Annotated in this window: 54 protein-coding genes and 1 tRNA gene (1 of these 55 only partly in view); 12 read left to right on the forward strand and 43 right to left on the reverse strand. The window is 54.3% G+C overall.

Going from position 1 to position 57,671, the window contains the following annotated elements:
* The 5 genes from A6U95_RS09610 to A6U95_RS09630 form a co-directional block, all read left to right on the forward strand.
* A protein-coding gene (locus A6U95_RS09610) for a D-aminoacylase (RefSeq protein ID WP_065684306.1) crosses the window boundary here: on the forward strand, positions 1-624 show its final stretch. It extends 816 nt beyond the left edge of the window; the window shows 624 of its 1,440 coding nt (coding positions 817-1,440); the start codon falls outside the window, past its left edge; its stop codon occupies positions 622-624.
* Between the two features lie 23 nt (positions 625-647).
* A complete protein-coding gene (locus tag A6U95_RS09615) occupies positions 648-1,046 on the forward strand; it encodes a RidA family protein (protein ID WP_065684307.1) in 399 nt (132 codons plus the stop codon).
* A gap of 133 nt (positions 1,047-1,179) precedes the next feature.
* The gene (locus tag A6U95_RS09620) at positions 1,180-2,667 is read left to right on the forward strand and encodes a sodium:solute symporter family protein (RefSeq protein ID WP_065684308.1); all 1,488 of its coding nucleotides are present in this window, start codon (positions 1,180-1,182) and stop codon (positions 2,665-2,667) included.
* A 73-nt stretch (positions 2,668-2,740) separates the two neighbouring features.
* Entirely contained in the window at positions 2,741-3,655 is a 915-nt protein-coding gene (locus A6U95_RS09625) for a 2-dehydro-3-deoxygalactonokinase (RefSeq protein WP_065684309.1), read from the forward strand.
* Positions 3,642-4,256, forward strand: coding sequence for a 2-dehydro-3-deoxy-6-phosphogalactonate aldolase (locus A6U95_RS09630; RefSeq protein ID WP_065684310.1), 615 nt, complete (start codon positions 3,642-3,644; stop codon positions 4,254-4,256). Before A6U95_RS09625 ends, A6U95_RS09630 begins: the two co-directional genes overlap by 14 nt.
* Here A6U95_RS09630 and A6U95_RS09635 read toward each other — a convergent pair.
* The 6 genes from A6U95_RS09635 to argF form a co-directional block, all read right to left on the reverse strand.
* On the reverse strand, positions 4,253-4,969 hold the full coding sequence (locus tag A6U95_RS09635; protein WP_065684311.1) for an ABC transporter ATP-binding protein: 717 nt from the start codon (positions 4,967-4,969) through the stop codon (positions 4,253-4,255). The genes A6U95_RS09630 and A6U95_RS09635 overlap by 4 nt on opposite strands.
* Positions 4,956-5,792, reverse strand: coding sequence for an ABC transporter ATP-binding protein (locus A6U95_RS09640; RefSeq protein ID WP_065684312.1), 837 nt, complete (start codon positions 5,790-5,792; stop codon positions 4,956-4,958). The genes A6U95_RS09635 and A6U95_RS09640 overlap by 14 nt, the downstream gene beginning before the upstream one ends.
* Positions 5,785-6,600: an ABC transporter permease gene (locus A6U95_RS09645; RefSeq protein ID WP_198927292.1), complete on the reverse strand. Its 816-nt coding sequence runs from the start codon at positions 6,598-6,600 to the stop codon at positions 5,785-5,787. The genes A6U95_RS09640 and A6U95_RS09645 overlap by 8 nt, the downstream gene beginning before the upstream one ends.
* A gap of 2 nt (positions 6,601-6,602) precedes the next feature.
* The gene (locus A6U95_RS09650; RefSeq protein ID WP_065684314.1) at positions 6,603-7,655 is read right to left on the reverse strand and encodes an ABC transporter permease; all 1,053 of its coding nucleotides are present in this window, start codon (positions 7,653-7,655) and stop codon (positions 6,603-6,605) included.
* Between the two features lie 11 nt (positions 7,656-7,666).
* The gene (locus A6U95_RS09655) at positions 7,667-9,235 is read right to left on the reverse strand and encodes an ABC transporter substrate-binding protein (protein WP_024529419.1); all 1,569 of its coding nucleotides are present in this window, start codon (positions 9,233-9,235) and stop codon (positions 7,667-7,669) included.
* 221 nt (positions 9,236-9,456) lie between these two features.
* Positions 9,457-10,476: an ornithine carbamoyltransferase gene (gene argF / locus A6U95_RS09660; RefSeq protein WP_024485837.1), complete on the reverse strand. Its 1,020-nt coding sequence runs from the start codon at positions 10,474-10,476 to the stop codon at positions 9,457-9,459.
* 162 nt (positions 10,477-10,638) lie between these two features.
* Here argF and rraB point away from each other — a divergent pair, with 162 nt between their 5' ends.
* Together rraB and miaE are read left to right on the forward strand one after the other, a co-directional pair.
* Positions 10,639-11,067 carry a ribonuclease E inhibitor RraB gene (gene rraB, locus A6U95_RS09665; RefSeq protein WP_024529417.1) on the forward strand — a complete coding sequence of 143 codons (429 nt, stop codon included), beginning with the start codon at positions 10,639-10,641 and terminating at the stop codon, positions 11,065-11,067.
* 44 nt (positions 11,068-11,111) lie between these two features.
* Positions 11,112-11,873, forward strand: a complete 762-nt coding sequence (gene miaE / locus A6U95_RS09670) for a tRNA isopentenyl-2-thiomethyl-A-37 hydroxylase MiaE (RefSeq protein WP_065684315.1) — start codon at positions 11,112-11,114, stop codon at positions 11,871-11,873.
* Positions 11,874-11,922: 49 nt separating this feature from the next.
* Here the strand turns inward: miaE and A6U95_RS09675 are convergent, their stop codons facing one another.
* The 11 genes from A6U95_RS09675 to pepA all read right to left on the reverse strand — a co-directional run bounded on the left by A6U95_RS09675 (position 11,923) and on the right by pepA (position 25,934).
* A complete protein-coding gene (locus A6U95_RS09675; RefSeq protein ID WP_065684316.1) occupies positions 11,923-12,723 on the reverse strand; it encodes an IclR family transcriptional regulator in 801 nt (266 codons plus the stop codon).
* A 118-nt stretch (positions 12,724-12,841) separates the two neighbouring features.
* Positions 12,842-13,489 (reverse strand): bifunctional 4-hydroxy-2-oxoglutarate aldolase/2-dehydro-3-deoxy-phosphogluconate aldolase, encoded by a 648-nt coding sequence (locus tag A6U95_RS09680; protein ID WP_065684317.1) that lies wholly within the window; start codon positions 13,487-13,489, stop codon positions 12,842-12,844.
* A 45-nt stretch (positions 13,490-13,534) separates the two neighbouring features.
* Complete coding sequence (locus A6U95_RS09685; protein ID WP_065684318.1) at positions 13,535-14,842, reverse strand: MFS transporter; 1,308 nt, start codon at positions 14,840-14,842, stop codon at positions 13,535-13,537.
* A gap of 37 nt (positions 14,843-14,879) precedes the next feature.
* Positions 14,880-15,869, reverse strand: a complete 990-nt coding sequence (locus A6U95_RS09690) for a 2-dehydro-3-deoxygalactonokinase (RefSeq protein WP_065684319.1) — start codon at positions 15,867-15,869, stop codon at positions 14,880-14,882.
* A 19-nt stretch (positions 15,870-15,888) separates the two neighbouring features.
* A complete protein-coding gene (locus A6U95_RS09695; protein WP_065684320.1) occupies positions 15,889-16,908 on the reverse strand; it encodes a 2-dehydro-3-deoxygalactonokinase in 1,020 nt (339 codons plus the stop codon).
* 42 nt (positions 16,909-16,950) lie between these two features.
* Positions 16,951-18,105 (reverse strand): iron-containing alcohol dehydrogenase, encoded by a 1,155-nt coding sequence (locus A6U95_RS09700; protein ID WP_065684321.1) that lies wholly within the window; start codon positions 18,103-18,105, stop codon positions 16,951-16,953.
* A gap of 223 nt (positions 18,106-18,328) precedes the next feature.
* A complete protein-coding gene (locus A6U95_RS09705) occupies positions 18,329-19,930 on the reverse strand; it encodes a GMC family oxidoreductase N-terminal domain-containing protein (protein WP_065684322.1) in 1,602 nt (533 codons plus the stop codon).
* A gap of 394 nt (positions 19,931-20,324) precedes the next feature.
* Positions 20,325-20,828, reverse strand: coding sequence for a GNAT family N-acetyltransferase (locus A6U95_RS09710; RefSeq protein WP_065684323.1), 504 nt, complete (start codon positions 20,826-20,828; stop codon positions 20,325-20,327).
* Positions 20,829-21,000: 172 nt separating this feature from the next.
* On the reverse strand, positions 21,001-23,877 hold the full coding sequence (locus tag A6U95_RS09715; RefSeq protein WP_024529413.1) for a valine--tRNA ligase: 2,877 nt from the start codon (positions 23,875-23,877) through the stop codon (positions 21,001-21,003).
* Positions 23,878-23,891: 14 nt separating this feature from the next.
* The gene (locus A6U95_RS09720) at positions 23,892-24,341 is read right to left on the reverse strand and encodes a DNA polymerase III subunit chi (RefSeq protein WP_021179113.1); all 450 of its coding nucleotides are present in this window, start codon (positions 24,339-24,341) and stop codon (positions 23,892-23,894) included.
* A gap of 81 nt (positions 24,342-24,422) precedes the next feature.
* On the reverse strand, positions 24,423-25,934 hold the full coding sequence (pepA, locus tag A6U95_RS09725) for a leucyl aminopeptidase (protein WP_024486368.1): 1,512 nt from the start codon (positions 25,932-25,934) through the stop codon (positions 24,423-24,425).
* 280 nt (positions 25,935-26,214) lie between these two features.
* Between pepA and lptF the strand changes: the two genes are divergently transcribed.
* Positions 26,215-27,309 (forward strand): LPS export ABC transporter permease LptF, encoded by a 1,095-nt coding sequence (lptF, locus tag A6U95_RS09730; RefSeq protein WP_065684324.1) that lies wholly within the window; start codon positions 26,215-26,217, stop codon positions 27,307-27,309.
* Complete coding sequence (lptG, locus tag A6U95_RS09735; RefSeq protein WP_021807815.1) at positions 27,309-28,379, forward strand: LPS export ABC transporter permease LptG; 1,071 nt, start codon at positions 27,309-27,311, stop codon at positions 28,377-28,379. Before lptF ends, lptG begins: the two co-directional genes overlap by 1 nt.
* A 102-nt stretch (positions 28,380-28,481) precedes the next feature.
* On the opposite strand, the gene A6U95_RS09740 is transcribed toward lptG, so the two are convergent.
* The 20 genes from A6U95_RS09740 to A6U95_RS09835 all read right to left on the reverse strand — a co-directional run bounded on the left by A6U95_RS09740 (position 28,482) and on the right by A6U95_RS09835 (position 47,734).
* A complete protein-coding gene (locus A6U95_RS09740; RefSeq protein ID WP_083196342.1) occupies positions 28,482-30,278 on the reverse strand; it encodes a glycosyl hydrolase family 28 protein in 1,797 nt (598 codons plus the stop codon).
* A 181-nt stretch (positions 30,279-30,459) separates the two neighbouring features.
* Positions 30,460-30,789: a multidrug efflux SMR transporter gene (locus tag A6U95_RS09745; RefSeq protein ID WP_065684326.1), complete on the reverse strand. Its 330-nt coding sequence runs from the start codon at positions 30,787-30,789 to the stop codon at positions 30,460-30,462.
* Positions 30,790-30,800: 11 nt separating this feature from the next.
* Positions 30,801-31,160: a multidrug efflux SMR transporter gene (locus A6U95_RS09750; RefSeq protein WP_065684327.1), complete on the reverse strand. Its 360-nt coding sequence runs from the start codon at positions 31,158-31,160 to the stop codon at positions 30,801-30,803.
* Between the two features lie 352 nt (positions 31,161-31,512).
* Positions 31,513-32,169: a hypothetical protein gene (locus tag A6U95_RS09755; RefSeq protein ID WP_065684328.1), complete on the reverse strand. Its 657-nt coding sequence runs from the start codon at positions 32,167-32,169 to the stop codon at positions 31,513-31,515.
* A gap of 10 nt (positions 32,170-32,179) precedes the next feature.
* A complete protein-coding gene (locus A6U95_RS09760; RefSeq protein ID WP_065684329.1) occupies positions 32,180-32,815 on the reverse strand; it encodes a phosphate propanoyltransferase in 636 nt (211 codons plus the stop codon).
* 35 nt (positions 32,816-32,850) lie between these two features.
* A complete protein-coding gene (locus A6U95_RS09765; protein ID WP_065684330.1) occupies positions 32,851-33,285 on the reverse strand; it encodes a BMC domain-containing protein in 435 nt (144 codons plus the stop codon).
* Positions 33,286-33,295: 10 nt separating this feature from the next.
* A complete protein-coding gene (cutD, locus tag A6U95_RS09770; protein ID WP_065684331.1) occupies positions 33,296-34,246 on the reverse strand; it encodes a choline TMA-lyase-activating enzyme in 951 nt (316 codons plus the stop codon).
* A 64-nt stretch (positions 34,247-34,310) separates the two neighbouring features.
* Positions 34,311-37,730 carry a choline trimethylamine-lyase gene (gene cutC, locus A6U95_RS09775; RefSeq protein ID WP_065684332.1) on the reverse strand — a complete coding sequence of 1,140 codons (3,420 nt, stop codon included), beginning with the start codon at positions 37,728-37,730 and terminating at the stop codon, positions 34,311-34,313.
* A gap of 70 nt (positions 37,731-37,800) precedes the next feature.
* Positions 37,801-38,955: a 1-propanol dehydrogenase PduQ gene (locus tag A6U95_RS09780; protein WP_065684333.1), complete on the reverse strand. Its 1,155-nt coding sequence runs from the start codon at positions 38,953-38,955 to the stop codon at positions 37,801-37,803.
* Between the two features lie 18 nt (positions 38,956-38,973).
* Positions 38,974-39,231, reverse strand: coding sequence for a EutN/CcmL family microcompartment protein (locus A6U95_RS09785; RefSeq protein ID WP_021179125.1), 258 nt, complete (start codon positions 39,229-39,231; stop codon positions 38,974-38,976).
* A 22-nt stretch (positions 39,232-39,253) separates the two neighbouring features.
* Positions 39,254-40,870, reverse strand: a complete 1,617-nt coding sequence (locus tag A6U95_RS09790) for an acetaldehyde dehydrogenase (acetylating) (RefSeq protein ID WP_065684334.1) — start codon at positions 40,868-40,870, stop codon at positions 39,254-39,256.
* Between the two features lie 88 nt (positions 40,871-40,958).
* On the reverse strand, positions 40,959-41,237 hold the full coding sequence (locus tag A6U95_RS09795; RefSeq protein WP_021179127.1) for a BMC domain-containing protein: 279 nt from the start codon (positions 41,235-41,237) through the stop codon (positions 40,959-40,961).
* Between the two features lie 14 nt (positions 41,238-41,251).
* A complete protein-coding gene (locus A6U95_RS09800) occupies positions 41,252-41,536 on the reverse strand; it encodes a BMC domain-containing protein (protein WP_021807825.1) in 285 nt (94 codons plus the stop codon).
* Between the two features lie 25 nt (positions 41,537-41,561).
* Complete coding sequence (locus A6U95_RS09805) at positions 41,562-41,840, reverse strand: BMC domain-containing protein (RefSeq protein ID WP_004249182.1); 279 nt, start codon at positions 41,838-41,840, stop codon at positions 41,562-41,564.
* Between the two features lie 587 nt (positions 41,841-42,427).
* A complete protein-coding gene (locus tag A6U95_RS09810) occupies positions 42,428-42,949 on the reverse strand; it encodes a FidL-like protein (RefSeq protein ID WP_024529401.1) in 522 nt (173 codons plus the stop codon).
* A gap of 3 nt (positions 42,950-42,952) precedes the next feature.
* Entirely contained in the window at positions 42,953-43,747 is a 795-nt protein-coding gene (locus A6U95_RS09815) for a winged helix-turn-helix domain-containing protein (protein WP_065684335.1), read from the reverse strand.
* Positions 43,748-43,787: 40 nt separating this feature from the next.
* On the reverse strand, positions 43,788-44,354 hold the full coding sequence (locus tag A6U95_RS09820; protein WP_024484717.1) for a TetR/AcrR family transcriptional regulator: 567 nt from the start codon (positions 44,352-44,354) through the stop codon (positions 43,788-43,790).
* A gap of 230 nt (positions 44,355-44,584) precedes the next feature.
* The gene (locus A6U95_RS09825; protein WP_024529399.1) at positions 44,585-45,973 is read right to left on the reverse strand and encodes a gluconate:H+ symporter; all 1,389 of its coding nucleotides are present in this window, start codon (positions 45,971-45,973) and stop codon (positions 44,585-44,587) included.
* Positions 45,973-46,935, reverse strand: coding sequence for a D-erythronate dehydrogenase (gene denD, locus A6U95_RS09830; RefSeq protein WP_065684336.1), 963 nt, complete (start codon positions 46,933-46,935; stop codon positions 45,973-45,975). The genes A6U95_RS09825 and denD overlap by 1 nt, the downstream gene beginning before the upstream one ends.
* Before the next feature lie 31 nt (positions 46,936-46,966).
* Entirely contained in the window at positions 46,967-47,734 is a 768-nt protein-coding gene (locus A6U95_RS09835; protein ID WP_021179134.1) for a DeoR/GlpR family DNA-binding transcription regulator, read from the reverse strand.
* 35 nt (positions 47,735-47,769) lie between these two features.
* Between A6U95_RS09835 and A6U95_RS30640 the strand changes: the two genes are divergently transcribed.
* Together A6U95_RS30640 and A6U95_RS09840 are read left to right on the forward strand one after the other, a co-directional pair.
* Positions 47,770-47,961 carry a hypothetical protein gene (locus A6U95_RS30640; protein WP_139102351.1) on the forward strand — a complete coding sequence of 64 codons (192 nt, stop codon included), beginning with the start codon at positions 47,770-47,772 and terminating at the stop codon, positions 47,959-47,961.
* Between the two features lie 327 nt (positions 47,962-48,288).
* Positions 48,289-48,373: transfer RNA gene (locus A6U95_RS09840), tRNA-Leu, on the forward strand.
* Between the two features lie 309 nt (positions 48,374-48,682).
* Here A6U95_RS09840 and A6U95_RS09845 read toward each other — a convergent pair.
* The 5 genes from A6U95_RS09845 to A6U95_RS09865 form a co-directional block, all read right to left on the reverse strand.
* Positions 48,683-49,846: a fimbrial protein gene (locus A6U95_RS09845; RefSeq protein WP_139102352.1), complete on the reverse strand. Its 1,164-nt coding sequence runs from the start codon at positions 49,844-49,846 to the stop codon at positions 48,683-48,685.
* Between the two features lie 83 nt (positions 49,847-49,929).
* A complete protein-coding gene (locus A6U95_RS09850; RefSeq protein ID WP_065684338.1) occupies positions 49,930-52,482 on the reverse strand; it encodes a fimbria/pilus outer membrane usher protein in 2,553 nt (850 codons plus the stop codon).
* A gap of 114 nt (positions 52,483-52,596) precedes the next feature.
* The gene (locus A6U95_RS09855; protein ID WP_065684339.1) at positions 52,597-53,301 is read right to left on the reverse strand and encodes a fimbria/pilus periplasmic chaperone; all 705 of its coding nucleotides are present in this window, start codon (positions 53,299-53,301) and stop codon (positions 52,597-52,599) included.
* 82 nt (positions 53,302-53,383) lie between these two features.
* On the reverse strand, positions 53,384-53,941 hold the full coding sequence (locus A6U95_RS09860) for a fimbrial protein (protein WP_065684340.1): 558 nt from the start codon (positions 53,939-53,941) through the stop codon (positions 53,384-53,386).
* A 360-nt stretch (positions 53,942-54,301) separates the two neighbouring features.
* Complete coding sequence (locus A6U95_RS09865; protein WP_065684341.1) at positions 54,302-54,913, reverse strand: hypothetical protein; 612 nt, start codon at positions 54,911-54,913, stop codon at positions 54,302-54,304.
* A 937-nt stretch (positions 54,914-55,850) separates the two neighbouring features.
* Between A6U95_RS09865 and A6U95_RS09870 the strand changes: the two genes are divergently transcribed.
* Entirely contained in the window at positions 55,851-56,486 is a 636-nt protein-coding gene (locus tag A6U95_RS09870; protein ID WP_024530881.1) for a carbonic anhydrase, read from the forward strand.
* Positions 56,487-56,832: 346 nt separating this feature from the next.
* Here the strand turns inward: A6U95_RS09870 and A6U95_RS09875 are convergent, their stop codons facing one another.
* Positions 56,833-57,450 (reverse strand): LuxR C-terminal-related transcriptional regulator, encoded by a 618-nt coding sequence (locus tag A6U95_RS09875; protein ID WP_065684342.1) that lies wholly within the window; start codon positions 57,448-57,450, stop codon positions 56,833-56,835.
* Between the last annotated feature and the right edge of the window lie 221 nt (positions 57,451-57,671).

Here is a 57,671-nt window from a genome sequence, read left to right on the forward strand (position 1 = left end):
GATGTTTCCTGCGACTGTTACCCCTATTCGGCCAGCTCATCGACGCTGGATATGAAACAGATCACCGATGAGTTTGCGATCAATATCACCTGGTCAGAGCCGCATCCGGAAATGGCGGGCAAGTCGCTACAGGAGATTGCCCAACTTTGGCAGACGGATATCCACAGCGCAGGTAAACGTCTGATGCCAGCCGGGGCGATCTACTACAACATGGACGAGCAGGATGTGCGGCGGGTGCTAAGCTACCCGGTCACCATGGTCGGTTCGGATGGTTTGCCCAACGATCCGATGCCGCATCCCCGCCTGTGGGGGGCCTTTCCGCGAGTGTTGGGATATTACTGCCGTGAGCAAGGGCTGTTTCCGCTGACGATGGCGGTGCACAAGATGAGCGGGATGTCGGCGGCCCGTTACCAATTGCCGTTGCGCGGCTTGGTTAAAGCCGGTTATTACGCCGATCTGGTCTTGTTTGATGCGGATAAAGTGAAAGACAGCGCGACGTTCAGCCAGCCGCAGCAGCCCGCCGAGGGGATTGAGGCGGTGTGGGTGAACGGCGTGAAAAGTTATGAGCGGCAGGCCGTAACTGGCCAGCGTGCCGGGCGGTTTATCTGCCGCCAAGGTAAATAGATTGCTATTGATAAGGAGAACACATGACGATTAAACGCTACGGCGCAGCAGGCGCTACCGGCACCGGTGGACAACACCTGCCCTTTTCCCGTGCGGTAGAAGCCGGTGGCTGGTTGTATATTTCCGGCCAGACGCCGATGAAAAACGGTGAAGTGGTTGAAGGCGGCATTGTCGATCAGTCGCGGTTAGCGATCCAAAACTGCCTGGATATCATGGTTGAGGCCGGTTATGAGCTGAAAGACGTGGTTCACGTAAAGGTGATCCTGACCGACGCGCGTTATTTCCAGTCGTTCAATAAAGTGTTCAGCGAATTCTTTGCTGAGCATCCACCAGCACGTATTTGTGCCGTGGCCGATCTGGTGGTGGATTGTAAAGTTGAAGTGGATATTACCTGTTATAACGCTGCACGCATCAACAAATAATAGTCCTTCTAAAAAATAAATATATAGGGTGGTTTAGCCACCCTAATAACAAATGCCTGATATATATCAGGTGACGGAACGCTATTTCTCTAATTTTATTTTACCAGTACCCTACACTGACAGGACGTGAGCGATGAATAATTTATCTTTCCTTATATGGTTTGCCGTCTATGCCCTGGCCATGATTATTCTTGGCTGGTATGTTTCACGCCACCAAAAAAACGGTGATGATTTCCTGCTGGGCGGCCGCTCTTTGCCGATGTTTCTGACGCTGGGTTCAACGGTGGGGACCATGGTTGGTACGGGCTCCAGCGTAGGTGCAGTGGGCTTCGGCTATCTCAACGGTTGGGCCGGGATGCTCTACGGTATTGGCGGGGCGATTGGCATCTTATTGGTTGCCTGGCTGTTTGCACCGGTCAGGAAAATGCGCTTTATGACCATGAGTGAAGAGATCTCTTATTATACCGGCGGCAGTAAAATAGTTAAAAACGTGGTGGCTTTGCTGATATTTGTCGCCTCCATTGGTTGGCTGGGTGCCCATATTTTAGGGGGCGGATTGTATTTGGCTTGGGCCAGCGGGATTGATATTAACGTTGCTAAAGTGATTATTGCCTTGGCCTTCGTGGTTTATGTGGGGATTGGAGGCTATTCTGCCGTGGTATGGATCGATACGGTGCAGTCGATTGTATTATTCCTCGGTTTTATTTTAATGGCGGTGCTGGCGGTGCAACACGTTGGCGGTTGGGAAAATATTAAACAGGCGGTTGACCCTGCGGCACAAAGCCTGTTTGCCATCGATAAGCTGGGTATTTTGCCTGCGTTCTCCCTGGCATTGGTGATCGGCGTGGGCGTGCTGGCCACGCCTTCCTATCGTCAGCGCATCTACTCGGCCAAGACCGTTTCTTCTGTGCGTCAGTCATTTACCATTACCGGCATCCTGTATCTGTTCTTCTCCTTCTTGCCTGCCATCATCGGCATGGCGGTCTGGACGATGAACCCGAATCTGGAAAACAGCGGTTTTGCCTTCCTGTTTGGCACTCAGGTGCTGCCTCACGTTATCGCTATGGCGATCCTGGTGGCAGGGATGTCGGCGAATATGTCGTCTGGCAGCTCAGATGCCATCGCAGGGGTCTCTATTATCCTGCGCGATCTCTATACCTTGTTTACCGGGCGTATGCCGCAAGAGCAGCACGCGATCCGTCTTTCTCGCATCTTCCTGGTGCTGGTGATCGCTTTGGCGTTGGTGTTTGCCCTGACTTCTAACGACATCATTGGCTATATCACCAAGATGATCTCAATGATCATGTCTGGCCTGTTTATCTGCTCGATCCTCGGGCGTTTCTGGCACCGCTTTAACTGGCAAGGCGCGATTGCCGCACTGATCGGCGGAGCGGCCACCTCGATGACGGTGTTGATGAACAGCAGTTGGCTGGCCTTCTGGGGCAACCCTTGCTTCCCATCCGTGATGTTCAGCCTGCTCGCCGCCGTGGTGGTCACGCTGCTGACCCCAGCCAATCAAATGAGCCGCGAGGAAGCGCTGGACATGATCACCCGTGAGCGGGAAAACCGCCCAGCCATCAAGATTCCATTAGGCAAAAAACCGGTGGTCGCCCGCGACTGATGACTTGCTACGTAGGGGCGCTGCATGCTGCGCCCGTTAAGATAACCCGTAATTCGTGGACCAGAGGTACAGCATGAAGGCCGATTATATCGCCGTTGATTGGGGCTCCAGCCAGCTACGCGCCTGGCGGATAGAAAACGGAGAGTGCACGGCACGGCAGAGCACCCCGCAAGGGATCAAGTTTGTGGGGAACGGGCAGCACGAGGCGGTGTTGCGAACGCTGCTGGCACCCTGGTGGGAGTGGATTGTGGCGCAGCAGGCGCCGGTATTGATGGCGGGAATGATTGGCAGCGACAGCGGTTGGCTGGACAGCGGCTATCAGGCCTTGCCATTGGAGATAAATGCAATTGCTGAGGGATGCATCCCGGTGCCCACATCGTTGCCCATTAAGCTGTGGCTAAGACCCGGCCTGGCGTTGCGCCACAAAGAGCGGGCCAACGTGATGCGCGGTGAAGAGGTGCAACTATTAGGCGCTATGGCCTGCTTACAGGTGGATATCTATCTGTTCCCCGGCACCCACAGCAAATGGGTGAAACCACTGCGTAGTGAAGCGGCAATCACCATCGAAAGCTTTAGCACGGCGATGACTGGCGAGCTCTACCAACTGTTGTTACAGCACAGCCTTTTAGGTAAAGGGCTGCCAAGTGAAGGGGCGTTTGATTCATCGGCATTTAGCCAGGGTGTGGAAGAGACGCTGCAAAGCAACGAAGGGCTGATTAATCGCCTGTTCTATGCCCGTTCGCGCCGTCTCCTGGGCTATATGGCGCCGGAAGCGGTGGCCTCGTGGCTTTCGGGGGCGCTGATTGGCGAAGAACTGGCGCAACTGGCCCGCCACTGGCCAACCAGCAGCACCTTGGCGCTGGTGGGGGATGCCCCGCTGACCGGCCATTATCTTACCGCCTGCCAATTAGCAGGGCGTCAGGCCACGGTAATCGATGCGCAAACCGCAATGTTGAACGGATTCAGGAGGATTTATGCAGCCTTATAAATTGCCACTGGTGGCGATATTACGTGGGATCACCCCAGAAGAGGTGCTGGAACATGCCAGCGGCCTGCTCGCCGCCGGGTTTGAGATGATTGAAGTGCCGACCAACTCGCCGCGCTGGCAGGAAAGCGTGGAGTTATTACAGCGGCATTATGGCAGCAAGGCGCATATCGGGGCTGGAACGGTGATTGATGACGCTAAGCTGGATGCGTTAATTGCCAGCGGCGCGCCGCTGATGGTAACGCCGAACACCAATCCGATGCTGATCAGCCGTGCTAAAGCGGCTGGATTGACTACCTGCATAGGTGCTATGACGCCCAGCGAAGTATTTGCCGCCTTGGAGGCTGGAGCGGATATCGTGAAGGTGTTCCCTGCGGCAATTATGGGTGTGGCCTATGTACGCGCATTGGTGAGCGTGCTGCCTAAAACGACCCAGCTGTATGCGGTAGGTGGCATCACCCCGGATAACCTGGCTGAGTATTTGGCGGCAGGGTATCGCGGGGCGGGATTGGGATCGGATTTGTATCGGGCGGGCCAAACGGCGGAGGAAACCCTGCAAAAGGCTCAGCGTTTTGCCGCCGCCTGGCGTGCTGCTAGCGCTTAATCCCGCATATGCTCACCGGCCTGTAAGGCAGACCGGTTGTAATGCTGCACGATGTGGCCGTTCTCCATCAGGGCGGCGCGTTCGGACATATGAGCAATCACGTCACCGTCATGGCTGACCAGCAAGTAGGTCATGCCATGCTCGCGTTTCAGGTGGTTGAGCAGGTTGAGGATCTCCGCCTGCACCGACATATCCAGCGCCGAGGTGGGTTCATCCAAGAGCAGCAGCTTAGGCCGCAACAGCAGGGCACGGGCGATAGCGACGCGCTGGCGTTGGCCGCCGGAAAGCTGGTGGGGATAGCGCTGTGCCGTGGCCGCGCTCAGCCCTACCTGCCGCAAGGCTTCGTCGATCCGCGCCGTAATGTGTTTCTCACCGTGGATCTTCAACGGTTCACCCAGCGTACGGGCAATCTGATGCTGCGGATGTAACGAAGCATAGGGATCTTGAAACACCATCTGCACGTCGCGGCGTAATTGGCCGGTGAAGCGTTGCTGTGGTTGCAGAGGCTGGCCGAGCAAGCGTATTTCTCCACGCCATTCACGTTGCAAACCTGCCAGCACGCGCAGCACGGTGGATTTGCCACAGCCGGAAGCGCCAATCAGGCTGAAGGTTTCCCCCGCCTCAACGCCAAAGCTCACTGACTCCACGGCGATCTTATGGCCGTTGCCCTGCGGGAAGCTGACCTGCAAATTTTCAATGTCAATCAGCGCCATGTTCGCTCCGGGTAAAATCGATGCTGCGATCCAGCACCGGCAGATCCTGGCCGTAGGTGCTGGCATTGGGTCGGCAGGCCCACAGCGTGCGGGTGTAAGGATGGGTGGCTAGCGGCAGGTTGGCCGCGATCCCCTGATCCACCAGCTTGCCCTGATACATCACCAATACCCGGTCGCAACGTTCGGCCACCAGCGGCAGATCGTGGCTGATCAGCAACAGCCCCATGTTACGCCGCGTGGTTTGTTCGACGATCAGATCGAGGATCTGATTACGTAATCTGGCATCCAGCGCCGAGGTTGGCTCATCGGCGATCAGCAGTTGCGGATCGTTGACCAGCGCAATCGCCAACATCGCGCGTTGCCCCATACCGCCGGAAAGCTGGCCGGGGTAGCTGTGATAGAGGCTCTCCGGCAAGCCGACGGCGGCCAGTGAGTTCAGCACCCGCTCATGGCGATCGGCCCGGGTTAGTGCGTTGTGCAGTACCAGGGATTCTTCGATCTGCTTACCGATGCTGCGCACCGGATTCAATGCGTAGCGCGGATCTTGCAGCACCATGGCGATTTTGGCGCCGCGTACCTCGTTCCATTGACGTGGCTGAAGCTTCAGTAAATCTGTCTCACGATAGTGCAGCTTATCGGCGGTGACGATGCCCGGCTTACGTACCAGCCCCATCAGGGCGCGGGCGGTCATGGATTTGCCGGAACCTGATTCCCCCACCAGCGCCAATTTCTCCCGGCCAATGCTGAAAGAAAGGCTATCCACCACCTTGTGGCCGTTAAATTCGATATTCAGGTTCTGTGCAGTCAGCAGTGGTTCAGTCATGATGCGGATCCAATAAGTCGCGCAGGCCGTCGCCCAGCAGGTTAAACGCCAGGCTGCTGATCAGGATCGCACAGCCAGGGATCGCTGCGATCCACCACTGATCGAAGATCACCTGCATCCCGTCGGCTACCATCGATCCCCATTCCGCCATCGGCGGTCGGGCACCTAGCCCCAGGAATCCCAGACCGGCGGCGGCCAGAATAATCCCCGCCAGATCCAATGCTAGCCGGACGACGGCAGAAGGCAGGCACATGGGCAGAATATGGCCCCATAGCAGGCGCGGCCCCTGAATGCCCATCATCTCGGCGGCGGCCAGGTAGTCGCTTTTACGCAGTAGTTGGATCTCGGCTCTGGCCTGGCGGGCATAGGCGGGCCAGGTGGTGAGCGCCAACGCCAGCGCGCCATTAACCAGCCCAGGGCCGAGCATCGCCACAAAGGCGAAGGCCAGGATCAGCCGTGGCATCGACATGACCACGTCGGTAAAGCGCATCAGCACGCGCTCCAGCCAGCCGCCGTAATAGCCGGATAGCACGCCAATCAGCAGGCCGAGCGGCAGGGTGATGGCCGTGACCAGCAGCACCAGCCCAAGGGTTGGGCGGGTGCCGTAAATCAGGCGGGAAAGGACGTCGCGGCCATAGCTGTCGGTGCCAAACCAGTGGCCAGCTCCCGGCGGTAATAGGCGGTTGGCAGCGTTCTGCCAGTTGGGATCGACCGGTGCCAACCAAGGCGCAAACAGCGCTATCAGCACCAGTAACAGCAGGATGGTGGCTCCGCAGGTGGCGGAAGGTGAGCGTTTAAGCAGCGTCATGGTCATTGGCGCGCCCTCGGATCGAGCATACGCACCAGCAGGTCGGTGAGATTGTTGATAATCACAAAGCACAGGCCGATCAGCAGCGTGCCGCCCATGATGGCGGTGGTGTCTCCGGCAAACAGCGCGGTGGTCAGATAGCGGCCAATGCCCGGCCAGGAGAACACGGTTTCGGTCAGAACCGCTCCCTCCAGCATGCTGGTATAGGCAAGCGCGATCACCGTCAGCAGGGTGCCGCTGATGTTGGGCAGCACGTGGCGGAACATGATGCGCATTTCGCTGGCCCCTTTGGCACGCGCCAGGGTGATGTACTCTTTATTCAATTCGCTCAAGCAGGCGGAGCGGGTCAGGCGGGTAATGCTGGCCAACGAATAATAGGCCAGCAGGCAAACCGGCAGCACCAGGTGTGCCAACGCATTGCGTACGGCCCCCGCATCGCCGGAAAGCCAGGTGTCGATCAGCGCGAAGCCGGTTTTGGCCTCGACGGTGTATTGGTAGATATCGTCCAACCGCCCCGGCCCGGCGCTCCACTGTAGTTTGGCGTAGAACAGCAACAGCATCAGCAGCCCCAGCCAGAAGATGGGCACCGAATTGCCAAGCAGGGTAATAAAGCGCACGCCGATGTCCAGCTTGCTGCCGGCAAAACGCGCGCACAATACACCAGCCAGCACGCCGAGCGGGGCTCCAATCACCAACGACAGCGTGGCCAATTCCAACGTGGCCGGGAAGGCATGCAGCAGATCCTGCAATACCGGTTGGCCGGTGGCGCTGGCGGTGCCGAGATCGCCATGGGCCAGCCGCTCCAGATAGTGCCAGAACTGCACCGGCAACGAGCGATCCAGGCCGAGCTGCTGTTTTACCTGCTCATAGGTGGCGGCGCTGGCGTGATCGCCGACGATCTGCAACACGCGATCCACCGGCGACAGGGCAGACAGCAGGAAGGTGATCAACAACAGGCCGAACAGGGTCAGCGCCAGCGTGAGCAGCCCCTGCGCCAATCCCCAAAGACGACGCCGGGAACGGCTTCCCGGCGTAGATTTTATTGCTACCGACATGGCAATCCTGATTATTTGCTAACGCGATCGTAATAGACCATATCTGCATTCAGGCCCTGTTGATAGCCTTTGACGTTATCGCGCAGCACCACCTGCGTTTTGGCCTGATCGATAAACACATACGGTGAACTGCGCTGCAATTCCTGTTGCATAGCGGTATAGAGCGCAGTGCGTTTGGCCGGATCGGCCTCTGCGACCGCTGCCAGCGTTTGTTTGCTTAGCTCAGGGATCTGCCAACTGTTCAGCCCGGCTACCGTGCTGCTTTTGCCGTCGTTATAGGCGAAAGCGCTGGCATTGGAGTGCGCATCGAAGTAATCCGGGATCCACAGGCGGATCGCCGCCTGATGCTGCTTGGCGCGTACGCGGGCATAGACCTGGCTACCGGCGGCAGGCAACAGATCGAGCTTCACGCCACCTTGGGCAAAGCTGGCCTGTAACGACTGGGCGATGGTGATAAACGGCGGTTTGTTTTCCACGTCCAGCGTCAGGCTGGCGTTGGTGATCCCGGCTTTTTCCAGGATCGCCTTGGCCTTGGCCGGATCGAAGCTGAACGGGTTATCCTCCAGCGCCCCCGGCAGGCCGACGGGCAGGAAACTCTGATGGACGAAGTATTGCCCTTTCAGCAGATCTTTGGTGATGCCCTGATAATCCACCAGATAGCGAGCCGCTTCCCAGAAGGCCGGGTTCTTCAGCAGCGGGTTGGCGGTATTACCGGTGTTGAACACCAGATAGTTTTGCTCGGCGGAAGGGATTTCCAGCACCTTCACACCCGCCTGGCTTTTCAGCGCGGCGGTTTGATCCGGGCCGAGTTCACGCGCCACGTCGGCATCCCCTTGCTGGATCAGCAGGCGGCGCGCGCTTGGGTCTGGCACGTTCTTGATAATGATATTGCTCAGCAGTGGCTTATCGCCCGGTGAGGTTGGGTTGGCGTCCAGCACGATCGCCTGATGTGGCTGGTAAACCCGCATCTTGAACGGGCCGCTGCCCGCAGAGTGCATCTTCAACCAGGCGTTGCCGAAGTCATCACCCTTCACGTTAGGCTGCACGGCTTTGCTGTCGACGATTGAGGCGATCGGCGTCGAGAGGATATTCAGGGCAACCGCCGGGCTGACGTCTGCCGTCCAGCTCAGTTGCACGGTATGCTCGTCGATCTTTTTCAGCTGTTGTTCGATATTGTCCGGCTGCCAGCCGAGCACGTTGAGGATAAACGCCGGTGACTTGTTCATCTTCACTGCGCGGGTATAAGAGAAAATCACGTCGTCTGCAGTCAACGGGTTACCGGAGGAAAACGCTGCCTGTGGGCGCAGCTTGACCGTCAGGGTCTTGGCGGCGGCATCATCCTGCCAACTTTCCGCCAGCACCGGGATCACCTTGGCCGGATTGTCACGATCGGCCTGCACCAGACGCTGATAGAGGCTGGGGACGGTCTGGATGCTGGAAAGCTCATTGGCCTCTGCCGGATCCAGGCTGACGATATCGTCCAGTGACTGCACCACTACCAGCGTATTTGGCGGCGTGGCAGCCAGTGCGGTCGTGGAGAGGGCGGCAAGAATAAACAGCGGCAAGACTTTGGCTTTCATAGACGTTTTCCCTTAAATGTGCCGGTAAACCAGAACGGAGAAGAGGTTGTTCTCATTAGTTTTTTACGGCATTTCTGCCGCCAGAATGCCACGGTAGAACGTTGGTAAAAAACAGGCAAAGGCCAAGAAGTTATTTGATATGACGAAAAAGACTATAGAACTAGAAAGAGGGATTAACCAGAAGAAACCCTTCTATGAGAAGGGTTTTTTGAGAGGGTGATTTACAAGGTTTTGCTTAACGTGGCGACCATCACCGCCTTAATGGTGTGCAGGCGGTTCTCTGCCTGATCAAACACGATGCTGTGCTCTGACTCGAACACCTCGTTGGTCACTTCCATACCGCCGTGCATGCCGTACTGTTCGGCCATCTGTTTACCCAGCGTGGTTTGATCGTCGTGGAATGCTGGCAGGCAGTGCAGGAATTTCACCTGTGGGTTGCCGGTCAGTTTCACCATCGCCATATTCACCTGATACGGCCTGAGCAGGGCAATCCGCTCCTGCCAGACTTCTTTGGCTTCCCCCATCGAGACCCAAACGTCGGTATACAGGAAATCGGCACCCTGTACGCCTTCGGCAATATCTTCCGTCAGGGTAATTTTGCCGCCGGTCTGCTGTGCGAGAGCCTGGCATTCTGCAACCAGCTCGGCCTGCGGCCAACAGGCCTTCGGCGCGACCAACCGCAGATCCATGCCTACCAACGCGGCGGCTTCCAGCAGGGTATTGCCCATATTGTTACGTGCATCGCCAATGTAGGCGAATTTCACCTCGCTCAACGCTTTCCCTGGCAGATGTTCACGCACGGTGAGCAGATCTGCCAGCAACTGAGTTGGGTGGAACTCGTTGGTCAGGCCATTCCACACTGGCACACCAGCGTGTTCTGCCAAGGTTTCCACCAGGCACTGGCCAAAACCACGATATTGAATACCGTCGTACATCCGGCCCAGCACGCGGGCGGTGTCTTTCATCGACTCTTTATGGCCGATCTGGCTGCCGCTTGGGCCAAGATAGGTCACCTGAGCGCCCTGATCGAATGCGGCAACTTCGAAAGAGCATCGGGTACGGGTGGAGTCTTTTTCGAAGATGAGCGCAATGTTCTTGCCTTGTAGATGGCGGGTTTCCTGGCCTTGCTTCTTGGCCTGCTTCAAATCGGCGGCCAACTGCAACAAGGACTGGATCTCACTGGGGGTAAAATCCATTAATCTCAAAAAGTGACGACTGTAGAACGGGTTCATCTGGCTCATCTCCGTAAATCCCTATCGTTTTGATTGAATTTAAATTCACTTTATATGTATGAATATTCAATTTCAACCCCGAAGCAGAAATCTTTCACGTTTATCGTGGCAGCGGTGACAGCGGTGTGTGAAAATAGAAGTAACGAAGCCCATTTTATTGAGGATAGAGGCATGGCAAACCGCGAATTGCTGGAAGAACAACGTGAAGAAACCCGCCTGATCATCGAAGAACTGCTGGAAGACGGCAGCGATCCGGATGCGCTCTACACTATCGAGCACCATTTCTCTGCCGAAAAGTTTGAAGTTCTGGAGCAGGCCGCCGTGGAAGCCTTCAAGTTGGGCTACGAAGTGACCGATGCCGAAGAGCTGGAAGTGGAAGATGGCTCCATGGTGATGTGCTGTGACGTGATCAGCGAAGTTGCGCTGAATGCCGAGCTGATCGACAGCCAGGTAGAACAACTGGTGGCACTGGCAGAAAAATGCGGTGTCAATTACGACGGTTGGGGCACCTACTATGAAGATCCGAACGGTGAAGAAGGCGACGACGATGAAGAAGACGGCGACTTTATCGATGAAGACGACGACGGCAAACGTCATTAATTAAATCCTGCGGGCTGGCGCAAGCTGGCCCCTGATAGAACCCGATGAAATACCAATCTCTGTTATCCCCGATTTTAAACTTCCTGCACTGTGAAACCCCGGATGGCTGGATCGAAGTGGCCCGCCGCCCGGAAAACCTGCCCCTGTTGCTGACCGACCACCTGGTATGCGAGCTGAAAGCGGCGCAGACCGGCATGTGGCTGATCCGCCGCTACGTGGCCGATAAAGAGAGTGGTGATGCCCTGCTGGCACTGCTCAGGCCCTATGAGGCGTTTGTGCATGAGGCGCAGGAAGTGCCGGAAGAGCTGTTCCGCCAGAGCGCGTTTACCAGGAAGATCCTGCCGAAGAATGGCTCGGCCTATGGCCAGGATTTGGTCGACAAGATGGTGTTGCTGATCAAAGAGGAGTTGCATCACTTCTCGCAGGTGCTGGAGATCATGCAGGCCCGGCAGATCCCTTATAGAAAGATCACCGCCAGCCGCTATGCCAAAAGCATGATTCGCGAGGTGCGTACTCACGACCCGGCCACTCTGATCGATAAGCTGATCTGCGGCGCGTATATCGAGGCCCGCTCCTGCGAACGCTTCGCCAAGCTGGCCCCGTTCCTGGACGATGAGCTGAACCGGTTTTATGTTTCGCTACTGCGTTCCGAAGCCCGCCATTATCAGGATTACCTGACGCTGGCAGAGCAGATCGCCGGCGGCGATATCAGCGAACGCGTGGCGTTTTTTGGCCAGTTGGAGGCGGAGCTGATCCGCTCACCGGACACCGAGTTCCGCTTCCACAGCGGCGTGCCGGTGGCGTAAAATCTCACAATCCGGCCCTTCCCACCTAGAGGCGAGGCCGGTCAGATTACTACCGAAAATCGGAGTACAACTGCTGGCCACGGTAGCCAATGCGTTGTGAGAGCTCCAGGGCAGTGTCAGAGATCATTTGCCCCAATGTGGCGATTTTCTCGGGTTGCTGGTTAATTTTGTTAAACAGGCTGGCGACGCTGATAGCGGCGTAGACCTTGCCCCGAAAGTTATAGACTGGAGCGGCAAGGCAGAACACCTCAGCATTATGTTCGCGATCGTCAACGGCGTAACCCTGCTGGCGTGCCTGATTTAAAATTGCGAAAAATTTCGCTTCATCAGTCACGGTATATGGCGTGATGGCTTGCAACCCACCGGTGCGGGCCAGAATGGTTTTTACCTCATCGTCAGGCAAGGTTGCCAAGATCGCTTTACCCAGCCCGGTGCAGTACAGCGGGTTGTTCGAACCAATTCTGGCGGAGGTTCTGACGGAGTTGGGGCTTTCCACTTTATCGAAATAAACCAACTCATCGTTATTGAGCAACGCCAGAAACACGGTTTCCCCCGCGATTTCGGCGAGCTTTTCAAGCATCGCATGTGCGACGTTGTGGAAAGGCGTTTGCTCTAGGTAACAGGCTCCTGTCTGGAACAGTTTTACGCCCAGCTTAAACGATTTCTGCTTTTCGTTGGCTTGCTCCAGATAACCTTTATCGAGCAGGGTGTAGAGAATATCAAAGGTAGTGCTCTTGGGGATGCCCAGTTGCTTGCTGATTTCGGTAATGGTCAGTTCGTTTTTGCTTGCTGCGACCAACTCCAGCATATCCAACGCCCGGGCAACCGAACGATTTATCTTTTCAGACACGGGCTTACCTCACCGTTATTGTTATAGCTGGCAGTATAACGAGGTAGCGAGGGTGAATACAGATCTGCTAAATAATAACCAAGCTACGGCTATTCACCGTAGCTTGTCTGTCCTGATTTCAGGACCGTTTTCCCTCATGAAACGCCTGGATAAAGGCTTGTGCTTGTTGGGTGATTGCCGCCCAGTTGCCTGCTTCGATCCATTGTTTATTAGTCAGTGCGCTCCCCACCCCCATCGCAAACGCACCAGCCTTGGCAAATTCGCGGGTATTTTCAAGCGTAATCCCGCCAACCGGGATCATCGATAGGTTATCCAACGGCCCTAACACCTCTTTCATATAATCAACGCCGAGGCTGTTGGCTGGGAACAGTTTTAACAAATCTACCCCCAGGCGGCAGGCCTGCAAAATCTCTGAGGGGGTCATCACCGCAGGGATCATCAGGCGTTGCTTTTCGTGCACCATCATCACCACATCGGGGTTGAAATCGGGGGAGAGGACAAAATCGGCACCGGCGTCCAGCACCAGCTGTGCCATTACCGGGTTTAATACCGTCCCCGCGCCTACACACATTCTGTTTCCCATCTCCTGCTTAAGCGCACTGATGCTTTCCAGGTGCCGGGTCGAGTTACAAGTGACCTCAATGACTCGAATGCCGCCGTCATACAGTGCATTGGCGAGGGGGATAATGCCCTCGGGCGCGACGCCGCGAACGATGGCAATCATGCCGGTTTCTTCTATGGCGCGAATCACGCGTTGTTTAATCATGGATAACCTCTTGGGAAATATCAGGGAGCGGGCTCCCCGATGACATCAATCCGTTACGGTCACCGGTTCTTTGACGATGAACCAATAACACAGTGCAGCACAGGCTGCGATAATCCCACCGCTGACAAATGCCAGGGTGTAAGAGCCAGTGACATCGGCAATCAGCCCGGTCACCAGCGGTGATAACGATCCGGCAAAATAACCACCGAAGTTCTGGATGCTGCCAACCGAGGCCACCATGGACGCCGGGGCGACATCGCCAGGCAATGCCCAACCAGTTGCAGAAAGTGAAGAGAGCAGCGCCATGGCAATCACCAGCAAGGTCAGAGTGGCAGCCAGGCTATCCACCATTGGTACCGCAATAACAGCGACGCCGGCCAGCAGTGCCGAGACGCTGATGGTGACGCGTTTGGCTTTTAAGGATTCGGTGAAAATCTGTTTATCCACCAGCCACTTGGAGATGTAACCACCGGCAATGGCGCCGACAATCCCACCGAAATAGGGAATACTGGCGTAGATGCCTAATTCCTTGAACTGGATATTTTGGGTTTTCATTAAATAGAGCGGTAAGAATGTGGTGAAAATATTCATCATCCACACATAACAGAACCAACCTAAAATCATTCCCCAGATACAGCGATATTTAAACAGACCGCCCCAGCTGATTTTTTCAGCGTCTCCCGTCAGTTTTTGTGCTGTGCCGCCGCCGCCTTCTTTAATATAGTCCAGCTCTTCTTTGGTAATGTTTGGGTGCTGCTCTGGCTGGTGATAGGCGAAGATGAAAAACACTACGAAAAGAAAACCTATTGCCCCAGCAATATAAAACAGTGCACGCCAGCCGAATGGCACAATGATAGCGACCAGGATCGGCGGAGCGATGGCTGGCCCCCATTTGGACGCGGCATCCCAGAACCCGGTTGCCAACGCACGTTCACTTTTGGGGAACCATGAGGCGGTGATTTTCGCCGCTCCCGGCCAGCATGGGGCTTCGGTGATCCCCAACAGTCCACGGGCAAAAATCAGCGTCACCATACTGCTACAAGCACCGGTAAGCATGGTGGCACCGCTCCATAAGCCGACGGCCCAACCGTACACTTTTTTCGGGCCGAAGCGGTCAACCAGCCAACCAGCAGGGAGTTGGCAAAGCGCGTAGATCAGCGCAAAGACCGAGCCCAGCAATCCGATATCCGTATTCGATAATTCAAGTTCTTTCATCATGTCGGGCGCAGCAATGGAGAGGCTGGCACGATCGAGGTAGTTGACAATACCGCCAATCAATAAGAGGAATACAACAAACCAGCGCTTATTTCCTCGTTTTTTTGTTATAACTTTTTCATTAACGATGGTGTTCATAATCAGACCTTTTAATTTTGTGTAGGATACAAAGGAATTAAATAATCTGTCGGTGGTGAGCCAGGGCAAATAATCCAGAACTGGAAAGTGAACGATCTACCGATGCCAGGGTTACTTCCCCGTTAAACCACGGGTCATTTTTAATGAGGGTAGCGAAAGCGAATTTAAGCGTGTCTTTGCCGCATACTATGACGTGAGTATCCGGGGTAACCGTAAAGGCCTCGCTATTTTTGACCGCCTGTAGGTCATCTTGTAGCACGGCCCCTAACAGGACATTGGCTTTCTGGTTGAGCGTAAGTTGGCTGAACATATCCAGAACGCGTACAGAGAAACAAGTGCGGGACAAGCCCGTTTGCCGACATTGGTTCGCCCCTTGCAGCAGGGCTGGGGCTTCAATCTCCTGGGCGAATTGCCGATCCAGGGAGTTAGCGAGGATCGTATGCCGGGTAATCACGTCCAGCAGTTCACCCCCGAGTGTTGTGACACAACCTTCAATGCGGTCCTGCGCATCTATCTTGACGAATTTAGAGTGCGAACCCGGCAGCACGATCAGCGCCGGGCCGTGGATGTCCAGGCTGGCGAGTACACCGATAGCTTCCGTCTCTTCGCCACGCATCATGTCCATCTGCTCGGCATTACCCAGCGTGACGGCAGAATCATGATTGCGAACTCCTGGTACAAACCAGATGGGTTCCTCGGCGATTTCTGGCAGATTGGCGCAGACCATGCCTTGAGCCAGTTCGCCAAGCCCGGCAGGCGCCAACAAATGCGGAATTTCGCATAATCCCACGTTGGAGGTGATCATACCCGATGACAGGTAAACCACGCGTTCAGCCGCTGGTATCGCGGCCAGATTTTTGGCTTCCTGAACGGCTTCGCGTACACCATCCATTAGCGTTGCAGTACTGCCAGAGATGGCGGTATCGCGTACGCCGATGGGGCGTGCCGCTTCAGCCAACAGCCGTTCGTCTTGCCAGGCACATACCCTGGTGTTGGTGGTGCCGGTATCGATAGTGATTATATACATGTCATTCTCGTTATTATTATCAGCGTAGGGTGCGGAGTGTATTAGCAATAGCGCTGGCGCCAGTTATCGCTAATAAATCTATTTGCTGTTCGTCGGAAATTATTCGCTGTGGGCTATCTATTTTTAACTGCTGTCGAATAACGTGCTGGTAAATCTCACAACGTTTCGCATGGCCAATTAAAAATATCTCGCCATGGAAATTAAACCCCTGGTGTTGGGCACGGGTAAAAACCTTGATATCGTCACCTGCCATGGCGCTTTCAAGGAACAGTTTGCGTTGCGGCGCTGTGGTCGGAAGCGCGAATTGTAAGAATCGGCTCATTAATATTGTGCGTAATAAACCACTCTCCTGCACGGCCTGGCAGGCGGCATCAATAATTTGCGGCTCTATTTTTGCCTGCGTCTCTTCTTCTGGCGTAGTGGCAACACTGGCTGCGACAAAGGTCTGCTTTAGGATTGCTGCATACACCTGGCCGCTTAAGGAGGTAATACTGCCGGCAATTTTCCCCTGTTGATTAATCGAAATCAGTTTGGTGGTGGAACCCAGCTCGATCAGGATACAGGGGAGCTTGGGCTGATAGCCCAACAGCAACCCGACAGCCTGAGTCTCTTCACCTCGCATCAGATCAATACCGCTGAGATTTTCCCATGAGGGGGCCGTCTGGTTACGAACGCCAGGGATCAGCATGACGGGAATATCCAACGCTAGGAGCTCATTGGCAGCAAATGGCACAGTATGCTGTGCCAATTCGTCAATCCCGACCGGTGCAACCAGATGGGGAACCTCATGCAAACCCAGGTTTGACGTGATCATGCCTGAGGCAATAATAAAGGTGATGTCCTGCTGAGCCTTACCGTTTCTTGCCAATAATTCCGTTACGCCTCGCACCATCTCCTGACGTAATAGATTATTACTTCCATGAGTGACGGTGGAGTTTACCCCTTCGCCGATCGTAATCTTGTCAATAATCTTATTGTCGGTGAATGCCAGCAGATAAATACGTGTCGTGGACGAACCTGAATCAATGACAATAAACATGCTCACTCCTTTAAATAGCGCTGCTGAGGCTGGTGTTTTTCATTAAAGGCTACGTTGTAAAATATCGCGCAGGGTGTCGGCATCTGGCACTCGTGGATTATTCTCCAGCACCACTTTCATGGTGGTTTGCACGTTATTGATAATCCAGTCGAAGTGTTCTTCTTTCACCCCCAGTTCAGTCAAGGAAGGGAGCATATTGATTGATGACAGCAATGACGTGACGGCCTGTACGCTGCTGTAAGCGGCTTGTGCAAGGGACATATCGCGAGTGTCCACCCCCATGGCATAGGCAATGGCGGCAAATTTTTCGGGGGCGGCCGACCAAGTGTATTCCATAAAAGCAGGATAAACCGCGGCGATCCCTTCTGCATGAACGACGTCAAGCAGCCCGCCCATTGGATGTTGCAGAGCATGTGGCAGCGCCGTACCGGCACAGTCGATCGCCATTCCGGCAAGCGTACTCGCCACGCAAACCTGCTCCCATGCTGCTAAATCGGTCACATCGGCATACACGCGTGGCAGGTTCTGTGTCAGCAGGGTAATCGCACGCAGAGAGAGCATTTCACTGACTGGGTGCGCATTGCGGGAGATATATGACTCCAGGGCATGGAACAAGACGTCGGCACCTGGCCCGGCGATCACGCGTTTTGGCAGAGTGAGCATCAGTTCGGGGTCAACAATCGAGGCGACCGGGTAGATTAACGGGTTAACCAAACCTTTTTTATCATGGGTTTCCGGGTTGGTGAACACGGCGGTACGGTTAGCCTCGCTGCCTGTCCCTGCCGTGGTCGGCACCAAGATATTTGGCAGCGCGTTCTGTGCCTGGGCTTTGCCAAACACATAATCCCAGATACTGCCTGGATTGCAGGCACAAAACGCGATGCCTTTGGCCATATCCATTGCGCTGCCACCACCAATACCAATCACCAGATCGCATTGCTCCTGGCGTGCCATTTCAGCACCGGCTTCCACCAGTGTGGAGAGCGGGTTTTGCATAAATTTGTCATAGACGGCAAATGCCACCCCGGCGGCAGCCAGGGTTTCCTGTGCCCGAGCGAGTAGGCCCGTGGACTTGGTGTTATCAGAGACGACCAACAGAGCTTTCTTCCCGTACTGGTGAGCGATGCTACCAAGCAGAGCAAATTTGCCAGGGCCAACGTGAAGTTTGACAGGGTTGTTGAAGATAAAACTGTTCATTAGTTATCCTTTTCGTCCGCATATTCGGATTGTGTTCGCATTTGTGATTATATTGGCCGTGTTTCATCCTGCATTCAACCCTTTTTGCTGGATTAATGAGCGCAATCACATTTTTTCTAGTTGTTGGTGAATTAGGGGGAAGTAAACAGGGGGGATTTTTTAACGTGATTTGCAGCTATGGTTAACTGACAGCAAGCCAACATCGGCTTGCTGTCTATTTGGGCTATTCACCCAGTATCAAATCCACCGCCTTCTCGGCCAGCATAATGGTGGGGGCATTTGTGTTGCCGCTGGTGACCTGCGGCATCACCGAACAGTCGACCACTCGCAACCGCTCAAAGCCATGCACCCGCAACTGCAAGTCGGTCACCGAGTCCTCCGTATTTTGCCCCATACGGCAACTGCCCACCGGGTGATAGACCGTCTTGCAGAAGTTGCGCACAAACTCCTCCATCTGCGCCTCATCGTTTACCCACGCTGGTTGTGGCATCAGCAGATCTTTAATCAGCGGCTTGAGAGAGGCGGTTTCCAGGAAGCGCAGGCCAAATTTCACCGCGCGAATGCTGCCCGCCAGATCGTCTGGATGACCAAGGTAGTTGGCCTGGAGCTTGACGGGATCGGCGGGGTTACGGCTGCGTAACTGCACCTGGCCACGCGCTTTGGGTTGTAGATAACCGACCTTGAGTGACATGCCGTGGATCGCCGGTAGCGGTTCGCCGGGCACGTCGTCCCAACTGTCGAGTATCGGCAGGAAATGTACCTGCACGTCTGGCCTGCCATTGCCTTGGGAATCGGCGAAGGCGGCCCCCTCCAGTACGTTAGAGGTCAAGACGCCGCTGCGAAAAGCCAGCCACTCGGCACCGTGACGCAGCGCCTGCAAGCCCCGATCGGCACCGAACAGGCTGACAGGTTCACGGGTGCTGACGTTAATCGATATATGCAGATGGTCGTGGAAGTTTTTGCCCACCGGCAGATCGGCCAGCGGTGTAATACCCAATTGCTCCAGATGTTCGCGTGGGCCGATGCCGGACAGCATCAGGAGCTTCGGTGAGCCAACTGCCCCGGCGCTGAGGATCACTTCCTGGCTGGCGTGGGCGACGATCTCATTGCCACCGTTCAGGCTGTAGACTACTCCAGTTGCCACGTTGTTTTCGAAGGTAACGCGGTGTACCAGCGCGTTGAGTTTCACCACTAGGCGCGAGTTATCGCGTACGGCTTGCAGATAGGTACGGGAGGTGCTGGCGCGTTCGCCATTATGGGTGGTGGTTTGGTAGAAACCCACGCCGTGCTGGCTTGCGCCGTTAAAGTCGTTGCGATAGGGCAGATCCAACTCCTGGCCTGCGCGGATAAACGCCATGCTGAGCGGATGGCGGTAGCGGTTCTCGCTGACCGGCAGCAACCCTTCGTTGCCGTGATACTCATCCGCCAGGCTTTCATTGGCTTCGGCGCGTCTGAAGTAGGGCAGCACGTCCTGATAGCTCCAGCCAGTACAGCCATACTGTTGCGCCCAGTCGTCGTAATCCTGCGGTTGGCCGCGCAGATAGATCATACCGTTTACCGAGCTACTGCCGCCCAGCACCTTGCCCTGGGCGATTTGCATGCGGCGGTTATTGGCGTGCGGCTCTGGTTCGGTTTCATACGGCCAGCTTTTCTTGGCGATGATCTTGGCAACCCCGGCGGGCATTTTGATAAACAGATTATTGTCGTCGCCGCCGGCTTCCAGCAGCAGGATGCGGGCCTGGGTACGGCGGATGAGCTGTGCCGCCAACACGCAACCCGCCGAGCCTGCGCCAACAATAATATAATCGAAGTTATTTTCTGACATGACCGTTCCCTGTGCGTGGTGGTTAGAGACTGTCATGGCAGAGTAACTCAGAGGAATAGTAGGTCAATTTGCGATCGTTAATTTATTAACGAATATCACAATAAATTTACATTACAGAATTCAGCATCAGTTTAACTGGCTGAAATATAAAAATACCGTGCGTTTTTTTGAATAATGTTGATGTTAATGATTTTTGAGGGTGATGTGTTCTCTCCCTCACCCCAACCCTCTCCCCAAGGAGAGGGAGCCAGTTCAGTGATGCGATTAGTCATCAGATTAAAATTATGGCTAGGGAGTTGTTGCGAAATTAAGGTCAGGCGTAGGAGCTAATCTATGGCACATTCGGTCCCCTCTCCCTGTGGGAGAGGGTTAGGGTGAGGGGGCATTGCGGCGGTTAAAGTGACTTCAGCATGGTGACTTCGCAGTCGCCGTGGCCGGTATTGCCCATGGCACAATCGATATGCTCAAAACCAAGATGCTCATACAGGCTAATCGCCTGCTGCAACGTGGCGGTCGTTTCCAGATAGCAGCGGTTGAACCCTTGCTGGCGTGCAAACTCCATCGCCTGTAGCGCCAGGCGTTTTGCCAAACCTTTGCCACGCAGCACCGGCAGGAAATACATTTTCTGTAATTCGCATACGTCGATGTCACCGCCTTGCAGCGGCGCAACACCACCACCACCGGCAATCTGACCGTCTATCTCCACGACCCAGTAGGCGCTGCGCGGTTGACTATAGAGTTGGAACAAGGCATCCAGATTGGGATCGGAAACGGTATAACCTTTATCCGCCGTCAGGCCATGTTCGGCGGAGACTTCGCGAATAACGTGAGCAATAGCTGCATTATCGTCGGCCGTGATTGGGCGTACCAGAAGACGCACTGGGGTGGCTGTTGTCATGTTTACACTCACCATAAAAGGGAACCTGAGGGGACCCGGAATTTCGTTGTTATTACGGAATGCACCGCATCAATATTACTTTGTAATACCACTTAAGCCAGGCTCTTGGCAATGCCGATAAAAAAACAGCGGGGAAAAATCACCCGCTGTTTTTAATCGGTAGTTTGCAGAATTACAGTGCAGCGATAGTCGCCTGCTGTTCCTGTAGCTTCAGCTTGCCTTCTTTGCAGGCTGCCAGGCGTTCACGCTCTTTGGCCACTACCGCTTCCGGTGCGCGAGCCACAAAGCCTTCGTTGGACAGCTTGCCTTCGATAGAAGCAATCTCACCATCCAGTTTGCCCATCTCTTTCGACAGACGCGCGATTTCTGCGTCCTTGTCGATAAAGCCTGCCATTGGGATCAGCAGTTCGGCACCGTCGACCAACTTGGTGACCGAAACCGGGCCTTTCTCACCCGCAGGCAGCAGGGTGATGGAGCTCAGGCGCGCCAGGCGTTCGATAAAGCTCTGGTTTTCCTGCACGCGGCGCTGAGCGTCACCATTGGCGTTACGCAGCAGCACTTCCAGCTGTTTGCTTGGCGCGATGTTCATCTCGGCGCGGATGTTACGCACCGCGATGATCGCCTGCTTGATCCACTCCAGATCGTTCAATGCCTGCTGGTCTTCCAGCGCGGCGTCAAAGGCCGGGAACGGCTGCAGCATGATGGTGTCTGCGGTTTCACCGGTCAGAGGCTTGACGCGCTGCCAGATGGTTTCGGTGATAAATGGAATGATTGGGTGCGCCAGGCGCAGCAACGCTTCCAGCACGGTGATCAGCGTATTGCGCGTGCCGCGCTGTTCCGCTTCGCTGCCGTTGATCACGACCGGTTTGGTCAATTCCAGATACCAGTCGCAGAACTGGTTCCAGGTGAATTCGTACAGGATGCCCGCCGCGATATCGAAGCGATAGGTGTCCAGCGCCTCACGGTAGGCTTTCACCGTGCGGTTGAATTCGGCCAGGATCCAGCGATCGGCCAGTGACAGCTGCATTTCGCCACCGTTGAAGCCGCAGTCATGCGCTTCGGTGTTCATCAGCACAAAGCGGCTGGCGTTCCACAGCTTGTTACAGAAGTTGCGGTAGCCTTCCAGGCGCTTCATATCCCAGTTGATGTCACGGCCAGTAGAGGCCAGTGCTGCCAGGGTAAAGCGCAGGGCGTCGGTGCCGTGCGGTTCGATGCCGTTCGGGAACTGCTTCTCAGTGCGCTTGCGGATTTTCTCTGCCAGCTGCGGCTGCATCATGTTGCCGGTACGTTTCTCCAGCAGATCTTCAAGCGAGATACCGTCAACCATATCCAGCGGATCGATGACGTTACCCTTCGATTTGGACATCTTCTGCCCTTCGTCGTCGCGGATCAGGCCGGTCATGTACACGGTCTTGAACGGAACCTGTGGCTTGCCGTTTTCATCTTTAACGAAGTGCATGGTCAGCATGATCATGCGGGCAATCCAGAAGAAGATGATGTCGAAGCCGCTGACCAGCACGCTGGTCGGGTGGAAGGTCTTCAGATCCGGGGTCTGCTCTGGCCAACCCAGGGTCGAGAAGGTCCACAGGCCGGAGGAGAACCAGGTATCCAGCACGTCTTCGTCCTGGTTCAGCGCCACGTCGGCACCCAGGTTATTTTCGCGACGTACTTCTTCTTCAGTGCGGCCAACGTACACTTTGCCTTCGGCGTCGTACCAGGCCGGGATGCGGTGGCCCCACCACAGCTGACGGGAGATACACCAGTCCTGGATATCGCGCATCCAGCTGAAGTACATGTTTTCGTACTGCTTAGGCACGAACTGGATCTCACCTTGCTCAACCGCTTCAACCGCGACTTTGGCCAGCGGTGCGGTACGCACGTACCATTGGTCGGTCAGCATTGGCTCGATAACCACGCCGCCACGGTCGCCGTAAGGCACGGTCAGATCGTGAGGTTTGATCTCTTCCAGCAGGCCGAGTTCGTCAAAGGCGGCAACCACGGCTTTACGCGCAGCAAAGCGCTCCAGGCCACGGAACTGCGCTGGCAGCTCGCCGCTGTAGGCGGTGCTGGCTTCGCCCAGGGTGTCGAACACCTCGGCCACTTCTAGGATGTCACCGTCGAAGCTCAGGATGTTGATCATCGGCAGGCCGTGACGCTTACCCACCTCATAGTCGTTGAAGTCGTGTGCCGGGGTGATTTTCACGCAGCCGGTGCCTTTCTCCATATCGGCGTGCTCGTCACCCACGATGCGGATGCGGCGGCCCACCAACGGCAGAATGATCTCTTTGCCAATCAGATCCTTGTAGCGTGGATCTTCCGGGTTTACCGCTACGCCGGTATCACCCAGCACGGTTTCCGGACGGGTGGTGGCAACCACCAGGTAGTCTTTGCCTTCCGCCGTTTTTGCCCCATCGGCCAGCGGATAGCGCAGGTGCCACATGGAACCTTTGGACTCGCGGTTTTCCACTTCCAGATCGGAGATGGCGGTGCGCAGTTTTGGATCCCAGTTCACCAGGCGTTTGCCACGGTAGATCAGGTCTTCTTTGTACAGGCGGACAAACACTTCTTTCACCGCGTTGGACAGGCCTTCATCCATGGTGAAGCGCTCGCGCTCCCAATCCACGGAGTTGCCCAGACGGCGCATCTGGCGGGTGATGGTGCCGCCGGACTCGTCCTTCCACTGCCAGATTTTATCGATGAACGCATCGCGGCCATAATCATGGCGGGTTTTATTTTCTTCTGCGGCGATCTTGCGCTCAACCACCATCTGGGTCGCGATACCGGCATGGTCGGTACCTGCTTGCCACAGGGTATTTTTACCCTGCATGCGCTGGTAGCGGGTCATGGTGTCCATGATGGTCTGCTGGAACGCGTGGCCCATATGCAGGCTGCCGGTGACGTTCGGCGGCGGGATCATGATGCAGAAACTTTCCTGGCTGGTATCGCCATTCGGTTTGAAATAGCCCTGGCTTTCCCAGTGATCGTACAGCTTCTGTTCGATCTGGGTTGGGTCATAGGCGGTATCGAGATCGGTGTTGGTCTTTTCCATTTTTATTTCAAGGTTCAGTTAGTTGGCGGCGTGGCCGTGGTCAAATGGAAGCCGACGCTGCGATAGGCTTTGTAACGTTCGCGCGCCAACTGTTTCAAGGTGTCTTCGTAAGGGACGAAGTCTACCACTTCATGGAAAGCAGTAGCAAAATCTGCAAACTGCGGCAGCAGGGCGATCAGCAGATCGCGCGGGGCATTGCCGCGTTTGCCTGGCCAGCACAGCTCGACCGGCGCGCCAAAGTTTGGCCCTTCGCCTGCGAGATTGTGCGGCACAAATTGGTGTGGTTCACGTTGCCACAGGGCTTCATCCAGCCGCTGGGCCTGCTCCTGGCTTTCACAGGCGATCAGCACCCGCTTGCCAGCGCGCCATCTTTCGGCGGCAACGGCACAGGCCACAGCCTCGTGTGCACTGAGCGCACCAGCGGGTTCTGCGTGTTCAAGAAGGTAGAACGTTGCCTGTTTCATGATTCAATTCACCGTGGCCAAAAAATGTAAGGGCACAGCGTGCTGTGCCCTCGGTGATTATACCTGAATTACCGCGCGGATTTAATCGTCGCCGTTCAAGCCGGCACGATTGAGCAGGAACTGCGCCAGCAGGGCTACCGGGCGGCCAGTGGCCCCTTTGGCCTTGCCGGAGCGCCAGGCGGTACCGGCGATATCCAGGTGCGCCCAGCTGTACTTGCGGGTAAAGCGTGAAAGGAAGCACGCGGCGGTGATAGCACCACCAGGGCGGCCGCCAATGTTGGCCATATCCGCAAAGTTGGAATCCAGCTGCTCGTAATACTCATCGCTCATCGGCAAGCGCCACGCACGGTCACCCGATTGCTCGGAAGCGCCGATCAGCTCGTGGGCCAGCGGATTGTGGTTCGACATCAGGCCGGTGATGTGGTGGCCCAGTGCGATCACGCAGGCACCGGTCAGGGTGGCGATATCAATCACCAGCTCTGGTTCGAAACGCTCAACGTAGGTGAGGGTATCGCACAGCACCAGGCGGCCTTCGGCGTCGGTGTTCAGCACTTCTACCGTCTGGCCCGACATGGTGGTCAGCACGTCACCTGGGCGATAGGCACGTCCGCCCGGCATGTTTTCACAGCCAGCCAGCACGCCGATCACGTTCAGCGGCAGGTTCAGTTCTGCGACCACACGCATGACGCCGTACACGGTTGCTGCACCGCACATGTCGTATTTCATCTCGTCCATGCCATCGGCAGGTTTGATCGAGATGCCGCCGGAGTCGAAGGTCAGCCCTTTGCCTACCAGCACGATCGGCTTAGCGTCCGGGTTAGGATTTCCCTTATATTCCATCACCGACATCAGCGATTCATTTTGCGAACCGGCACCGACCGCCAGATAGGCGTTCATCCCCAGCTCTTTCATCTGTTGTTCACCGATGACACGGGTGGTGATGTGGGTGCTGAAGGCGTCGGCCAACTGACGAGCCTGTGAGGCCAGATAACCGGCGTTACAGATGTTTGGTGGCATATTGCCGAGATCTTTGGCGGCCTTGATGCCGGAAGCCACGGCCAGGCCGTGTTGGATGGCGCGTTCACCGCTGGTCAGTTCACGGCGGGTTGGCACGTTGAACACCATTTTACGCAGCGGGCGACGTGGTTCCACCTTGTTGCTCTTCAACTGATCGAAGGTGTAGAGCGTTTCTTTGGCCGTTTCTACCGCCTGGCGCACCTTCCAGTAAGTATTGCGGCCTTTTACGTGCAGCTCGGTCAGGAAGCAGACGGCCTCCATAGAACCGGTGTCGTTAAGGGTATTGATGGTTTTCTGGATCACCTGCTTGTACTGGCGCTCATCGAGCTCGCGCTCTTTGCCACAGCCAATCAGCAAAATGCGTTCGGAGAGAATGTTCGGCACATGGTGCAGCAGTAATGTCTGCCCGACTTTGCCTTCCAGTTCGCCGCGGCGCAGTAGTGCGCTGATATAACCATCACTGATTTTGTCGAGTTGTTCTGCGATAGGTGACAGGCGGCGAGGTTCGAAAACACCTACTACAATACAGGCGCTGCGCTGTTTTTCCGGGCTACCGCTTTTTACACTGAACTCCATGCACTCTCCTGAATCTTAAAGACAACGACGAAAGCTACGGCTAGAATGACCTGCTCCGCCAAGATCTTCCGTCATTGAGTTAACTAACTAGGTTAACCTGAACGGCGTAAACGTTCTGTTTTGGCTACTATAGGTCTGTTCCTATAGGATGGCCAAACAGCTTGATGTTCTAATACTATTTTAGCTGTGAAGGTTGCCACATGATGAGAAAAAATGGCGGATTAGCGATGAAACTATCGATTTTCCTGCAAAAAGACAAGTTTTCACAGGCGTAATAAGCGTGATCATCATTAGATATCTGGTACGGGAAACGCTGAAGAGCCAAATTGCCATCCTGTTTATCCTGCTTCTGATCTTCTTTTGTCAGAACCTGGTCAGGGTGTTAGGTGATGCGGTCGACGGCAATATCCCGACAAATTTAGTCTTATCCCTGCTTGCATTGGGTGTGCCGAAGATGGCGCAGCTAATCTTGCCCTTAAGCCTGTTTCTTGGCCTCTTGATGACGCTTGGTCGGTTGTATACCGAAAGCGAAATCACCGTTATGCACGCCTGCGGTCTGGGGAAACGGACCCTGATCATTGCCGCTATGGTGTTGGCGATCTTTACCTCGGCGGTGGCTGCGGTAAACGTCTTCTGGGTCGGGCCATGGGCGGCCAGCCATCAGGACGAAGTGATTGCCGAAGCCAAAGCCAACCCCAGCATTGCCGGGCTGGCTGAAGGGCAGTTCCAGCCCTCACAGGATGGTAACGCCGTACTGTTTGTCGGCAGCGTAAAGGGCAACACCTTCAACGACGTGTTCCTGGCGCAGCTACGCCCGAACGGTAACCAACGCCCTTCGGTGGTGGTGGCCGAGCATGGAATGATCAATCAGGGCCGCGACGGATCGCAGGTTGTCACGCTGGACAAAGGCACCCGGTTTGAAGGCACCGCATTACTGCGTGATTTCCGCATTACCGACTTCAACGACTATAAAGCGGTTATCGGCCATCAGTCGGTCACTATCGATAATACCCAGTCCGAGCAGATGTCGATGCGCACGCTGTGGGAATCGAATGAACCGGATGCGCGCGCCGAATTCCACTGGCGTCTGACGCTGGTGGTTTCCGTGGTGCTGATGGCGCTGCTGGTGGTGCCGCTCAGCGTGGTCAATCCGCGCCAAGGCCGCGTGCTGAGCATGTTGCCAGCGATGCTGCTGTATCTGATCTTCTTCCTGCTGCAGACCTCGCTGCGTTCCAATGCCGGTAAGGGCAAGCTGGATCCGCTGGTGTGGATGTGGCTGGTGAACCTGGCGTACTTCGCGATTGCTCTGGCACTTAACCTGTGGGACACCGTGCCGATGCGCAAACTGCGTGCACGCCTGAGAGGAGCGGCCTGATGTTTGGTGTACTGGACCGTTATATCGGTAAAACGATTTTCAACACCATCATGATGACGCTGTTCATGCTGGTTTCGCTTTCCGGCATCATCAAGTTTGTCGATCAGTTGCGTAAAGTCGGGCAGGGTGAATATTCGGCGCTGGGTGCGGGGGTGTATACCCTGCTCAGCGTACCAAAGGATATTGAGATCTTCTTCCCGATGGCGGCGCTGCTAGGGGCATTGCTCGGTTTGGGCACCCTGGCTACGCGTAGCGAACTGGTGGTGATGCAGGCTTCTGGCTTCACCCGGCTGCAGATTGCTGGGTCGGTGATGAAAACCGCCATTCCGCTGGTCTTGCTGACGATGGCAATCGGCGAATGGGTGGCACCGCAGGGCGAACAGATGGCGCGTAACTACCGTGCGCAGCAGATGTACGGTGGCTCGCTGCTCTCTACCAAGAGCGGCCTGTGGGCGAAGGACGGCAACGACTTTATCTACATCGAACGGGTGGCAGGTGAAAAAGAGTTGGCTGGCGTCAACATTTACCACTTCAACGATCAGCGCCGTTTAGAGACGGTCCGCTATGCCGGTACCGCAGATTTTGAAGACGGTGCGTGGCAGCTTTCGCAGGTGGATACCTCCGATCTGACCAATCCGAATCAGGTCACCAGTACCCAGACGCTGACCGGGGTGTGGAAAACCAACCTGACGCCGGACAAGCTGGGCGTGGTAGCGTTGGATCCGGATTCGCTTTCCATCAGCGGCTTGCACAACTATGTGAAGTACCTCAAGCAGAGTGGCCAGGAGGCCAGCCGTTATCAACTGAATATGTGGAGCAAGATCTTCTCGCCGCTGTCGGTGGCGGTGATGATGCTGATGGCGCTGTCGTTTATCTTTGGCCCGCTGCGTAGCGTGCCAATGGGTGTGCGAGTGGTGATCGGTATCAGCTTCGGCTTCCTGTTCTACGTGCTGGATCAAATTTTCGGCCCGCTGAGCATGGTGTACAGCATGCCGCCAATTCTGGGGGCCCTGTTGCCAAGCTTGCTGTTCCTGTTGATCAGCCTTGTTTTGCTGCTGAAGCGGAAATAGTCAGGCCCAATAGACTGGGCCTGTATGCAAATCAAAGCCGCGATGCGTTCAGTCACCGCAGCAGAGGAAAGACGGGTGGGAGAGATCCTACCCGTTTTTCGCTTAGAGTGCAGAGGCGCTAGAAGGGAACAGTGCAAAGGCTTCGCTGCAATCGTAAGGCTCCTCGGATCCATTACGGTTATCCAGCACTTCAAACTCTGCGGCACCGTTGTCCGCGGCTTCCAACAGCAGATCCGCCAAGGATACCGGGCCAGGTCCCATCAGGATCTGGGCATAAGAAGGCGCGGCAGGGATTGTTGCCGAGGCTTTGCTAGCCAACTGTGGTGAGCTGTCAAACACGGTGTTATCGAGCACAATGTTTCTTAATGGCAGATCCTGGCCATCAGAGCTGAAGCCCCGTAAGGTGACCCGAACGTTATCTCCGTTGTAAATGGAGTCTGGCGTATCCACGTAGTGGTAATTCTTGATGGTGACATCTTGAATATCGGGGTAGGCCTGGCCGGTTTTTTTGCTGTAGTAGGTATCTATGGTCAGTGCTTCCTGAGCGCGGCGGATGCAAATGCCATCATAGTTGATGTTCCTCACTTCTCCTCCAACGCTCATGTCGGTTTTGATACGCACGCCGACGGCAAAGTCAGCATCATGGCCGTCAATGCTCATATCCCGAATTTCCACGTCTTTGACCGCGCAGTCGGTTTCACTGCCGATTGACATACCATGGGTGAAGTAGAGGCGGTTATGCAGAATTTTGACGTTGCTGACGGTGTAAATAGGCAACTGCCCTGCATACTTCTCGGCAATCGGTGGGACACAGGCATTGCTGCTGTGGGCTTTGATGGCGATACCGTCATCACCGGTACTGATGTGGTTGTAGGCAATCAGGACATTCTGCGATTGGCCAGGATCGATCGCATCGGTGTTCTTGGTCGTATCCGGGGTAAAGCAGGTGCTTGCTCGGGTATAGTTAGGGGAACCCGATGTCGCAGGGGTTGTCCCTTTCGGGCAATCATAGCCTGGAACCGTATAGGCCAGTGAAGGCGTTAACACCTTCACGCCCCAGACGACCACTCCATTGACCCCACTGGGGACAAAGTGGAATTTGGGCGCATTCTGTAAGGTGATCTTATACAGCGTGAAGTTCTGGCTGGTCGGCTTGGCGGAATTCTTGTTGGTGACCTGAATTAGCCGCGGGTTGTTCTGATTGGCGCCGGAAACGGTTTTGGTTAATGCACCCACATCCCACCAGGTAAGGATATCGGCATATTTTCCGCTGGTGAGCACTGCTCCCCCTCGCCCGTCGATAATGCCTTCGCCAATCACGCCACTGTTTATTGCATCGGTGGCGGTAATCAATGCGTTACAGCCATTATCGGCACTGGCGGTTTCGCCACAGTTATTCTTACCGGCAATCTGGTAATCCACCGGGCTACGTGAGGCAAACAGGGTGATCCCTTGATCTACCCAGAGCGTTACGCTGCTTTTTAGCGTAAGTGGACCGCTCAAGAACGCATTCTCTTCGTTGCTGCCTGCGACCAATTTAACGGCACCGGTGTTGCAGGCGTCGATCGCGGCTTGAATACGCTGGGTATCGGGTTGGGAATTATTCACGTCAGCATCAATGGCTTCATCCAGTAGCCCTTTGGCATTCTGGTTCAGTTCGGCTGAGAGTGTTTGGCAGACTTCAGGCATTACCGGTTCTTTCCCGGCTAATTCTGGATCGTTAATGGCTGAGGCTGGCCAGGCACCACTGCGGTCAGCGACAGGTTTCTCAGTTTCAGGGGGAACAACGGGTTTAACTGGCTCAACAGGAGAGGCGATACTACCATCCGAGTTATCACAACCCGTCAGGGCCAGCAGAAAAATTGCCATAGCTGATAATGACTTGATATTTCTTTGCATGATTTATCCCTAATAATGAAACAGTGTTTCGAAATTAGATATTGTCTTGCAAAATACGTGACTGCAACTATTACATATCTGGATTATGCAGTGTCGAATCATTAGCCAGCATTACTTATTTATGGCGTCAATCAGCCCCTTACCGCGCTACCTTGCCGCTGCGCTGTAAGGGGCTGAGATCTTACATCTGCGAGAAGATGTTCATAATGACGCCGCCACCGATGATCAGCGCCATGGCGAATATGGCTGGGAGATCCGGTTTCTGCTTGTAGAGCAGCATCGAAACGAAGGTCACCCCGACGATGCCTAAGCCGCACCACAGCGAGTAAGCGACGCCCACCGGGATAAAGCCCATCGCCTTGGTCAGGGCGAAATAGCACAGGCAGTAAGCGCTAATCACCAGCACCGAAGGCCCCAGCTTTTTAAAGTTGTTGGTTTTTTTGATCATCGAGGTCCCGGTGATTTCTGAACCAATCGACAGTGCCAGCCACAAGAAGCCAATGTTAAACATAGTTGATACCCTTATTCTTCGGAGGAGCCCATTTTGGAGAAGAGGTTCATGATCACGATGCCGCTGGCAATCACGATCATGCCGATAATGGCTGGCATATCAGGGTGTTGGCCGTAAAACACCATGCCCAGGCTTGAAACCAGTAAAATCCCGGTGCCTGACCAGGTGGCGTAAGCCAGGCCGACAGGGATGTATTTCACCGCGTTGGATAACGAGTAATAACAAACGCAATACAACACTACGATCAAGCCGAGTAATAACGTCTTGGTGGTACCTTCGCTGTTATCAAACATTTTTAAGGTAGAGGTGGCCGAGGTCTCGGAGAAGATGACCAATAACATCCATACCCATGCTTTTGCCTTGGAAGACATAGAGTTCGCTCCTGATAAGTAATGATTTATATAAATTTAAAATTTGAGACTTATATTAATTACCCCTCACCCCAACCCTCTCCCACAGGGAGAGGGAGCCGAGTGTGCAACAACTTGGCTACGGTGCTGGTTTTTTTTAATCACTCTTGTTACAGATTAACTTTGGTACCTGAATATCACGCCGCTCCAGCTCACTTGAAAATAAAGAGGAAATCGCAGCAAACTCGATCGCCCACTCATCCAACTTGCGTCACCGAGTTTTCAGACCCACTCGATCGGTCCCCTCTCCCTGTGGGAGAGGGTTAGGGTGAGGGGACTCTCTTCGGGGTAAAAGCCCTCACCTAGTTCTGTATTATTTTTTTCCTCGGCTATATTCCAATGCCAAATCGGTCAGCTTGGCTCCCGGTGGTGAACGACCATTGAGCCGCTTGAGTTCGCTTAGCGTTACGTAAGCCTGTGGCGGCGCTGCCAACGGCTCCGTGGCGGCAGGCTGGGCCGATAGCATCCGATCCAACGTACAGAGCTCAATGCCCTGGGCCGCCAGTTTTGGCAGATAATCTGCCTGTGGGGCGCGGCTCAGGCCTTTCAGCTGATTTAATTCGCTGGTCGGGTTGCAGTTATAATCCAGCGCCATAATTGGCCTGCCGCTCATGCGGGCCAGATGAATAAACCGGGCAGCATCAGACTGTAATAAACCATTGGCCACTTCTGCCGCCGTCGCGAAATCGAGAAAAGGAATTAATACCCGCTCAATATTATCCAACGCGCCGGTTTGACCGATTTCCGCCAGCGAAGTTATTGGCCCTAGTTGGCTCCAATCTGTTTCTGCGTGAAACTGCCGGGCATTATCGCTAAACAGGATCACCGGCGAGAACGCTTGGCAGTGCTGCAAGCGCGCGCGGATAATTTCGTGGTAACCATCCGCTGCGGTTAACAACACCAACGCCCGTGGCCGCATCCGTGAGAGCACTTCACTGACCAACTTATCGATGATTTCACGCTGCATCATATTTGCCGCCTTAGGGAACGATAACCACGTTGTCACCGGAAGCCAGCCCGGCGGCGTTGGCTTCATCGGTATCAATGTGCAGTTCCAGAGCAAAACTGGCTTTGATCCGCACGATGACTTCGTCAAAGATCAGCCCACGCACGCCTGCCGCTTTCACCCGCACCTTCTGTCCGTTCTGCACGCCCAACCTGGCGGCATCCTGCGGGTTCATATGGATATGGCGCTGGGCACAAATCACCTGTGAATGCAGTGAAACATAGCCCGCCGGGCCAGCCAGCATGGCGTCACCGGAGGCGTTCAGATTGCCGGATTCGCGTACCGGAGCCTTCAGCCCCAGGGTAAAGCAGTCCGCCTTGGAGATTTCCAACTGAGTACATTCGCGCGCTGGCCCCAACACCCGCACCTTGGAGAGCGAGCCTTTCGGGCCGACGATCATCACGCACTCTTTCGCGGCGAACTGCCCCGGCTGGCGTAGCTCTTTGCATGGCGTCAGCCGATAACCGGTACCAAACAGCGTTTCAATATCCTGCTGCGACAGATGGACATGCCGGTTAGAGACCCCAACCGGGATGGCTAGGCCGGTGGGAGAAGAATAGTTCTCTGCCAGGTTATGGCGGATCCTTTCCAGTAACGACTCATTAAACATACTGTTATTCCTACCCGATCTCAGAAGCTGTACGGTTATTTAGACTCTTTCTTGCCGCCGGTGCGGGCGGGTTTGTTGTCGGCAACAGGGGTTTCGACTATCGGCGCTGCGGCCTCTGCCTGCGGGGCGGCCACTTCCGCTACTGGCGCTGGCGGCTCTTGCTGCACCTTGGCCGCTGGCGGCGTAAGCTCCTTGCCTTTCAGCCCGCTCAGCAGCGCGACGACCTGTTTTTCCGGGCGGGCAATCACCAACTGGCCTTTGATAAAAGCCGGTTGCTTGATCACTGCCACACCGCTGTCGATGGCGGTTTTCACCGCGCTGATTTCACCGGCAAAGAACACGCTAACCAGGCCAGAACCAATCTTCTTGTACCCAAGGACTGTTACCGCTGCGGATTTACAGGCCGCATCGGCCGCGTGGATCGCGGCGGTCAGGCCATAGGTTTCAATCACTCCCAGGCTTAAGTTCATCTCAATCTCCTTAGTGCCTTACCAGGCGGATATCAAAGTCAAAGCGCTGGAAAAAAGCCGCCAGTTGGTCCAGTTCTTCATTGCTGTAACTTGGGTCGTCTTTGACCGGATAGATCATGTCGAGCCGCTGGTATTTGTTTTTACCCAGTTGGTGATAAGGCAACACGTCGATACGGCTGATATTGCCTTTGCGTGCCAGGGCCATGACATAGTCAATGGCACCGGTGATGGCGTCGTAAGAATCGTTATAGCCGCGTACCAAAGGCATGCGTACCACGATGTGGCTGCCCAACTCCACCAGGCGCTCCAGGTTTCTTTTTACGCCTTCGTTGCCCATGCCAAACAACGCTTTATGCCGTGCGCTATCGATATGTTTAATATCGAACAGGAACATATCGGTGCAGGTCGCCAGCTTTTCATAATTGGCTAGCGAGGTGGTGCCATTGGTTTCGATGGCGGTGTTGATCATCTGTTTTTTGCATTCGGTCAGCAGCGCGGCCGCAAAGTCGGTTTGCAGGCTCAGCTCGCCACCGCCCAGGGTGACGCCACCGCCGGAGGCATGATAGAAATCGACGTCCTGCAGGATGATATCCATCAGCTCCTGCACCGTGACGTCCTTGCCCATGATGTCCAGTGCGCCGGAGATGCAGACTTCTTCGCACTTCCGGCAACCGATGCAGTCTATGTTGCGATCGAGGTGGTGCTTGAGATCGCTTTGTGCGTTTTGGCGCTGGGAATGGATCCCCACCGGGCAGACATCAACACATTGCCCACAGTCAACGCACTTATCATGTGAATACATCACCTGGAAATTGCTGGTGAGCCCCTCGGGGTTGGCGCACCAGGCGCAGAGGATGTTACAACCTTTGAAAAAAATCAGGGTGCGAATACCGTCTCCGTCGTAGATCGAGTATTTCTGGATATTGAATATCCGACCCTTTTTCTCCAGCGTGTTATCCATTCTATTTTCCCCTTTCTTCGAAGGCTGATGGGATAAGACATCCCTGTCTTATCCAAGGCTAAGGTCAGAACTTCTCAATGACCGTACGGCTGATAATTTCGTCCTGAACTTCTTTGCACAGCTCGACGAAGTACGCGCTGTAACCCGCTACGCGGACGATCAGGTCGCGATATTTCTCTGGCTCCACCTGTGCCTGCTTCAGCACTTCGTTATCCACGTAGCTGAACTGCATCTGGCCGTTGCCCAGAATGGACGCGGTACGCAGCAGGGTGATCAGCCCGTTCTTGCCTTCCGGGGTATCGAGCAGCCCTTTGAGGAACTTGAAGTTGTGCACCATGCCGATGTTCATGGTTTCCACGTTCATCTTGCTGACGGACTTGATGATGGCGGTTGGGCCCTGTTTGTCCGCACCTTGCGTCGGGCTGATCCCGTCGGAAAGCGGCATCCAGGCCAGGCGGCCGTTTGGCGTCGCGGCGGTCAGTTCACCGATCGGCGTATTGTTGGAGATCGACAGGGTGCCGTGGCTCAGCGTGGAGTAGAGCATCTTGTATTTACGGCACTCGCGCTCGGTCCACTCGGTGATGTCCAGCGCGTACTGATCGACCGTGTCATCGTCGTTGCCGTACTTCGGCGCGTTCAGGCAGTCGCGGCGCAGCTGTTCAAAGCCTTCAAAATTGGCCAGCAGCGCGTCACGGATCTGCTCCAGGGTGTATTTGCCATCCTGATACACCAGCTTGCGGATCGCGGCCATGGAGTCGACATAGGTCGCCAGGCCGGAGAAGATCAGCCCTGGGCCGTGGTTGATCACTGCGCCACCGGCGGCCACGTCTTTACCCTGTTCCATACAGCCTTCCACCAGCAGCGACATCAGTGGTTTTGGTGCCACGTCGCGGTGGACTCGCTGGCTGATCACGGTGCCAATAGCCGACAGTTTGACGATGTGCGCGATCTGCGCCTTCACCGCATTGTCGAACTCTTCGTAGGTTTTCAGGGTACTCAGCTCACCGGTATCCAACCCTTGATAGCTGTCGAACAGCACCATGCGGCCACGGTTGAGCACGAACTCGATGGCGATCGGCCACTGGGTATAACCGGTAGAGGTCCACTGATAGATGCGGCCGGATTTTTGCGGCTCTACACAGCCCATCAGGCAGTAGTCGCGCGCGTCTTCAAAGTCGAAGCCCTTGCGCAGCATCATCTTGATGTGGGAATCATCAAAGTGGCAGGCCGGGAAGCCCATACCCGCTTTCACCACGTCGACGATCTTTTCCATGTACTTCTGCGGTGACTGGTTATGGATACGGCAGGCCAGCGACGGCTGGTACACTTTGACAAAGCGTACGGCGTCCATGATCAGATAGGTCAAATCGTTACAGGCATCGCCACCGCTGCGTTTCTGCCCGCCGATAGTCAGGTTGATAAACGGCTGGTAGCCAGCGAAGTACTTGGCACCCAGTTCGCTGGACATCCACATCAGTTCGGCACACTTGATGATGAAGGCCTGCAACAGTTCCAACGCCTGTTCCTGCGTCAGGCGGCCAGAGGCGATATCGGCCTGGTACATTGGGTAGCAATACTGATCCAGACGGCCCAGCGACAGCCCGGTCTGGTTCTCTTCCACTTCAAACAGCGACTCCACCGTCCAGATGCTTTGCAGTGCTTCTTGCAGGGTCTTCGGTGGGTTGGCTGGGACGTTTTCGTTGGTTTCTGCGATGGTCAGCAGTTCCGCACGGCGTGCCGGATCTTGCTCAATGGCGGCCAGTTCACGGGCCTTGTCCGCGATGCGCTTGGCATAGGCCACCACGCCGTCACAGGTTTCAATGGCCGCTTTGTAGAAGTAGATCTTGTCGATATCCGCCGGGTTTTCCATGCTCAGCGCCGCGAGGTGCTGTTGGGCATCGGCCTTGATGCCGTTCATCCCTTTGGTGAACAGCAGGATGTCGTAGCCTGGGCAAGTATCGCCACCGCCGTTAATCTGGTGGTAGGAGAGGTCGCTGACAAAGGTTTCGCCGCTGAAGGCCCAAACGCCCGCTTCGCGGTACTGCGCTTCACAGATCTCATCGAGCGAACGGCCTTCCCAGAACGGTACGATCTCTTCGCGGATCGTCTTCTTGTCGGCCTCGGAGATAACAAACGGATCCTGCGGGCGGGTGCCCATGGTGTCTAGCTCGTCACGCACCCAGCGCCAGGCGATATCCGGTGAGAACGCCCCGGCACGCGGTTTGCCGCACGGATGGCCGACGATCAACTCATCTTGCTGGATCAGGATCGGTGCGGTTTCACAGGCGGCGCGGAAAGACTTGGCGCGCAGCAGAATGGTTGGCAGACCCGGGTTGTTTTTCGCCATCTCGGTAAAGGTGATGGCGCGATAGATAGACACACTTGGGCGAGCATCGAGGTAGTTGTCACGCAGGCGTTGCAGGCGTGGTGTCAGCCCTTCCATCAGTTTGTGGGTTGCCACGTCTTGCGCCGAGGCTGCCACGAACGGGGCCGATGGCGCACTGTACTGTGGGCGAGCACCCGCCTGGCCAGCGAACAGTTTCACCTGCAGGTTGCTGTTGAGCGTCATCAGATTGCTACGGGCTGCCAGCAACATGGCGGAAAGATCGTTGATCACCAGTGCCGGATCGTCGAGGCGCACGCCTTGCAGCATGGCGTCAAACATCGGGTAGCCGTCCAGCTCACGCGGTGCGCGCACTTCGGAAAGCTCACACAGTTTCAGCCACAGGCACTCGACGATTTCGTAAGCCTGCTCCGGCGTCAGCACGCCACGGGTAATGTCCTGTTGATAGAAGCTGTACAGCAGCTTGTCGAAGCCGCCTGGGTAAACCGCATAGCTGCCGTTTTCCAGGTGCAGCGCCAGTTGGAAGAAGTAGAACGACTGGCAAGCCTCTTTAAAGCTGCTGGCCCCGTAAGCCGGGACTTTTTTCAGCATGGTAGCCGCTTCTTGCAGCTCCGCTTTGCGGTACGGATGGTTTTCTACCGCCGCCATGTTTTCTGCCTTGCTGGCCAGCTTCTGCGCCAGATGCATCGCCGCATTGCAGGCGTAGATCATGGCGCGGCATTGGTTGACTTCGTCTAGTCCAGAACGGCTGACGGCGCTGCCGATGCTTCTGGCACGGTCTTCCATTTCGGCTTCGATGGCGAACAATCCTTTGGTGATCACCGCCAGATAGTCTGGTGAGGTCTGGCCAAACGCGGTGAAGGCCGAAGGACTGCGCAGTTCGCTTTCGCTGTGGAACACGGCGGCGCGCGGCGTGGAGGATTGGCTGCCGATGATTAACTCATCGGGACCTATGTAGCCGGGCAGTTGCTTGACCAGCTCATTGAACAGCTTGGCATTCTTGACCAACTGCGGCATGCCGGCCACATCGCCACCCAGCGTTTCCAGAATGGCGGCACGTTCGGTGCTGATGGTGCTGTTTTGGGATAAGAGTCTTTCTGCCAGCAGTTTTACGCGTGGCGTCAGTGAATAATGGGCCATGTTCAAATCTCTCCTGATGTCCTGCGGCTTTCACACAAATTGGCAAAATCCGTTGACTGTAATGAGTGCGTTATTGAAGCTGTACCGGGCCGCCGCTGTAGGCGAGGCGGAACAGTTTCTCCAAATCTGCCGCGTTAACGTCGCGCGGGTTGGTTGGCGTGCAACTGTCGTGCAGCGCCTGTGTGGCCAGTTCGCCAAGGCAAACCTGAAAGCGGTGTTCCTCTACCCCTGCGGCTTGCAGATTGGCCGGTAGCTGCATTTCCTGTTTCAGCGTTTCGATCGCCACCAGCAGGCTGTTAACGCCATCACGAACTGAGGTGCTTGGCAGCCCCAACAGGCGAGCCAGGGCGGCATACTTGTGTGCGGCCGGGGTATCGCAGTTGCCGTCAACGTCGGCATTGAAGGCGACCACCGATGTCATCAGCAGCGCATTGGCCCGGCCATGGGGGATGCCAAACATACCGCCGAGGGCGTGCGCCAGACTGTGGGTAATGCCCAACGAGGCATTGGTGAACGCCATCCCGGCCATGCATGAAGCGTTGTGCATTTTTTCCCGCGCTGGCAGGTTGCTGCCCTGTTGGTAGCAGGTCAGCAGGTGGCCGAACACCATCTGCACCACTTTTTCGGCCATTGCATCGCTGAAGTCGCTGGCCTTGCGGGAGACATAAGCCTCCAGGGCATGGCACAGCACATCCATCCCGGTATCGGCGGTAATGCTGGCCGGCACCGACTTCACTAACTGAGGATCGAGGATGGCGATGTCGGGCAGCATGAACTCGTCCACCAACACCAGCTTTTGGCTGCGGGACTTGATCACCGAGAAGCTGGTGACTTCGGAACCGGTGCCGCTGGTGGTGGGGATGGCGACAAAGCAAGGCTTGCTACGGCCGCTGTCTTTACGGCAATGCCACAGCGCATACATCACCGCCTTGGCGGCATCAATCACCGAGCCGCCACCCAAGGCAATCACCAGGTCCGGATAGTCGTCATCCATCAGCTTCATGCCGCTGACGATGGCGGAGATATCCGGGTCCGAGGCCACCTCGTCATACTGACGACAGCGGATCTGCTGCTGTTTGAGCAGGCTGGTTACCCGCTCGGCCAAGCCAAACTTCACCATCGCCTGATCGGTGACCAAAAACGCCGAGCGTCCAGGCAAGCTGCTCAGAGCGAGCAGCGCATCCTCACCGAAATGGATTTTTGGCTTAATCAGAAACTCATTCATGCCTACTTCCTCTTACTCTTAACGCTCCCGGTGAACCTTCTCGACAATGGCAACGATCGACATGGCCTTGTAGCGGTCTTTACTCAGTGCGAAATACTCTTCCACCAACACCAGATCGTTTTCACCGGCACCGACGCTGTCGACGGCGACGTAAGTGCGATCTTTGATGGCTTCCAGGTCGTCACCCAGCGCCGTGACCAGCAGCAGATTGCTGCCGCGTAGCTCGTCACTTTTTTGCGTGGCCACCACATGGCCGGTTACCTTTGCGAGGATCATGTTTTCACCCTTGGTTGATGTGTTACCGGGACAGGCGTCCAAGCACTTCCGTAATGATCCGTTCGACGTTCTCTTCGGTGATGTCATTGGCTGCGGCGTTAACCACTGCGCGGGTGACCGCCCCGAAACGATCGTCGCCCTGGGCATACAGCGGTGCCGGTGCGGCCTGTGGGGCTACCGCTGCCGTTGGAGCTGCAAAGCGGTTATCGTCGAAGATGCTGGTGCTATGGCTGGTTGGCACGCTGCACGGTTGAGCTGCCGGTTGTGGTTGGCGCAGATCCTCGATGCTACGAACGCCATAGCCGACCTTACGTACGTTCAGCAGGTTCATCGGGCCGACGTTGTCCGAGCTGGAGCCGCCACCGACGGCACCGCAACCGAGCGTCAACGCAGGTATAAGATTCGTGGTTGCGCCAATGCCTCCCAGCGCGGCGGGCGTATTGATCAGGATGCGATGCACCGGTTTTTGCAGCGCAAACTCGCGGATCACCTGCTGGTTCTGGGTGTGGATGACCAGCGTATGCCCCAGACCTTCGTTGGTGAGTAGTTCAACCACACGGTCGCAGGCGCTCATCCAGTCTTCTTCGATGTACAGCCCCAACACCGGGCAGAGTTTTTCACGGGCGTAAGGGTTTTTACGCGAGACGCTGTTTTGTAACGAAATCAGCACCCTGGTAGTCGCAGGTACGCAGAATCCGGCGCGTTCGCTGAGGTAGATGGCGGTCTTGCCCACCACTTCAGGATTAATCATGCCGTTCGGGCGTAACAGGATGTTGGCCAGGCGGGCAGACTCATCGTCGTTCATGAAGTAGCAGCCCTGGGCCAGTAACTCGCGGTGTACGTCCTGATAGATGCACTTTTCCACGATGATCGACTGCTCAGAGGCGCAGATCACGCCGTTATCGAAGGTTTTGCTGGTGATGATGTCCTTCACCGCCTGCTGGATATTGGCGCTGCGTTCGATAAACGCCGGGCCGTTGCCTGGGCCGCCGCTGATGGTTGGCGTGCCGGAACTGTAGGCCGCACGAACCATGCCTTCGCCGCCGGTAGCCAGGATCAGTGCGACGTCTTTGCTGTGCATCAGGGCTTTGGTGGCTTCCAGCGTCAGCTGGGTCAGGCCATCAACGATACCCGCTGGGGCACCGGCCTGGAGCGCGGCCTGTTTGACGATCTCAATCGCCCGCTGGCTGCACTGGCGTGCATTAGGGTGCGGGGAGAAAATAATGGCGTTCCCGGCCTTCAGCGCGATGAGCGTCTTATAGAAAATGGTTGAGGTTGGGTTGGTGGACGGTACCAGGGCGGTAATAACCCCTAACGGGACGCCCACGTCCATGACTTTATTCTGCTGATCGTCACGAATAATACCGACGGTTTTTAAATCCTTAATATGCTCAAAAACTTTTTCAGAGGCGAAAATGTTTTTTAACACCTTGTCCTGCCAATTGCCGAAGCCGGTTTCTTCATGGGCCATCTTCGCCAATTCTTCGGCATGCCTGGCCGCTTCGCTGGCAATATGTTTAATAATGCCGTCGATCTTTTCCTGTGAATACTTGGCAAACAGCAATTGCGCCTGTTTGGCATTTTTAATCAGCGTGCGAGCCTGCTGAATGGATTGTAAATCCGGATCTAATGTGGTCATTAGTCTATTCCCCTGAATAGGAGTTTAATTTTTTACTTGCTGTAATCGGGTAGAGTACTTATCTGCCACTGCCGGTAATCAGGCTGAATTACGCCTTATGCTGTGAGGCGATTTTCTCAATATCATTATGTGGGCGTGCAATAACCCGTGATGAAATGACTTCGCCAATCCGGCTGGCGGCTTCAATACCGGATTCCACCGCCGCATTAACGGCACCCACGTCGCCTTTCACCATCACGGTGACCAGGCCGGAGCCGACGTTTTCATAGCCAATCAGTTCAATATTGGCAGCCTTACACATGGCATCGGCGGCTTCGATAGCTGGCACCAACCCTTTGGTTTCGATCAATCCGAGTGCATCTTTCATCAGTGAATTCCTTGTTATTCGGTGATTTTGTACTGCGAGATGATTTTCTGGATATCGTTATGCGGGCGGGCAATCACCAGTGAGGTAACCACTTCACCCACGCGCTTGGCCGATTCGATACCGGAATCCACCGCCGCCTTGACCGCGCCAACGTCGCCTTTCACCATCGCGGTAACCAGGCCGGAACCGACGTTCTCATAGCCGATCAGTTCCACGTTGGCCGCTTTGCACATCGCATCGGCGGCTTCAATACAGGCCACCAGCCCTTTGGTTTCAATCAATCCTAATGCGTCACCCATGATCCGTTCTCCTCAGAAGCGTTGTTTACGCTTTATGCTTAATCACGATTTTGTTGATGTCGTTGTGTGGGCGGGCGATAACCAGTGAAGTCACTACTTCACCCACGCGTTGTGCGGATTCCACGCCGGAATCGACGGCGGCTTTTACCGCACCGACGTCACCTTTCACCATGGCAGTGACCAGGCCGGAACCGACGTTTTCATAGCCAATCAGTTCGACGTTGGCCGCCTTGCACATGGCATCCGCCGCTTCAATACAGGCCACCAACCCTTTGGTTTCGATTAAGCCTAATGCATCACCCATTGTTGTTTCCTCCACAAAGCCGGTTTATGAGTTGTCATCTGCTGTGCCGTTCGGCCATGAGGGGATCAAGGTTTCCGACGGCTAAGGGCACTATACCCCTCCGGCAGTTATTCAAAATATAAATTCATTAATCGATATATATTTAGTTTTTTGTTCTAATAATAAGCGTTAATTTATCCTGTTTTTATCTGTTTACTCTGATAATCAGCCCGATAATAGTTCTGCTCCCTGGCAAGAAATGGCGGGTTTTGGCATTCACTCAAGGGCGGAAAATAATGTTAAATCTATGGTTATCAAATGGGTTTTTTAGGTAGCGGAGGGTCTTACAGACTGTGGGGCAGCGCAGGTTTTTGCTGTGACTGTTTGAGGGGCTTCACGTGCTACATATTGACCGCCGTTGTTGCTGATAGCACCGTACTGGCGCCCTCTCCTTTTTGGAGATAGGGTTGGGGTGAGGGGAAATAGCGATCGCCGAATAACCGACAGGCATTATGACTATCAGGGGTATTTTTAGGGGATTGTAAGGGCTAAGGGAGGCTGGCCAGAGGCTTATGACAAGGGGGAACAGCTTTGCTGGGAAACGGGCGCTACTCTAACTGGCTGCCGGGCTTCAACGCGCAGATAAACAGTGGGGAGTTGATCGAACTGAGCAGCACGGTATCGGCGTTGATTTTTTCCATCGCCAATTGCAGGCCGTCGTGGCTGTCTGACATTTCCCGCATAAAGTAATCAAAGATCACGTCGGGTGATTGATCGATAGAGGACTTGCTGGAGACCCAGCGGTTGATCTGATAATAGCGAGCACTTGGGGAAACGCGCTTGCTGGTATAATCAAACTGTACGTAGCGTTGTAAATAAAGCCAGCCTGCCTCTGAGTCTGAATATCCTTCCACCACGATGGAACCTTTACCTTTGACATTAAAGTTAAAGTGGATATTGACGTTGACGGATTCAGTGACGGTGTCTTCAAAATGCATAATGGCTTTGGTTGAGCAATTTAAAATATCATCGCGCCGGATAACATTATGCTTAACGGTGATAAATAGTGAGACCAGTAGCAATATGATAGAGACGGCAAACAGCCTTCTCCCCCAGCCCAGTGTTTTCATAATTTATTTCCATGAATAATAAAAATAGTTATCGCAGTAGCTGAATGTATTATCTTGATGTTTGGCGCAGTGTGCGAGAAATGTCCGGCCTAAACCGTTGGATTGCAGCTTATCACCATAAAAGAACAGAAAACGTTCGTCTTTATCATACTTTATGTTCTTTTTTTCTTTGACGGCAATAAAGTTTTTCAGGTAATTCTCGCGCATTCTTGGATTTATCATGGCGTCGGTGGATAACACCTCAATGGGTTCCTGCGCGACGGGGGTGAAGACGAGCGGGGTCAGGCTGCCGTTGTTACTCCACGACCAGCCGATCAGCGCGATGGCCAATAGGGATATCATCGCCCCGGCATAACCCCAGTAGCGATCGTTGCTGGTGATGGCCGCTTCAACCGGTACTGGCTCTGGAGCTACCTCGGCAGGGGATCCCTGTTCGCTGGCATGTATTACCGGATGCAACAAGGAGTCATCGATCACCTCGATCGTCAGCTCTGGGTTGATTTCCAGCCGGCCCCGGGCCACGGTGACGATCACGTTCTCAATGCCGTAACGGCGGAAGGCTTTGCGCAGGATGCTCAGATACTGGTTCAGATTGCTGTTGGAGGACATCAGCCCGTTGTCGTCCCAAACCCGCTGCATCACCGTATCGCGGCTGATCACGCCAGGATGCTGGATCATGAAGAACAGCAGGGCGTTGGCAGTGATGGTGAGCTGGCTATCTGACTTGCCGCCGTCGTCCAGCTTTAGCGAGCCTTCGGTGGCGTCATAAATAAGAAAGGCATTAATTTTATATTTCATTATCGCCCCTGGGTGATTGGCTGCCCGCGAACCGCGGAGGTTAAAGCTCCTCGAAGGTCATTGCCGCCAGCCTCGTCACCAATGCAAGCCGCTCTTCCGGCGTCATAGTGACTCCTTCCGTGAGTTCAGAAAGCCATAGGCCGTCTGCACCATAGCGCACCAGGTTACCTACGTAGCTGCGATCCAGTTCATCGGCGTTGGCCAGATGTTGTAGCACCCAGTCCCGCCAGCATTTACGCAACACCATTTCATGCGGCATGGCCAGCGACAGCAGGGCCAATTGACGGCTGGTGTCGGTTTCACTGATGCCTGCCAGGTACATCAGATAGGCCCGGGAGAAGCGCCCGCGCGGGTTATCGTCCACGGCCATCAGTGCCATAATGCCGCGATCCATCACCGCCAACAGGCGAATAAACAGTGCGTGGATCAGCTCCTGCCTGCCGGGAAAGTGGTGCAGCAGCCCGCCCTTGCTGACCCCAGCCTGTTTGGCGACGGCGTTTAGCGACAGCGCGGCAATCCCATCTTTGGCTGCGATGATACTAGCGGCTTCCAGCAACTGCTCTTGCAGTCGTTCCGGGTCTTTCTTGCGATGCACGTGGGTATTCATGCGGCGATCATACCGACCAGCCGGTATGTCATTTTTGATCGAGGTCAATCCGCTTCCCCTAAAGGTCTGACCAATCCTGAATAATGATAGGTAGGTCAAACTATTTTAGTTATCAAGGAATTAGGAAAGTTTTTGCTAGCTTAATCAGGGTGGGAGCTAACTGGAGCGTTAAGGCTGACAAGTGGCTCGGGCGGCTCCCTCTCCCTGCGGGAGAGGGTTGAGGTGAGGGGCTACAAGATCCAGTCCAGCAGCAAAATACCGACCAGGCTGATGGCCCAGGCTATAGTCGTGGGCACTGACCAGACCATCATCTGCTGCTTAACGTCCTTAATCCCCATCATCCTGTTGACTACCCAAAACATGCTGTCGTTAAAGTAGCTGAAGAACAGCGCGCCCATGGTGGCGGCCTGCGCGGCGGCGAGCATATTGACGCCGGGCAACTGGCTGACGATGGGGGCCGAGATGGACGCTGCGGTGATCATGGCAACGGTGCCCGACCCCTGTATCAAGCGCACCAGCGTAGCGATAAAGAAGGGGATCAACACCGGAGACAGCGGCAGATTGGCGACGTGCTGAGCCAGCAAGGTGCCAGTGCCACTTTCACGCAATACCGCCCCTAGCGCGCCACCGGCACCGGTCACCAGCAGGATAATCCCGGCGGCCTGCAAGCCTTCCTCCAGTCGCTCCAGCGTCTCGTGCTTGTCTACCTTGGGCATCAGGGTGTAAACCGCCAACAGCACGCTGATGGCCAACGCAATCACCGGTGCACCGAGGAAGGCAAAGGCTTGCCCCCACAGGCTTTCCCCCAGCCAGGCCATTCCTTCAGCCTTGGCCAGCATAGTGTTCACCGCGTTGATAAAGATCAGCACGATGGGTGCGATGATTGGCAACAGCGATAGCGTTAAGCTCGGCAGCACCTTGGCCTCTTTCTCGGCCAGATAGCGCTGGTGGGCGGTCCGCAGATCTTCCGGCTCCTCATCCTGGTTTTCCGGCGTAAAATCAGGGTAATAGGTACCGAGCCAGCGCGCATAGATCACGATGCCGATCACGCAGGGAATGGCCAGCACCAGCCCGGCCAGCATCATGGCGCCGATATCCACGCCGAAGATCCCCGCGACGCCTAATGGGCCAGGGGTTGGCGGCACCGCGTGGTGGGTAATGATCAGGCCGCCAGCCAAGGCTACACCGAGCGTCAACAGGTTGCGTTGCCCCTTCTTGGCCAGCGCTTTGACCAGCGGATAAAGGATGACGAAGGCAGAATCGACAAAGATCGGGATGCTGACGATATAGCCGGTGATCGCCAACGCCCACTCTTCGCGCTTTTTACCCAGCCACTTGATAAAGCTGAAGGCGATCTGCTCCGCCGCGCCAGAAACTTCCAGCACGCGACCCATCATCACCCCCAGACCAATGACAATTCCGATGCTGCCGAGCGTGCTGCCAAACCCTTTGGAGATGGTATCTACCGTTTGCATGGCGCTCAGCCCGCCGCTGATCCCGGCGATAGAAGCCGCCGCCAGCATGGCGATCAGTGCGTGAACCCGGGTGCGCAATACCAGCCACACCAGTACGAATACGGCCACCGCCAAACCAATGATGGGAGTATAAAGTGCCATAATCAGCTCCCGGCCTGTGGCATCTCATCGCGCATAAAGGCGCGGATGACCTGTTGGAAGTTCTCATCGGCGAAGAACCCTAACGCCAATGCGCGTTGCACATCGAAGTTGCCTGGCCAACTGGCGACAATGCGGTTGATGGTTTCATCCGGCACAAAGCTCACCTTGGCACGAGCCTTCTCACCGGCTACCTCCTCCAGTGCGGCTAGCATCAGCTCCACCGTGACACTGATGCCAGGCAGGTTGACGATGCGTGAGGTACCAAACTGCGCGGCGGGCAGCGTGGCAGCATGGATAAAGTTGCGTACCACGGTGCCGGGGCTGGACAGCCACAAAGCCAACTCCGGGGAGACCGGGCAGACGGAAGGCTCCCCGTGCAGCGGTTCACGGATGATGCCGCTGGCAAAGGAGGAGGCCGCCTTATTCGGCTTGCCGGGGCGCACGCTGATGGTAGGCAGACGCAGCACACGCGCATCGACAAATCCTTTGCGGGCGTAATCGTTGATCAACAGCTCACACAGCGCCTTTTGTGCGCCATAGGAGGATTGCGGCTGCAAGGCGCAATCATCAGTAACGGTGTCCGGAAGCTGGCCACCAAACACTGCCAACGAACTGGTGAAGATAAACTTCATCGCTGGGGCATTGCGGCGAGCGGCCTCCAGTAGTTGGCGAGTCGCGTCGAAGTTCACCTGCATCCCGAGATCGAAGTCGCTTTCTGCATGGCTACTGACGATGGCGGCCAGGTGATAGAGCACGCTGCACTCACTGTCGATCAACCGATCGGCGGCATCGGGTTGAGTGAGGTCGAGTGCCAGGCAGCGAACTCGTGGATCCGCTAGCGGGGCGTTTGGTTGCTGGATATCAGCCAGAACCAGTTCGTCAAAAGGCAGCGTATTGTCTTGCAGCAGCGCGGCTGCCAAGCGTTGACCCAAAAAACCTGCTCCACCGGTAATGATGACCTTCATGGTTTTATTCCTTTTCCTGTAGGGGTTGTTATCAGAGGTTGATGCTGTGCAGCCGCACGCCACGCTCTTGGAGTTGTTGCTGCGTTTCTGGCGGCAGGGCGGCATCGCAGATGATGTCGTCGAGCGCCGTCAGTGGGCAGACGCGAAACATGCCGTACTTGCCGTATTTACTGCTGTCGGAAACCAGCACCTTGCGCCGGGCCACGTCCAGCAGCGCCTGTTTCACCAGCACTTTCTCCTCGTGCGGGGTAGATAGGCCATGCTCTAAATCCCAGGAGCTGGTGCTGATAAAGGCCACGTCGATATTCAAGGTGCGCAATAGCATGGCGGCGCAGCTGCCGACGCAGGAATAGTTGCGTTGATCGACCCGCCCACCGGTGTGAAACAGGTTGAGCTGTGGGCGATTCATCAGGTGCTGGATAATGGAAAAATCGTTGGTGACTACCGTCAGGTTGAAGCGTTCGGCCAGTTGGCGGGCGATCTCGAAGCTGGTGGTGCCCGCGTCCAGGTAGACCACCTGGCCATCCTCGACCAGCCCGGCGGCATATTTGCCGATAGCCCGTTTTTGCCGGTGATGCAGTTGGGCCTTCTCTTTGTAGGCCAGTTCCTGGCGTAGCGCGTCACTCAGGCGTACGCCGCCGCTGACGCTAATCACCTTGCCTTCTTCTTCCAGTTGATGAATATCACGCCTGACGGTCATATGTGAAACGCTCATCAACTCGGCCAGGGCCACGATGGTGACCAACTGATACTCATGTACATAGCGATAGATAAAATCGCGGCGTTCCGATGGGATCATGCTCAACTCCGGGTCGGTAGCGATGGTGCCGCTGGATGGCTGTTATTTTTTGTTATGTTATTAATATTCAATCATTTGATTTAACAAATAAACGAGGGTTGTCACAGAAGGGTGGGTGGGGGACTGTAGAGTATTTTGGTGAAAAATTATTTGTATTCAATTGGTTGCTATTTTTATTTGCGATAATAGGAGTCACAGAAGGTTGTGATGAAAAGTGTGAGGTGTAACAAAAAAGTGCAGGATGGTGGTGGGGCAGCAGAGTAGATTGGCTGATGGCAGCCTATCTGCCCACTGCATAAAGTCTGCTTCTTGGAAAATTATCCAGCCACTCACAAATCGGCTCGGTCGGCTCCCTCTCCCTGTGGGACAGGGTTGGGGTGAGGGGCGATCGCGGTCGCTGATGAACTCAATTTAGAGTGATAAATGAGCAGAGTAAGCCGAGAAAATCGACGTGTGACGTTTTTTTCAACATTCAACTCGTTGAATGCTTGATAAGTGTTGCGCGAGGCAAGTGGGAAGGTATAATGCCCACGTTTTCCGCATACTACTTCAGTGCCGAAGTGGCGAAATCGGTAGACGCAGTTGATTCAAAATCAACCGTAGAGATACGTGCCGGTTCGAGTCCGGCCTTCGGCACCATTAGTCAGTACGCAAATCAAGTCGCCTTCGAGCGGCTTTTTTTGTGCCTGAAATCCAACATCCGCAAAGCTTTCCTCGCATTTCCTCTCAGCTGAAGCCAATCTGATACAACCCAGTCTAAAACCGGATACATATGCTGGTTCAACATTGCTTATAGACTCATGGCTGTACTATGGAAGGATCATTACTATGGCCCTGACAAGATCCTGACTTGCCTTACAGCTCAAGCTATTAGATCAAAGTCCTGCTCTTACGATCAGGACTTTGCTTTCAGTCTGAAAACAGCCTACAGGCTGTTCATTACAGCGGTTAATTATAGGTGATGGTAAAAACAGTGGCACCGTTTGCGATACCCGCTTTCACATTGCTCTCATACTGAACATATCGGGCTTTAAGCGGGATCACATACGATGAGCCATCTTGTGTCGGTAAGTTATCGAGGTCAAAGCCACCGCTACCGTCAAGATTGATCGAGCTGGTGGCATCCCTCTTTGACAGCTCAATACCAATTCCCGCCGCTGAGTTTGGCCCGCTTTCCAGCTTGGCCAGCAATGGGTTATTCTCAACAACGCCGTGAACGCTGTTAAAGCTGATTGCAACCTGATTAGGTTTATTTGAGCCTTTGGTGATGTCCGTACGTTCGTTATAGTTATAGTCGCCATAACCTACAAAAGGAGGGCAGTCTTTTAACGTAATATCAAAATCCTCCCACTTCGTTACGCTACCGATGCCGGTAAAATTGCTACGCTGGTGCGTACCAAGCTCGACATCAATAACCGATTTGGCCAGCTGGCAGGTTTTGGTATACATAGTGGCTGCACCGCTAAAATTAAGCGTAACGAATACATGATCGACAACGAATGGGGAATTTGAGCCGGAGGAAATCTGAAAAGTGGGAAACGAAGACCCCAGCACCTGTTGAGTTCCAGCAGCAATTGGTCCGGTTTTAACGAGTTCGATCTCAACGAATGACAGTTGGCCTAGCCCTTGGCTCATCGTTCCCCAACCAATATTTGATGTACTTTCCCAAATACCTGGGAATACCGCGTTCCAAATAAGCGAACCGGAAACGTAAAAAATAGCACCGATACCGGGTACATTGGTCGGGAAAATATCCTTATCACCAGAGCGAGTTGGCGCTCCTGACGGTGTGGCAATCACCTCGACCTTGTTATAGGTATGCATTACAGCCTTCTCTGAGTTTGTAATCGTACAATCATAGCTGGTTGAATAGCCCTTAGTCATGAATTGACTTGCATAGAGTACCTTGCCAATCGGGGCGTCTTCCCCAACCGTTGACATACCTGGCCCGACGACCGGTATCGTCACGTTTTCATGGAAAAGCTTGGTGAATTCACAGGTTACCGCCTGCGCCTGTAGCGCCACCAGCGCCAGAGAGCCGCTCAAAAACCGGCCAATCGGCCTGGCATATTTTCTTAGCCCCGAAAGTAAGCGCGCCGTGGTTTTCATCATCAAATCCTTTATTCTGCTGTTAACGCTGTGGTCCGGATTAGCGCCCGTCGTTTCGGCCACCCGGCAATGTCTTTATGCCGCCGTTACTCGCAGCGCGAGTTAAACCTGATGGCATTGCTTTTTTCCAGATCCGCATTGGCAGGCAGCATATAGCGTACCTGGCACTGTTGGTCCGGTGCCTGGCCCCAAACGATCTTTATGGTGCCCTCTGTTGACGGTACGCGGGCAAATAGCCGCCCTCCTTGTCCAACAACGCCGATACGCCGTGCGTCGCTGTCAAACGCTTCCGCGCCGAACGGCATCGGTTGACCGTTGGCCATCGGGGCGCTGATCAGCGCCGGGTACCCCACGGTGGTGTCATATTTCACTTTCACCACTGCTCCGCTGTAGGGGGCGACCTTCTGGCTGGTCAGATTCAGCTCGACGTTGTTCGACAGCCCCTTGGGGCTGATTTCCACTTCGTTAAGCTGATAAGCCGTCAGATAGGGGATAACCGCGTAGCCAAAGCTGTCCACCTTAATGCCGGGATAGCTCACCATGCTCGCGCCCTTGGCACCTTTAGCTTCGACCAGCGCATAGGTGTCGCCGCTGTATGGCGACAGCGTCACCCCCCCTGAGTGCGCTACCATGGCGCCGCTCATGCCTGCCGACCAGGTTTCGTAATCTTTACCGGTGCCCGCCAACGCGCTCACGGTGGTATACCGGGTGCGTGCCGAACCGTTCATGACAAGGCTACTGCTATTCCTGTTGCTATTGCCTCCGCCGCCCTGCCGGTTATAGCCCGCCGTGACGTTGTAGCTGTACTCTTGTTCGGCGCCCGCCGTGCCTGAGGCAAACAGTTGTTCGTTCGTCGTGTTACCCGGCCCGCGCGTAAATCTGGATCCCATCTGGCTGAAGCCCAACAGGTCGTTCAGTGGGAGCGTCAGGTTGAGCGTATAAGTGTTCTGAGAACGACCAAATGCGTCCTGATTGCGGCTCATGCTCAGGTTGTAGCTGAGATTCTTATAGCGGTTGGTGTAGCCGAACTGGTACTGCCGGTCGGTTGACGGATCATTCCAATAGGCCTGCTGCCATGCGCTGACATAAAACTGCCCCCAACCTTGCGGTAGCGGCTGCGAAGCGCTGACCAACAGACGGTCCTTGGCTCGTTTAAAGGTTCTGCCGCTGCCGTCCCCTGAGTATTGCTCCGCCGTTGACATGGCGGTCATAAAGTCCATAAAGCCTTCGGTGGAGTAGCGGTAAGCGGCTATCGACAGGTTGCTGCCGGTGCTCTGGATGATCTGGCTATACTTAAGCTGGTAGCTTTCCCCCGATATTCTTCCCCAGCCCTGGCCCAGCCGAGGGCGCGCATGAGTGACGTCCATTGAGAAGGAACCGAGTGGGGTGCCGAAAGAGGCTCCGCCCATTATCGCCTGGTAGGCACCGTTAGCCTGAATGCCGCCATACAACGTCATGGCGTTGTTAATGCCGCGCCGATAAGAAGCTTCCAGCAGGGTCGGTTCTCTACGCAGTTGGGTGGAGCGTATCTTGCCGTAGGTCATGCTGTAGTGGTGTGAGCCGGGACGTAGCTGGTTACTGGTCGCTGCATAGGGGACCTGGAAATTCTGTTGCCAGCCATCGGCTCCCTCGATGGAGACATCCAGACTACCGCCGTAGCCGGTCGGGTAAAGATCGGTGATTTCAAACGGCCCCGGTGCTACCGAACGCTCGTAAATGACGTTGCCATTCTGACGGATAACGACCCTGGATGCTGAACGAGCGATGCCCCTGACCACTGGCGCATAGCCCCTGACCGAGTTCGGCAGCATCTGCTCTTCATTGGCTATCTGCACACCACGAAACGACAGGGTATCGAACATCTCCCCTTTAGTGTTGGCATCGCCAATGATCGCCCGCCCCAGAATGGCGGGAATATCCCGCTGCAGGTAGGTGTTGATGTTGTTATAGTTGCCGTTGGTATCCGTGGTTTTGGTATAGACACCGTTGTGGCGGAGGTACCAACCTTTGAGATTAAAACCGCCGTTGATATTGCCGTAGAGCGTATCATTATTTTTGCCGTTGTAGCGGGTGCTGCCAGCATTAAGGTTGTAGCCCAGAGTGGCCGCCGTGATGCCCGTATCCCACTGTTCGGGATTGACGTAACCGCGAGGGCGGTTAACGCGCAAAATCTCCGGCACGTTGAGGTTCAGCGCTTGTTCATTGGCGTCAAACGCCACGCTGCCTTCCGGCAGTAGGTGATTCAGGGCCAGGCAGGCGTCATCCTTGCCTGCCGCTTTCTGAGCCGCGACCATTTTTTGCGCCTCTGGAGTCAGCCGCTCAACATTGATATCCAACGTAGTGAGTGCAGAGGGTTTAACGCAGATATCCACCTGCGGCACCCGTTTACCCTCCACAACCCTATCCCGCACGGTCACATCATCTCGCCCGATGTGGCGGCCATTCACGTTAAGTTCCACGCTGTACTTTCCCGCCGGTGCAAGGTCTTGATTGTAGCGGTTCAGGTCGATGCGCTGCTGGCTGCCGGGGCTCATAAAATTGGGATTGAACTCAATGTCGTCGTCGGCTATGGCCGTTCCGGCGAGTGCCAGCAGGACGGCGGCGGCCAGCGGCGACAGTGAATGATGGAAAAAAGGCATGTGAATTCCTTATCACTAAAACACCCTAACTGGGCGGCGCAATACTCAATCAAGAAAAAGCTCTATTCCTGTAACAGCGCACCAGGCACGCTTTACGCTTCCAGCCAGCGGTTGTTATGGGGCGACCGGCTGTGATGTGGGATTAATGCCACCAAAATCGTTGATGTATGAGGGGTAGATGGTGCTCAAGCTTTTTTCAATTGCGAATACGGCTTTCCCGCCGGGAGCAATCATGCCGCCTTTGCCGATAGGCCGTTTACCTTCTTTATCTTCAGCAATATTGGCCAGTGATACGTAGTACGGCGTCGGGTTGGTTCCCTCCACGCCGCCCTTCACCTTTTTCCAGGTGACAGACTGCCCTGCCTGGTTTGCATTACCCACCAGGCCTGCTGGGCGATAAAAAATCTTGATGCGTGAACGGAACGCCATCTGTAGCTGGTTTTGCTTCTCTTTGTTCAGCGGTGGTACTTCCAGTACGTTGAGCCAGAACACGGACTCTCTATCCGTCGGCAGCGGCTCACCGGTGTACATCAGGCGCAGTGTCTGCCCCTTACCGGCATTGATACGGTTGATCGGTGGTGTGATGGTGAATGGGGCGCGGGCTGTTTCCGGCGATGCATCTGGATCGCCGTCGTCCACCCAGCTCTGTGCCAGAACCGGCTGATTCCCACGATTATCGATTTTCACCATTACTTCGCGCTCTATCGCCGGATAAATAACGCGTGTACCGGTAATGACAATTCCCGCCACTGCTGGGGCCGTCAAAATAAAAGTTAATACGAACGCGGCGGCACTATGGCAAATGGCACGGTGATTCATGATGGTTTCTCCCTGAATGCGGGGAGCGGTCAGTTGCTCCCCGTGTAAAGCCCGTCAATACTCAGTCTTTGGCAAAAAAAGATTAGAAGTAGTTAATGGTAAAATTGACGGAGCTGGCTACCAGACCTGCTGTTGCTGCGCCAGTCGCGTAGTATTCAACGGCGTACGGCAGTGTGGCTGTACCTGAGGTCAGGTCATAGGTAGTTGAAGACGTATGCTGTTCCGGGCTACCTACCTTGATAGCGTTACCGGTTGGGGCGTCAATCAGCTGTAACTGAACGTTGGTAGCAGCAGTATCACCGGTTGCGGTATTGTTCAGGCGGTAGCCGATCGGATCAACAGTTGAGCTGTTTTCAAAGAAGGCCGCTGCATTGGTCACATCAGCTGAGCCGGTACAGTTGCTCAGTTCAATATTAAAACTGGTACGTTTGGCAGTCGCGCCAACAACGCTCAGTTGGCTTTTATCAACGGCTTTCAGTACCACGGTGGCCGGGCTGGCATTACCATCGATAGTGATATCGCAGGTTTTATCGAGAACTTGACCGGTAAAGTTAACGGTACCGTTTGACGCCGCCTGAGCAATGCCCACACCAAAAGTAGCCACGATCGCGGTTGCCAAAAGATATTTACTGTACTTCATAATTAACTCCATTTAAGTATTACATCGTCATTTAAATTTGGAATAGCCAACCTGTTAGCGTGACCTATCATTTAGATTGATTATTTCCTTTTCAGTGCAAACGAAAAAGTGGAATCCGCGTTAGAACGCTTTTATTCCTCCTTATATTTACACTGGTATTCCCACGGTTATCCGAATGAGAATTATTCCCTCAAAAATAAATTCATGTCACCACGATCACTATTTTAGAGGTGGTTATTTCTAGCCGAGTCTCGCTTCATTTTCCCTGAGTGGCGATATGGAGATCGGTGCTTTTTCAAGAGTCCCGGAACGAACTTAAACAAATAAAGTTGCACTTTTGTTATATTTTTTGTTTTGCGATCAAAATAATGTAAGGCTGTTTTCATAACCCCAAGGGGTGAAGGTGGCTCGTCGTTTATTATATAGCCTCATTTCTGCCACATCCCGACAGAGGAGAATGCTGGTGGCACTATTACATGCTCGTAACCCTAATGAAATACTAATTCTACGTCTGATTGCATAAATGTACTTGTTCGATAGGCTCAGCTGTTGGGCCACTTCTTTATGTGACAGCCCCGCCCCTAGGTAAAGAAATACCTCCGATTCTTCTAAGGGAAGTTGATGCCGGGTTGCCTTTTTATTTTTCAATTCATTCAGTATGTTAATGAAGTCTTCTGTCGTTGTTTTCCAAGGGATAAACCAAGGGGTATACGTTGATCCCGGTATAAGGCTGGCCCCATATTTCACCATGATAATAAGGCGGCAGAGCGATAATCCTGGTTTTCGCATTATCTCACGACGCTTGGTAACATTGAATATTGCCAGCACTATAACATCATTAGGTTCTGGATTGAGGATGAAAACATCATGATTGACATTGACATAAATTGACCGTTCTTTAATGGTTCCTGATAAAGTATCTTCTAATCCGTTCAGAAAATAACAATCATCCGAGACAAAATAATATTTCATCAAGTTACTACCTCCCTTAAAGACAGCCTGCCTATGGATATCATATAGACTTAGCAAACAATCTTGAGCTTAAAAATTACAGAGAAGATTCCTTCCCTCTGGCCTTTTAAGTTTTAACTGACTGTAATAATTATTAACAATCGTTTAAATCAATTGGATTTATTATTAACGATAGTCTGCGACTATCAATATCTCTTGATCGATCGGTACAACCGAACGCTGGACGTTGTGAATATCCTAGTCATTTGAATTATTTTATTCACTAGCACAACAAAATGAATTTCTTCATGCTATTTTAAATAGTAGATAATAATCATGAGGTTATGTGTTTTTTAGGATTTTTCTCATAAAAAGTGATTTTTAAATTAAAAAAATAGATAAAACGATTGTGGAATATTCCTATAATCAATGTAGCCAAGAAAATGGAAAGGAAAGGGAGGTTTCTATCCAGAATATGTAAAAATCCAACGGCAAAAAAAGCACTTTTTGTGATCTAAATCAAACTTCAATCTGTTGCGCTAAAAACAAAAAAGTAACTAAAAGTAGGTATTAATTTTCATTGATGTTATGAAAACAATAATTAGCTGGTGTTGAACGAGGGATGTAAAGAAATTCCAGTATGTTTGCTATATTTTTTTGGAGCATTAATAAGGGTGAATTGGTAACTTTTCTCTGTCCTTTTCGCGAGGTCACTCGCGCTTACGGTGCTCACTTTTCATCCTCGACGCCCTACGTTCTCATCGAAAAGGGTGATTGCCTATAACGTCGAGAATGATAAGCCTGAGATGCAGGGGGTATCGGGCATTAAATGCATCATTCGAAATGTTGGCGTGAGATCCAGAGACCACAGAATGCTGTTTTTTTGCCTATCAGGTACTGGACTAACAGGGAGTGATGCTTATCATACTATCGAGACTACAGATCTAGAGAGTGTGCTATGCAACATATTATTGAAGGTTTTCTCAGTTTCCAGAAAGAGATTTTCCCGCAGCGTAAGGAACTCTTCCGCAGCCTGGCCTCCAGCCAGAACCCTAAAGCGCTTTTTATTTCGTGTTCGGACAGCCGCCTGGTCCCCGAGCTGGTGACCCAGCAAGAGCCGGGGCAGCTTTTCGTTATCCGTAACGCTGGCAACATCGTCCCTTCCTTTGGCCCGGAGCCGGGTGGGGTGTCGGCGACCATCGAATACGCGGTTGTGGCGCTAGGCGTTACTGACATAGTGATCTGCGGCCACTCGAACTGTGGTGCCATGAAGGCTATAGCTTCTTGCCAGTGCCTTGACCCGATGCCTGCTGTTGCCCACTGGCTGCACTATGCGGACGCGGCAAAAGCGGTGGTAGAGAAGAAAACCTGGGATAGCGAAATCGACAAAGTTAACGCTATGGTTGAAGAGAACGTGATAGCCCAGCTCAACAATATCAAGACTCATCCGTCCGTTGCCGTTGGTCTGCGCGACAACGCCCTGCGTCTGCACGGCTGGGTGTACGACATCGAAAGTGGCGAGATCCGCACGCTGGATAAAAATACCAAGAATTTCGTTTCGCTGGCGGATAACCCCGAGGTCTACTTCGAGTAAAAGATGCTTGCTCTTGGCCATGATACTGAATCCACGTTTCGACGTGGATTTTTTTAGGATTAGATCTAATTAGTTGAATATAATTAATAATGTTCGCTTTTGATACTCACTAAAAACCTTAGCAGATTTCCTCGATATGGAGCTGTCCCTTATACACAACTCGGCATCTTGCTGTTTTTTATAGGAGTGACTTTAAACTTGTCAATTTGCCGCCCGAAAAATTCTCTTTAAAATCAGCCTGCTGTGTTTCTAAAATTACGGCCATTTGACCGCAATTTAAGATGGGTACAAGAGACAGTAATATGGAGAGGGGATGGAAAATTCATGTTCAATTTACTTTTCTTGGCTAGTGACGGGTTAAACCGCCCTGCAGCATCCAATGGAATAACTCACTAGTGCGTCTGAAATTCAATTTTTTCATTGCCGCGCGTTTGTGCGAGCTTATGGTCTTCTCCTTGATACCCATGCAACGTGCAACGCTGGCATGCGCTTTACCCTGCTTAAGATGATGTAGCACTTCTTGCTCACGCCGTGTGAGTGGCTCGTGGAGACAGACTTTTGCTGTTTGCTGCGTGTCTTCGGGCGGCGGTTGTTGTGAAAGCAGGATGTTCTCAATGAGGTGTAAAACGGTGCTCACCGATTGGTGCCGGTATAAGATATTGGACGTTGCCACACCACGGTATAAGTGCTGTAGATGAGCATCTTTTCTATCTGCTATAGCAAAATAAAGCGTCGGGCTACAGTCCTCGGAGGAGGAGGCTGGGGCAATGAATGTGCCGCAGCGAATGGCCTGAAAGATAATATCAGCAGTTATTCCATTCGAAGGGCCGGTATAAAAGCGGATCTTTTTATTTTTAAAATAGTTGGATAGGGCCATAACGAGTCCTGCAATGAAAAAATTATCATCGTCTATGATGCGGATGGTCAATGTTTCCATCATCATGGCATTGTTCGTGCTGTTCATGTTCTCTTCGTCCTGGTTTACGCTTCTTGGTTTGAGTCATCAATTTTTTGACGTCACGACTCTTGGCTTTTATCTGCACGCGTATCGACTGATTCCGGTATTACAGTGCGGGTTACGATATTAATCACCAGATAAAAGCCGGCTATGTAGCGGCAGCAATAGGCTAACCAACAAGATGCTCTGCATTCAAGTTAATGACTTTTAATCGCTGTATCTGGTTA

It is taken from the genome of Serratia sp. 14-2641, from assembly GCF_001692375.1.
GTDB classification, from domain to species: Bacteria; Pseudomonadota; Gammaproteobacteria; order Enterobacterales; family Enterobacteriaceae; genus Chania; species Chania fonticola_C.

Excerpts from the sequence above, each read along its gene's own strand:
- miaE (WP_065684315.1), top strand. The coding sequence starts at position 11,112 with ATGAAATACCAATCTCTGTTATCCCCGATTTTAAACTTCCTGCACTGT.
- A6U95_RS09745 (WP_065684326.1), bottom strand. The coding sequence starts at position 30,789 with ATGTTTAACATTGGCTTCTTGTGGCTGGCACTGTCGATTGGTTCAGAA.
- A6U95_RS09855 (WP_065684339.1), bottom strand. The coding sequence starts at position 53,301 with ATGAATCACCGTGCCATTTGCCATAGTGCCGCCGCGTTCGTATTAACT.
- A6U95_RS09850 (WP_065684338.1), bottom strand. The coding sequence starts at position 52,482 with ATGCCTTTTTTCCATCATTCACTGTCGCCGCTGGCCGCCGCCGTCCTG.
- A6U95_RS30640 (WP_139102351.1), top strand. The coding sequence starts at position 47,770 with ATGGCTGTTATTTTTTGTTATGTTATTAATATTCAATCATTTGATTTA.
- A6U95_RS09740 (WP_083196342.1), bottom strand. The coding sequence starts at position 30,278 with ATGCAAAGAAATATCAAGTCATTATCAGCTATGGCAATTTTTCTGCTG.
- A6U95_RS09640 (WP_065684312.1), bottom strand. The coding sequence starts at position 5,792 with ATGACTGAACCACTGCTGACTGCACAGAACCTGAATATCGAATTTAAC.
- A6U95_RS09835 (WP_021179134.1), bottom strand. The coding sequence starts at position 47,734 with ATGATCCCATCGGAACGCCGCGATTTTATCTATCGCTATGTACATGAG.
- A6U95_RS09645 (WP_198927292.1), bottom strand. The coding sequence starts at position 6,600 with ATGACGCTGCTTAAACGCTCACCTTCCGCCACCTGCGGAGCCACCATC.
- A6U95_RS09785 (WP_021179125.1), bottom strand. The coding sequence starts at position 39,231 with ATGATCCTCGCAAAGGTAACCGGCCATGTGGTGGCCACGCAAAAAAGT.
- A6U95_RS09860 (WP_065684340.1), bottom strand. The coding sequence starts at position 53,941 with ATGAAGTACAGTAAATATCTTTTGGCAACCGCGATCGTGGCTACTTTT.
- A6U95_RS09800 (WP_021807825.1), bottom strand. The coding sequence starts at position 41,536 with ATGGGTGACGCATTAGGATTGATTGAAACCAAAGGGCTGGTGGCCTGT.
- A6U95_RS09655 (WP_024529419.1), bottom strand. The coding sequence starts at position 9,235 with ATGAAAGCCAAAGTCTTGCCGCTGTTTATTCTTGCCGCCCTCTCCACG.
- A6U95_RS09845 (WP_139102352.1), bottom strand. The coding sequence starts at position 49,846 with ATGATGAAAACCACGGCGCGCTTACTTTCGGGGCTAAGAAAATATGCC.
- A6U95_RS09760 (WP_065684329.1), bottom strand. The coding sequence starts at position 32,815 with ATGTTTAATGAGTCGTTACTGGAAAGGATCCGCCATAACCTGGCAGAG.
- argF (WP_024485837.1), bottom strand. The coding sequence starts at position 10,476 with ATGAGCCAGATGAACCCGTTCTACAGTCGTCACTTTTTGAGATTAATG.
- A6U95_RS09805 (WP_004249182.1), bottom strand. The coding sequence starts at position 41,840 with ATGGGTGATGCATTAGGCTTAATCGAAACCAAAGGGTTGGTGGCCTGT.
- A6U95_RS09765 (WP_065684330.1), bottom strand. The coding sequence starts at position 33,285 with ATGAACTTAAGCCTGGGAGTGATTGAAACCTATGGCCTGACCGCCGCG.
- A6U95_RS09690 (WP_065684319.1), bottom strand. The coding sequence starts at position 15,869 with ATGTATATAATCACTATCGATACCGGCACCACCAACACCAGGGTATGT.
- A6U95_RS09695 (WP_065684320.1), bottom strand. The coding sequence starts at position 16,908 with ATGTTTATTGTCATTGATTCAGGTTCGTCCACGACACGTATTTATCTG.
- denD (WP_065684336.1), bottom strand. The coding sequence starts at position 46,935 with ATGAAGGTCATCATTACCGGTGGAGCAGGTTTTTTGGGTCAACGCTTG.
- A6U95_RS09615 (WP_065684307.1), top strand. The coding sequence starts at position 648 with ATGACGATTAAACGCTACGGCGCAGCAGGCGCTACCGGCACCGGTGGA.
- A6U95_RS09650 (WP_065684314.1), bottom strand. The coding sequence starts at position 7,655 with ATGTCGGTAGCAATAAAATCTACGCCGGGAAGCCGTTCCCGGCGTCGT.
- lptG (WP_021807815.1), top strand. The coding sequence starts at position 27,309 with ATGTTTGGTGTACTGGACCGTTATATCGGTAAAACGATTTTCAACACC.
- A6U95_RS09630 (WP_065684310.1), top strand. The coding sequence starts at position 3,642 with ATGCAGCCTTATAAATTGCCACTGGTGGCGATATTACGTGGGATCACC.
- A6U95_RS09790 (WP_065684334.1), bottom strand. The coding sequence starts at position 40,870 with ATGACCACATTAGATCCGGATTTACAATCCATTCAGCAGGCTCGCACG.
- rraB (WP_024529417.1), top strand. The coding sequence starts at position 10,639 with ATGGCAAACCGCGAATTGCTGGAAGAACAACGTGAAGAAACCCGCCTG.
- cutD (WP_065684331.1), bottom strand. The coding sequence starts at position 34,246 with ATGGATAACACGCTGGAGAAAAAGGGTCGGATATTCAATATCCAGAAA.
- A6U95_RS09780 (WP_065684333.1), bottom strand. The coding sequence starts at position 38,955 with ATGAATGAGTTTCTGATTAAGCCAAAAATCCATTTCGGTGAGGATGCG.
- A6U95_RS09875 (WP_065684342.1), bottom strand. The coding sequence starts at position 57,450 with ATGAACAGCACGAACAATGCCATGATGATGGAAACATTGACCATCCGC.
- A6U95_RS09795 (WP_021179127.1), bottom strand. The coding sequence starts at position 41,237 with ATGAAAGATGCACTCGGATTGATCGAAACCAAAGGGTTGGTGCCAGCT.
- A6U95_RS09625 (WP_065684309.1), top strand. The coding sequence starts at position 2,741 with ATGAAGGCCGATTATATCGCCGTTGATTGGGGCTCCAGCCAGCTACGC.
- A6U95_RS09870 (WP_024530881.1), top strand. The coding sequence starts at position 55,851 with ATGCAACATATTATTGAAGGTTTTCTCAGTTTCCAGAAAGAGATTTTC.
- A6U95_RS09705 (WP_065684322.1), bottom strand. The coding sequence starts at position 19,930 with ATGTCAGAAAATAACTTCGATTATATTATTGTTGGCGCAGGCTCGGCG.
- A6U95_RS09680 (WP_065684317.1), bottom strand. The coding sequence starts at position 13,489 with ATGATTAAACAACGCGTGATTCGCGCCATAGAAGAAACCGGCATGATT.
- cutC (WP_065684332.1), bottom strand. The coding sequence starts at position 37,730 with ATGGCCCATTATTCACTGACGCCACGCGTAAAACTGCTGGCAGAAAGA.
- A6U95_RS09720 (WP_021179113.1), bottom strand. The coding sequence starts at position 24,341 with ATGAAACAGGCAACGTTCTACCTTCTTGAACACGCAGAACCCGCTGGT.
- A6U95_RS09715 (WP_024529413.1), bottom strand. The coding sequence starts at position 23,877 with ATGGAAAAGACCAACACCGATCTCGATACCGCCTATGACCCAACCCAG.
- pepA (WP_024486368.1), bottom strand. The coding sequence starts at position 25,934 with ATGGAGTTCAGTGTAAAAAGCGGTAGCCCGGAAAAACAGCGCAGCGCC.
- A6U95_RS09750 (WP_065684327.1), bottom strand. The coding sequence starts at position 31,160 with ATGTCTTCCAAGGCAAAAGCATGGGTATGGATGTTATTGGTCATCTTC.
- A6U95_RS09710 (WP_065684323.1), bottom strand. The coding sequence starts at position 20,828 with ATGACAACAGCCACCCCAGTGCGTCTTCTGGTACGCCCAATCACGGCC.
- A6U95_RS09815 (WP_065684335.1), bottom strand. The coding sequence starts at position 43,747 with ATGAAATATAAAATTAATGCCTTTCTTATTTATGACGCCACCGAAGGC.
- A6U95_RS09700 (WP_065684321.1), bottom strand. The coding sequence starts at position 18,105 with ATGAACAGTTTTATCTTCAACAACCCTGTCAAACTTCACGTTGGCCCT.
- A6U95_RS09620 (WP_065684308.1), top strand. The coding sequence starts at position 1,180 with ATGAATAATTTATCTTTCCTTATATGGTTTGCCGTCTATGCCCTGGCC.
- A6U95_RS09755 (WP_065684328.1), bottom strand. The coding sequence starts at position 32,169 with ATGATGCAGCGTGAAATCATCGATAAGTTGGTCAGTGAAGTGCTCTCA.
- A6U95_RS09865 (WP_065684341.1), bottom strand. The coding sequence starts at position 54,913 with ATGAAATATTATTTTGTCTCGGATGATTGTTATTTTCTGAACGGATTA.
- A6U95_RS09685 (WP_065684318.1), bottom strand. The coding sequence starts at position 14,842 with ATGAACACCATCGTTAATGAAAAAGTTATAACAAAAAAACGAGGAAAT.
- A6U95_RS09810 (WP_024529401.1), bottom strand. The coding sequence starts at position 42,949 with ATGAAAACACTGGGCTGGGGGAGAAGGCTGTTTGCCGTCTCTATCATA.
- A6U95_RS09820 (WP_024484717.1), bottom strand. The coding sequence starts at position 44,354 with ATGAATACCCACGTGCATCGCAAGAAAGACCCGGAACGACTGCAAGAG.
- A6U95_RS09635 (WP_065684311.1), bottom strand. The coding sequence starts at position 4,969 with ATGGCGCTGATTGACATTGAAAATTTGCAGGTCAGCTTCCCGCAGGGC.